General features: G+C 61.4%; 32 protein-coding genes and 2 pseudogenes. 1 reads left to right on the top strand and 33 read right to left on the bottom strand.

Annotated features, from left to right (window positions below):
- Positions 1-3739: 3739 nt before the first annotated feature.
- The 23 genes and pseudogenes from IF809_RS30070 to IF809_RS29960 form a co-directional block, all read right to left on the bottom strand.
- Positions 3740-3976 (bottom strand): DUF2274 domain-containing protein, encoded by a 237-nt coding sequence (locus tag IF809_RS30070; protein ID WP_011084436.1) that lies wholly within the window; start codon positions 3974-3976, stop codon positions 3740-3742.
- A 5-nt stretch (positions 3977-3981) separates the two neighbouring features.
- Positions 3982-5184, bottom strand: a complete 1203-nt coding sequence (locus IF809_RS30065; RefSeq protein WP_011084435.1) for a TraB/TrbI/VirB10 family type IV secretion system protein — start codon at positions 5182-5184, stop codon at positions 3982-3984.
- Complete coding sequence (gene trbG, locus IF809_RS30060; protein ID WP_038936969.1) at positions 5181-6215, bottom strand: P-type conjugative transfer protein TrbG; 1035 nt, start codon at positions 6213-6215, stop codon at positions 5181-5183. The genes IF809_RS30065 and trbG overlap by 4 nt, the downstream gene beginning before the upstream one ends.
- Complete coding sequence (gene trbF, locus IF809_RS30055; RefSeq protein WP_028144224.1) at positions 6212-6895, bottom strand: conjugal transfer protein TrbF; 684 nt, start codon at positions 6893-6895, stop codon at positions 6212-6214. The genes trbG and trbF overlap by 4 nt, the downstream gene beginning before the upstream one ends.
- Positions 6896-6988: 93 nt before the next feature.
- Positions 6989-8215 carry a P-type conjugative transfer protein TrbL gene (gene trbL, locus IF809_RS30050; protein WP_038936970.1) on the bottom strand — a complete coding sequence of 409 codons (1227 nt, stop codon included), beginning with the start codon at positions 8213-8215 and terminating at the stop codon, positions 6989-6991.
- Complete coding sequence (gene trbK-alt, locus IF809_RS30045; RefSeq protein WP_080586783.1) at positions 8212-8583, bottom strand: putative entry exclusion protein TrbK-alt; 372 nt, start codon at positions 8581-8583, stop codon at positions 8212-8214. Before trbK-alt ends, trbL begins: the two co-directional genes overlap by 4 nt.
- Positions 8583-9314: a P-type conjugative transfer protein TrbJ gene (trbJ, locus tag IF809_RS30040; RefSeq protein WP_028152635.1), complete on the bottom strand. Its 732-nt coding sequence runs from the start codon at positions 9312-9314 to the stop codon at positions 8583-8585. Before trbJ ends, trbK-alt begins: the two co-directional genes overlap by 1 nt.
- Positions 9311-11752, bottom strand: a complete 2442-nt coding sequence (trbE, locus tag IF809_RS30035; RefSeq protein WP_038936971.1) for a conjugal transfer protein TrbE — start codon at positions 11750-11752, stop codon at positions 9311-9313. Before trbE ends, trbJ begins: the two co-directional genes overlap by 4 nt.
- A 10-nt stretch (positions 11753-11762) precedes the next feature.
- Positions 11763-12026, bottom strand: a complete 264-nt coding sequence (locus IF809_RS30030) for a VirB3 family type IV secretion system protein (protein ID WP_028152637.1) — start codon at positions 12024-12026, stop codon at positions 11763-11765.
- Complete coding sequence (locus tag IF809_RS30025; protein WP_038936972.1) at positions 12026-12349, bottom strand: TrbC/VirB2 family type IV secretion system protein; 324 nt, start codon at positions 12347-12349, stop codon at positions 12026-12028. The genes IF809_RS30030 and IF809_RS30025 overlap by 1 nt, the downstream gene beginning before the upstream one ends.
- A 1-nt stretch (position 12350) precedes the next feature.
- On the bottom strand, positions 12351-13265 hold the full coding sequence (trbB, locus tag IF809_RS30020) for a P-type conjugative transfer ATPase TrbB (protein WP_028152639.1): 915 nt from the start codon (positions 13263-13265) through the stop codon (positions 12351-12353).
- Between the two features lie 225 nt (positions 13266-13490).
- The gene (locus IF809_RS30015; RefSeq protein WP_038936973.1) at positions 13491-14810 is read right to left on the bottom strand and encodes an MFS transporter; all 1320 of its coding nucleotides are present in this window, start codon (positions 14808-14810) and stop codon (positions 13491-13493) included.
- A 135-nt stretch (positions 14811-14945) separates the two neighbouring features.
- Positions 14946-15371 (bottom strand): CopG family transcriptional regulator, encoded by a 426-nt coding sequence (locus IF809_RS30010; protein ID WP_038936974.1) that lies wholly within the window; start codon positions 15369-15371, stop codon positions 14946-14948.
- Between the two features lie 6 nt (positions 15372-15377).
- The gene (locus IF809_RS30005) at positions 15378-17351 is read right to left on the bottom strand and encodes a conjugal transfer protein TraG (protein WP_038936975.1); all 1974 of its coding nucleotides are present in this window, start codon (positions 17349-17351) and stop codon (positions 15378-15380) included.
- A 36-nt stretch (positions 17352-17387) separates the two neighbouring features.
- Positions 17388-19151, bottom strand: a complete 1764-nt coding sequence (locus tag IF809_RS30000) for a relaxase/mobilization nuclease domain-containing protein (protein WP_038936976.1) — start codon at positions 19149-19151, stop codon at positions 17388-17390.
- 545 nt (positions 19152-19696) lie between these two features.
- The gene (locus IF809_RS29995; protein ID WP_202949172.1) at positions 19697-20761 is read right to left on the bottom strand and encodes an IS110 family RNA-guided transposase; all 1065 of its coding nucleotides are present in this window, start codon (positions 20759-20761) and stop codon (positions 19697-19699) included.
- 712 nt (positions 20762-21473) lie between these two features.
- Positions 21474-22304, bottom strand: a complete 831-nt coding sequence (locus tag IF809_RS29990) for a lytic transglycosylase domain-containing protein (RefSeq protein WP_038936978.1) — start codon at positions 22302-22304, stop codon at positions 21474-21476.
- A 2-nt stretch (positions 22305-22306) separates the two neighbouring features.
- Positions 22307-22819 (bottom strand): S26 family signal peptidase, encoded by a 513-nt coding sequence (locus IF809_RS29985; RefSeq protein ID WP_212481101.1) that lies wholly within the window; start codon positions 22817-22819, stop codon positions 22307-22309.
- On the bottom strand, positions 22816-23280 hold the full coding sequence (locus tag IF809_RS29980; RefSeq protein WP_028152645.1) for a DUF2840 domain-containing protein: 465 nt from the start codon (positions 23278-23280) through the stop codon (positions 22816-22818). Before IF809_RS29980 ends, IF809_RS29985 begins: the two co-directional genes overlap by 4 nt.
- A gap of 289 nt (positions 23281-23569) precedes the next feature.
- Positions 23570-24448 (bottom strand): replication initiator protein A, encoded by an 879-nt coding sequence (locus tag IF809_RS29975; protein ID WP_038936980.1) that lies wholly within the window; start codon positions 24446-24448, stop codon positions 23570-23572.
- Between the two features lie 22 nt (positions 24449-24470).
- Complete coding sequence (locus IF809_RS29970) at positions 24471-24752, bottom strand: helix-turn-helix transcriptional regulator (RefSeq protein WP_041957479.1); 282 nt, start codon at positions 24750-24752, stop codon at positions 24471-24473.
- Positions 24753-24872: 120 nt separating this feature from the next.
- Positions 24873-25040, bottom strand: a complete 168-nt coding sequence (locus IF809_RS29965; protein ID WP_244433102.1) for a DNA -binding domain-containing protein — start codon at positions 25038-25040, stop codon at positions 24873-24875.
- Positions 25041-25749: 709 nt separating this feature from the next.
- Positions 25750-26048: pseudogene (locus tag IF809_RS29960) on the bottom strand (DUF2285 domain-containing protein).
- A 232-nt stretch (positions 26049-26280) separates the two neighbouring features.
- Here IF809_RS29960 and IF809_RS29955 point away from each other — a divergent pair.
- Positions 26281-26490 (top strand): annotated as a pseudogene (locus IF809_RS29955) (helix-turn-helix domain-containing protein); the annotation flags it as partial.
- Between the two features lie 81 nt (positions 26491-26571).
- Here IF809_RS29955 and IF809_RS29950 read toward each other — a convergent pair.
- The 10 genes from IF809_RS29950 to IF809_RS29905 all read right to left on the bottom strand — a co-directional run.
- Entirely contained in the window at positions 26572-26889 is a 318-nt protein-coding gene (locus IF809_RS29950) for a DUF736 domain-containing protein (RefSeq protein WP_028152647.1), read from the bottom strand.
- Positions 26890-27434: 545 nt separating this feature from the next.
- The gene (locus IF809_RS29945; RefSeq protein ID WP_049803133.1) at positions 27435-27917 is read right to left on the bottom strand and encodes a hypothetical protein; all 483 of its coding nucleotides are present in this window, start codon (positions 27915-27917) and stop codon (positions 27435-27437) included.
- Between the two features lie 126 nt (positions 27918-28043).
- Positions 28044-28979 carry a DUF2493 domain-containing protein gene (locus tag IF809_RS29940; RefSeq protein WP_038936982.1) on the bottom strand — a complete coding sequence of 312 codons (936 nt, stop codon included), beginning with the start codon at positions 28977-28979 and terminating at the stop codon, positions 28044-28046.
- A gap of 330 nt (positions 28980-29309) precedes the next feature.
- The gene (locus tag IF809_RS29935; RefSeq protein ID WP_038936984.1) at positions 29310-30371 is read right to left on the bottom strand and encodes a DUF7146 domain-containing protein; all 1062 of its coding nucleotides are present in this window, start codon (positions 30369-30371) and stop codon (positions 29310-29312) included.
- Positions 30371-34687 carry a strawberry notch-like NTP hydrolase domain-containing protein gene (locus tag IF809_RS29930; protein ID WP_038936985.1) on the bottom strand — a complete coding sequence of 1439 codons (4317 nt, stop codon included), beginning with the start codon at positions 34685-34687 and terminating at the stop codon, positions 30371-30373. The genes IF809_RS29935 and IF809_RS29930 overlap by 1 nt, the downstream gene beginning before the upstream one ends.
- 147 nt (positions 34688-34834) lie before the next feature.
- The gene (locus IF809_RS29925) at positions 34835-36988 is read right to left on the bottom strand and encodes a ParB/RepB/Spo0J family partition protein (RefSeq protein WP_049801967.1); all 2154 of its coding nucleotides are present in this window, start codon (positions 36986-36988) and stop codon (positions 34835-34837) included.
- Between the two features lie 105 nt (positions 36989-37093).
- Positions 37094-38056: an ArdC family protein gene (locus tag IF809_RS29920; RefSeq protein ID WP_038936987.1), complete on the bottom strand. Its 963-nt coding sequence runs from the start codon at positions 38054-38056 to the stop codon at positions 37094-37096.
- A gap of 1070 nt (positions 38057-39126) precedes the next feature.
- The gene (locus tag IF809_RS29915) at positions 39127-39837 is read right to left on the bottom strand and encodes a PAS-domain containing protein (protein ID WP_038936989.1); all 711 of its coding nucleotides are present in this window, start codon (positions 39835-39837) and stop codon (positions 39127-39129) included.
- 68 nt (positions 39838-39905) lie between these two features.
- A complete protein-coding gene (locus IF809_RS29910; RefSeq protein ID WP_441258649.1) occupies positions 39906-40967 on the bottom strand; it encodes a HAMP domain-containing protein in 1062 nt (353 codons plus the stop codon).
- Positions 40968-41616: 649 nt separating this feature from the next.
- A partial coding sequence (locus IF809_RS29905; protein WP_462839361.1) for a hypothetical protein occupies positions 41617-42026 on the bottom strand: 410 nt, incomplete at its 5' end.

Raw genomic sequence — 42026 nt, 5'->3', positions numbered from 1 at the left:
CTATGCTCGTTCATGGCGTATCGCTCTCCTTGAGGTTCTGGCAGGCTCGACACCCGCCTCGATACGCCGCCTATCTCATTCCGTCATCACCCAGTTTCCCGCATAGCTCCCGCCGGAATGCTCACGTTCATAGCGTCGCTCCGGCTCAGCCGGGCCCAGGTTGCGCAATCGGTTTAATCCCAGCCGGCGCCGGATAGGGCTGAAGGTCGCCGGCGACACTACCGGCCTCGATTGAGATCTGTTTGACCTGTGGCGCTGTCGTCCCAACGTTCCGGCTTCTGCGCATGGGAAGGCAGGATTTGGCTTGGATAAAAGAGGTCTTGTGGAGCGATCACGGTCCATCCACTCCTTCCTCGCCGAACGCTTAAACTTGGCGACCGTCCTCGCCGAAAACGGCGAGTTGCAGCGCACTGCAGCCTTCGTCAGGCCAGCCTCGATCAAGATTGGCGCCATGGCCTTTCGGCGTCAATGGCGCATTCTTGGGGGCGTTCATCCGATCCTTAAGGGGTAGGCTAAAGCTTCGGCAGGTTGCTTCCTCGTTCAGGACCGGATGGACAACCTACTGAAAGCTCACACCTCATGGTCTCACAGACATCCTACCCGAACTGGTTGCCCCCCCATGCGGCCCCTCTAGAAGCGCGCGTATGCGCGCAGCGATCTGTCGCGCTTTTCGGCCGCAGGTTGGGTTCCACGCAATCGAGTATAGCCAGCATCGCCAGAACTTCGTCGACGTTAAATGTGGCCGCCCTGCGATCTGATAGTCCCAGAGACCGATGGGGGGCGCGGACCCGATTGGCTGCAAGCACCGCAAGCGCTTGCGGCCGCAAGGACGTAATATGCCGCTCGAATATATGCATTCGTTGGCCTGTAGCTGCCCTGTGGGCATGATGTCGCGAGCGCTGGTGGCCAACCCGGTCGCAAAGACTGGGGCTGGCCACCTTTGCTCCCAAGAGGCTCCAATTCTCAAGGGCTACAAAGTTGTATCTTCGAGAAGTACCAAGGGGCACCTACCAAAATCGGTGGCTCCCCTCCTCGTCGGCGACTCTCTAAGCTAGTTTTTGCCTTGAATTGGAGACACCAGCACGACCAGACACATGCACGTTGCATGAACAAGAAAACATGCCAATCGCACATGAGCGACGCAAGTATGTGGGCAGAGTCAATCTAGGCGGAGCACGATAGAAAGCCGCTGGAAAGTTATCCGAGACCCTCGTAGACCGCGATGAGGAGTACCTCGTTGAAAAATGGGCGACGCTGCCGGCGTCGCTCGTCGGCACGCCTGGCGGAGAGAATGGCACGAAGATAAGGGTGGAGGGGATTCAGCCACGCAGTCTTCTTCCCTTCCAAAGTATTGCTGATGATTGATCGGAAGCAGTGCGGGCGCGACCCGGTGCCGTTTGGTTGCGCTGGAGCAGGCGCTGTCCCTACCCGCCCGCCAGTTGAACTTAGCAGAACTTGGCTCGGCGCTTATCTCCCCGCGGACACACAGGGGCAGCGCTCTGTCCCTGCAGCTAACCTGCTCCAAACTCAGCTTCAAGCGGCGGCAAGAAGCTGATCGGGAGCTTATCGCCAGCGGACCGAGTGAAACCGCCAAAAAACGAGAACTAACTCGTGAGTTGGAAGCAGTGCGAACGCGGTTCGGCGCCTGACGGCCTGGGGCATCATGAGGCACTAACCCTGCCGCATCCGCACTGCAATGAGCTTAACGGAAGCGTAACTCAGCACATGGTGGTCCTTCAGCTCATGCGCTGTCCCTGCCACGCTCCCGTTAAACCCAACGATTCTTTATCGAGCCTGGCTTACCGAAAGCTGACAGACCTGCGCAGCAATTTACAACGAAAGGCGGCCTATGTGGCCGCTGGCAGTTGAGAGCAATTACGACGTTTACGCCTCAGACAATAGCCATCGGCGCGCTTGCGATCAGCGGCAACCGCTCCGCGCTAAACGCCCGTGGCGTTCAGTTGGTCAAGCTCCACGTTGGTTTGTCGTATTGAAGACGATTGTGCCCGTTTCTCAAAATGCGTTACCAAGCTCCATCAGGCCCATCAGCGAGGCGCAAAGCGAACGGAAAGCAGCGGATGCGGCTCGGCGCCCATATCCATCCGGGGAGGGTGGACAAATGCGCTATCTCTGCCGCATCCGCTTCGCCGGCGAGCCAGGAGCGACATGACTCGGCACCTCCCATGGAGGAAGGAAGGCGCTGTCCCTATCAAGCGCCGCTGGCACAGTAGTCAGCCTCGGGGAGCACAAGGCTAGCCACCCGGCTTTCCCGTGAGGCCCGTCGCCTCAGGGTACAGCGGGACTTTAGCGACAAGGCGGCCTCGGGAGACCTACCAGCATTGGTGGTCATACACACTTAATCGAGAAACTGTTGGTCAAACTTGAAGACCAAGCGAGTTCAGTGCCTAGTGCTCCAGAACGATCAGGCGGCGCCAGGGGCGCCGCTTTCTCCCCACATTTCTGTTTCAGCTGCCGCAAGGAAAAAAGACCGAGCGCACCCTACAGCGTTGGCCAGCCGCAGCATTTCGTCACAACGCGGATGGCGAGCAGGGATGTCCTGCCGTCATGAAGCCGCCCGAGTTAAGAACGGCAACAAGACTTTGGGCAGCTCGCCGATCAAGCGGAGGGCGTTAGCCGCAAGGCTGACTCTTGGATCATCGCTGAACGGTGCGATTGTTTCCAGCGTCGTGAAACGGGCGTGCTGGACGGCGCATTCCTCGTTCTGTTCGAGCATGATCCGCAGTTGAGGTGCACGATGGCGTCTTCATTGGGAAAGATGGCGTCCCCCCTCGGTCCGACGAAGTGCATCTCTACCCCTTCGCGGGTCTCGAACTTCTTGCAGCGGCGGGTCCTTCCGGGCCCCCCTACGCGGGTGACCCGCGACCACTCGACTTTGCTAGATATAAAATTTCAAAAGGCACTTTCTGTTCTCGGATCGGCGTGGAACCCAGGGGTGGGCCTGCTCAGGAAACAAATCCGGTCGGCTATTTTTGAGCCTGAAATTGATGTCTTCGTCCGTTCGTCATCGGGCGGCGCCAAGTGCGACCGAAACACGCTCGAAAGCATCTATACCAATTGAGACCGTATGGCTCCCAATCGGAGCCTCTCTATCCATGATCGTTATCGGCCTCAAGGGCCTTATCGGGGCGGCAAGACCACCGTGACCCGCATCGAAAGCCACGGGTTTGTACGCGGCCGGTTCGCTGGCGCGCTGAAGCGACATGCTGCGCGCCTACCCACATTACCGGCGCTGCGACGAAGCCACCATCGAACGCATGATCGACGGCGACCTGAAGGAACAGCCGTTGCCCTAGCTCAGCGGCAAGTCGCCCCGGCCGGCTGCCCGCTGACGGCCCAAGAGCTGCGAAGCTACGCAAATACGCCAACGCACGTCGTCGAGATAGCGCTGGCAAAAAAGCTGACTGAGGCGCCGTGGGCAACGCAGTCAACGAGGATGTCGGCGAGACGCTCCAATCGCTTATCGACTTCGTCGGCGCCGATGCGCCGTACCAGACCTTGTTGCGGGTGGCCAGTCTAAGATCCGAGCTGTTACAGCGGCGTTGGCGATTAAGCTACGCGTTTCGTCTTTCATCTGATCCAACGAATATGACCGTTTTTGTGCCATGAATGATAGAGCCGCGACGAAGAGGGCCCGACTACCGCCAGTCGCCTGAAGCTCATTTTTCAACACTGGCCATACGATGATGCGACCGGGACCATGACGTCATCTAGCGAAGCTCTATCCGTTCTCTACGAGCCGCCGAGTCTGCCGCCGCGACTTCAGGAAGCCGCGGTCGGTTGCCATGAACTTGAAGAGCATGGGCGAGATAAGCTTCGCTGGGTCAACCATCTGTCCACTTTGGGCGGATAGTAAATCCGCATAAGCAAGCAGATCGCGATGTACGCTTGCGGGTAGCTCCGCAGTGATCTTTACCGGTTTGTCATCTGGAACGGCAGCAATTTTCAACTTCGACACAACATCTACCTCGCGTAAGGCTGAAGGATCAGATCGCGATTCACGATCACGCGGATCGGGAAGCCAGGACGTACCGTCAGCGTGGGCTGGATATTGAGACCGCGCCGAACTACCTGCTGTCCAGTTTGGTTTAGAGAGTCCGAGGCGCCGTGACGCAACGCCTGGATAATTGCGCTGTCGTTGCTGTTAGTGTCCGAGCCGGCACCCAGTTCCGTTCCGACGGCGAGAAACGTCGATAGTGCCGCAGCCTTGAAGAGTTCGCCCCAGTGATTGTCCACCTGGTCTTCTAGGCCAGCATAGCCAGCGGTGTCAGCGCCAGGCTGCCGCTCGAGAACTATAGAACGTCCATTCGGCATGATTAGCCGGGTCCAGACGAGCAGAACGCGAGACTGGCCGAAAGTGACCTGGCTGTCGTAGATGCCGATTAGACGCGCTCCCTGAGGCACGAGCAGAAAGCGACCGGTCGGCGTGTCAAAAACATTCTCGGTTACCTGCGCGGTAATTTGGCCTGGCAGGTCCGATCGGATCCCGGTGATCAGCGCCCCTGGAATCACCGTCCCGGCCTGCACGATGTATGGTGAAGCGGGCCTGATGACACGGTCAGGGCTTACCATGCGACGGTCCACGGAGGCATTCACGAAGGCAAGCTTGCGGTCCTGGCCGTTTTGCGCAGATCTATCCTCGCCAGTGCTCGTTGCGCTTGGTGATGCGAGGCGGTCGCCTCCAACCGCCGCAGCGGTGGGCGGACGCGCTCCTTCATTGGTCGCAGCGAACAAATGGCTGATGCGGGCTGCCTCAGTCTCTTGATCCCGGCGCTGCTGGTCTGGATCAGTGCCGATCGTCGGCGACTGGCCTTGAGCAGCAAGTATTGGTCGACCGAGGTCGCCGGGAAGCGGCGGACCAAGCTGCGGGATTGGCTGGCGCGGAACGCCAGCATAGTCCTTCGGCAGCGTCGTAATACCGTCGGCAACATTGTGGTGGTCGGTACTGTAAAGCTCATCGGCCGCTTGATTGCGGGAGCGATTGTTCTGCAGCGACCACAGCACCGCTCCGCCGATGACAAGCAGGGCAACCGCGCTCCCGCCGGCCAAGACCTTCCGCGACAACCGCGTCACGCGCGTGTGCTCTGCTCTCAAGCGGAAGCTCTCGGATGGCTCCACTTGTGTCTCCGGCGGAATAGCTTGCTCGTTTACATTCCGAGAGTTCATGACGACGGCCTCCCGCCGGTTCTGACAATCCTGACCTTCTTCTGGTGCTCACCACCAAGCCGCAGTTCGGCGGCAGCAAACAGCCGATCGACGATCAATACATTGCCGTCAGCGCGATAGTTGACGAGTTCGGTCTTGCCGTCTGGACCGATGACAAAGAGCGGAGGCATCTCGCCCTGCACGATGCCTTGCGGGAATTCGACATAGACCTTGCGGCCATCGTCATATGCGGCGAGCGGTCGCCAGGGAGGACTGTCCCCTTCGATGGCATAGCGGGAGATGCGCTGCGCCGGGTTCGGAAGAGCGGGTTTCAGAGCGACCGGACGCCATCGTTCCCGTGCGGTTTCAGGATAGTACCAGGCAACAGACGGCATGTATGGCCGTTCGCGGGATCGGAGTTCGATCAGGTAGGTGCGCCGGTCAGTGTTGACCACTAGGTTGGTTTCGATCGAAGCTCGGGTCGGCTTGACCAAGACATGGACGCGCCGTGTATCGCCGCTGCCGCTCTCGGTATCGCCCACGACCCAGCGTACAGTATCTCCGGCCGCGATCGGCCCTGATCCCGTCAACTGTTCTCCCTCCTCGAGCGCGATATCTGTGATCTGCCCCGGCGCGGCGTAAATCTGATAGAGCGCCCCGGGACTGTAGGCGTAGATTTGCGCAGCATTGAAATACCCCCGCTTGCGCGGTTCGACCCTGGCCGCATTGTTTGCCATCTCAACCCGGCTCACCGGTTCGACCTCTTCCTTCCCGGCCGACTTGCCTCCGAGAGCCGGCTTCCAGAGCGGCGGAACGTGAAGCGGTCGCAATCTGTCGTCGAGAGCCACGGGCGTCGCCGGCAGCGGAGGAACTTCAGTGTCATAGCTGATCTCCGGCGGAATGTATGTCGCGCACCCACCGAGCACGGACGAGCAAAGCATAAGAGCGGACAGAAGTGCACGCTTCGCGCTCACGAACCCGGGCCAAGTCGAATTGAGCCTGTTTTGCTGAATGGAACATTTCGAATGAATGTCAGACGGCGTCTTGGTCACTGACCCAACTCCTTTGACCAGTTGATGGCGCGGACATAGACGCCAAGAGGATTCTTGCGTAGGCGCTCGGCTTCGCGCGGCGTCTCGATCACGATTGTAAGAATTGCAGTCCAGCGCTCGGTCGAGTTCAACGCGCCATTGTCGTAGATGCGCTGGGTCCATGCGACCCGAAAGCTTTCCGACGACGCACGAATGACGCTCGAGACCTCGACAGAGATTTGCGCCTTACCCAGCTTGGCAAAGGGGTCGTTGCTGCGCGCGTAGTCGTTGAGCGCAGCGGCGCCGCGATCAGTCGTAAAATCATAGGCCCGCAGCCAGTTTTGGCGCAGAACGATCCCGTCTGCCGGTAGGCCTCTGACATCCTCGATAAAGCGTGCCAGATGATAGGCGATCTGCGCATCAGTGGGCTGATATTCAATGTTGGCCGGCGCAATCCGCTGAGCCTGACCGAGATGATCGACTTCGACCACCCACGGCGTGATCGAGCCCTGACTCGATTGCCAGACAAGGCCACCTGCGAGACCGGCTGACAGCGTCAGGCAGCCAAAAGCCATCAGGCGCCAGCTCTTGGCTTGCACGCGCGCTGATCCAATGCGTTCGTCCCAAACCTGCGCGGCCTTTTGATAAGGCGTAATCGGCTCGGGCATGCGCCCGTAGTGAACTGATGGCCGTTTGAACATCGATGGTTGCCCCTGATATCAAGTGATCGGTTTCAAGTCGTGCGATGGAATGGTTTGAGGCGCTGTGTGTGCGGCGGAGATGCAGGGTGCGTCTCAACGTTCTCCCTCGGACAAATCGACGGAGGAACCGCTACCACCATGATCGCCCGAGCGGACGGCGTGGCCAGCGGCCGAGGCACCATGCCGGATGGTCTGAGCACGCTTCATGCGGCGAGCCCAATCAGGCTGCCCTTCAGCCGGCGCGCTCGTGCCCTGCTCGCCCGCTTGGCTACCTCCGAAGGCAGCCGCTGCTCGACGCAAAGGACTCGTCGCAGCCGAAGCGCCAGCCTCCGCGACGCCGGCAAGGCCGCCGCTTCGATAGGCGGCTGTTGCTCCGCTGATGACAGCGCCGCCACCGCGCGCGCCGCCTGCAATCGCACCACCAGCGAGACCGGCACCGCCAGCGGCAAGTCCCGCGCCAGCCGCAACAATGCCGCCAGCAGCAAGGCCTGTTCCAATCGTGGCTCCGGCGCCGAGTTGGGGGCCGCCCGACACCAGGCCGTTTGCGATACCCGGACCGAAGATACCGAGGCCCAGCAAGGAAAGCGCCGCGAGCACCAGCGTCATCGCGTTTTCGATGGTTGGCTGTACACCGCCGAAACCTGCGGTGAACTGCGAAAACAGGGTGGAGCCGATGCCGACGATGACGGCCAGGACCAGGATCTTAATGCCGGAAGATATGACGTTGCCCAGAACGCGCTCCGCCGCGAAGGTGGTCTTGCCAAACAAGCCAAAGGGAATGAGCACGAAGCCGGCCAGTGTCGTGAGCTTGAACTCGATCAGGGTGACGAAGAGCTGGATCGCCAAAATGAAGAAGGCGAGCAGCACCACGACCCACGCGAACAGGAGAACGACGATCTGGACGAAATTTTCGAAAAAGCTGATGTAGCCCATCAGGTTGGAGATCGAATCGAGGAGCGGTCGGCCGGCATCAAGTCCGACTTGAGCGATCTTTCCAGGTCTCAAGAAATCCGATGCGGAGAGGCTTGCGCCTGATGCTTTCAGGCCAAGACCGGCAAAGCTCTCGAAGACGATGCGCGCCAGACTGTTCCAGTTACCGATGAGGTAGGCGAAGACCCCTACGAAGAGCGTCTTCTTGACGAGACGCGCGGTGATGTCCTCATCAGTTCCCCAACTCCAGAACAACGCTGCGAGCGTAATGTCGATCGCAGCAAGGGTCGTTGCGAGATATCCGACATCGCTCCCCAGCAGCCCAAAGCCGCTGTCGATGTAACGCGTGAACGTTTCCAGGAACTGGTCAATGATCCCCGTACCAGTCATGGCTTGCTTGCCTCAGGTGTCACCAGGTTCGGATATCCCTGCGGGATCCGGCTTGGATCCTTTGGAGCGAGCGCCACGCCGGCAGCGGAATCGTCGTGGCCAGGTAATGTGGCACCGTCTTTCTTGCCAAAAAAGCGACGGCGGTTTTCGGCCCAAACTTGCTTGCAGTGATGATAACCCGCGGCTTCCTCCGCAGTGACGCTGCGGCAGCGCGCGAGGTCAGAGCTGGTTGCTTCTGTCGTCTGCTCGGCCTTCGGTGGTGGAGCAGGACCGTCTCCGCCACGAAGCTGAATCGTGCAGGCAGCGACGGCCACTAGGCCGATTGTCGTAAGCAGCGATAGCGCCTTGAATGCCTTTAGCTCGGTCATCAGTGGAACATCTGCACGTTGAAGGATTGATAGCCCTCTCCTGGCGTCAGGAATCGCCTGAGTTGCTCTCGTCCTTGATCCTGAGCCGAGCCGCGCTGAGCCGCTTCGAGGCTCTGCGCCCTGCCCTGCGCCGTCACGACAGCGGTGAGGTCGGCGAGTTGCTGCGCGTTCAGCGCGAGAATCTGATTGCCAGCTTGGGTTGCCTGCAGAGCACCGCTTGCGCCTTGGCTAGACGCTACGAGCGCGGACGTCTGGATGCGATTGGTGTCGAGATTGCCAACGATGCCCGCCTGAACTCGCAGCGCGTCTTGCGTTGCGGCATAGGAATTCTGCCAACGTGTTTGGGCGTTGAAGATCAGCAACTGGTTCGACTGGCTGACTGTAGCTGGCGCATAGCTCGTCGAAAACGCGCGATCGATCTGCTGGACGTCATAGGCGATGCGCTGGGCCTGGGCCAGTAATTGCTGAGTCCGCTGGATCGAGGATTGCAGTTGCTGCAGCGACGAGTACGGCAGGTTTGCTAGGTTCTTCGCCTGATTGATCAGCATCTGCGCCTCGTTCTGCAACGAGGTGACCTGATTATTGATCTGCTGGAGCTCCCGCGCAGCTGTTAGGACGTTCTGCACGTAGTTGTTGGGATCAAAGACGATCCACTGCGCTCGCGCGGACACCGTGACGCTGAGCATCAGCGCGACCGTGGCAGCGGCCGCCAATAGGCCAAGATGCCTCATAGGGATTTCTCCAGATTGACGAGATTGGGGATGATGTCTAGGGCCCAGGCGACACCGCGGTGCCGGAGCCAGGCCGGCACGAAGCCGTCAGGTCCATGTTCGGCGAGGAGTTGCGTGATCGCGGCTTGGTCTGCCTTGGAAGAGGCTGCGGTAAAGGCGAGCGCGACTTCACCGAGCCCAAGTTCGAACATCCGATTGCCCCGGCGCGACTGGCAGTAGTAGTCGCGCTTTGGCGTTGCTCGGCTCAGAAGTTCGATTTGGCGATCATTGAGTCCGAAGCGGCGGTAGATCGTGGTGATCTGGGGTTCGATCGCCCGCTCGTTCGGCAGCAGCAGGCGCGTTGGGCAGCTTTCGATGATCGCCGGCGCGATCGCGGAGCCATCGATGTCCGACAGTGACTGGGTGGCGAAGATGACGGACGCATTCTTCTTCCGGAGCGTCTTCAGCCATTCCCGGAGTTGACCGACAAAATCTTCATCGTTGAGGGCAAGCCAGCCCTCGTCGACAATGAGAAGTGTCGGCCGGCCGTCGAGACGGTCTCCGATCCGATGAAAGAGGTAAGCCAGAACCGCTGGGGCAGTGCTCGTTCCGATCAACCCTTCAGTCTCAAACGCCTGAACCGAAGCTTCGCCAAGGCGCTCGAATTCGGCATCAAGCAGGCGCCCGGAGGGACCGCCCAGGCAATAGGGCTGCAGGGCCCTTTTCAGGGAATTGGATTGCAGCAAGACCGAGAGGCCCGTGAGGGTGCGCTCCTCCCTCGGCGCCGAAGCGAGAGAGGTGAGCGCCGACCACAGATGATCCTTGACCTCCGGCGTGATCTCGACCTTTTCCCGCGCCAGGATCGCGCAGATCCATTCCGTGGCCCATCCGCGCTCGGCGGAATCGTCGATCCAGGCCAAAGGTTGCAGCGCGACGGGGTTTTCGTCCCCTTCAGACAGCGCACCGCCGAGATCATGCCAGTCGCCGCCCATGGCGAGCGCGGCCGCCCGGATCGAACCGCCGAAATCAAACGCAAAGACCTGCGAGTTCGGATAGCGCCGGAATTGCAGCGCCATCAGAGCGAGCAACACCGACTTTCCGGCACCGGTCGGTCCCACCACAAGGGTATGGCCGACATCTCCGACGTGGAGCGAAAACCGGAACGGCGTTGATCCCTCGGTCTTACCAAACAGGAGCGGCGGGCCCCTGAAATGCAGGTCCCTCGCCTCGCCCGCCCAGACGGCCGACATCGGAATCATATGGGCGAGGTTAAGTGTCGATACCGGTGGCTGCCTCACATTCGCATAGACATGCCCCGGCAGACTGCCGAGCCAGGCTTCGACCGCGTTCACCGTCTCGATCATGCAGGTGAAATCGCGGCCCTGAATGACCTTCTCGATCAGCCGCAGCTTCTCGTCGGCGACATTGGGATCGCGGTCCCACACAGTGATGGTCGCCGTGACAAAGGCTTGCCCAATCTGATTGGACCCCAGTTCCTGCAACGCCGCGTCGGCATCAAGCGCCTTGTTGTGGGCGTCGGTATCTAGCAGCGTCGACGCCTCGTTCGTCATGATCTCCTTGAGAATGGCGCCAATCGATTTTCGTTTGGCGAACCACTGCCGCCGAATTTTGGTCAGCAGCTTGGTGGCCTCGGTCCTGTCGAGCATGATCGCGCGGGTTGACCAGCGATACGAAAACGCCAGGCGATTCAGGTCATCCAGAATTCCCGGGGTCGTCGCGCCGGGAAAGCCGACGATTGTCAGGACCCGAAGATTGGCTGAGCCCAACATCGGCTCGAGTCCGCCGGTCAGCGGCTGGTCGGCCAGCAGAGCATCGATGTACATGGGAATCTCAGGTGCTCGAACTCGATGACGCTTGGTCGAGATCGTCGAGTGCAGATAAGTCAGCGTGTCCTGATCATCGAGCCAGGTGCATTCCGGCATGAACCCTTCAAGCAGGCCGAGCACGCGGTTGGTTTGGTCGATAAATCCGCGCAGCACCTCCCGAGCATCTGCTCCAACGGTGCGGTCGCGACCTTCATAGAGCAATCTCTCCGCCATAGCCGCTCCCTCCTCCGGAGGCAGATAGAGGAAGGTCAGGAAGTAGCTGGACTCGTAATGGGCACCCACCTCTTCGAACTGAGCCCTGCGTTCCGCGTCGACCAGCGCGGACGCGACGTCCGGAAAGGAGTTAGGCGGGTACGCCCCCGCAAAGTGACGTTGCGCCTCAACGAACACGGCCCAACCCGATCCCAGGCGACGCACGGCGTTGTTCAAACGGCCGGCGACGGCGACAAGTTCAGCCGGCACTGCGCTATCGAGATCGGGGCCGCGGAATTTCGCGGTTCGTTGGAACGAGCCGTCCTTGTTCAGGATGATTCCCTCGTCGACCAAGGCGGCCCAAGGCAGAAAGTCGGCGAGACGAGCATTAGAATGGCGATATTCGGCAAGGTTCATCATGGACATGAGCTCAGGCGTTGAGATGGCTGGGGATGCGCAGATGCCGGCGCACCACATCGACAAAGGCTGGATCGCGCTTGGCGGCCCAGACAGCGGCCATGTGGCCGATGAACCAGAGGACGAGACCGGCGATCCAGAGCCGAAGTCCGAGCCCAAGGGCTGCCGCAAGCGTGCCGTTCACGATCGCAACCGACCGCGGCGCGCTGCCCATCAGGATTGGCTCAGTAAGCGCGCGGTGAACGGGCACAAAAAAGCCTTTGACCGGTTCATCCATCAGATCACCACGCCGCCGCCGAAGGAGAAGAACGACAGGAAGAAGCTCGAGGCGGCAAACGCGATCGACAGACCAAACACGATCTGGATCAGCCTGCGGAAACCACCTGACGAGTCCCCGAACGCGAGCGTGAGCCCGGTCACGACGATGATGATGACGGCGATGATCTTGGCGACTGGACCTTCAACCGACTGCAAAATCTGATTGAGTGGCTGCTCCCACGGCATGTTCGAGCCAGCCGCCCACGCCGATGCCGACGCCAAAAGCACCGTGCCGAAAGCGGCCAACGATGCACCTCGAAGAAAGCGAAATTGCTGACGCATGTCAGTCTCCTGCTGTTGAAATGCTGTAGTCGCCCGTGGCACCGAGGCCTGAGACGGTGGCGAGTTCGGCGAGGCGGCGGTCGGCGCCGCGTCCCGCCAGCACGGCGACGAGGTCGATGGTCTCGGCGATCAAGGCGCGCGGAACCGAGATGACGGCTTCCTGGATGAGCTGCTCGAGCCGTCGCAGCGCGCCGAGCGCCGTCCCCGCATGAATGGTACCGATGCCGCCGGGATGGCCGGTGCCCCAGGCCTTGAGGAGGTCGAGTGCTTCGGCACCTCGGACTTCGCCGATCGGGATGCGATCAGGACGCAGTCGGAGGGACGAGCGAACAAGATCCGACAGTGTGGCCACACCGTCCTTGGTCCGAAGCGCAACGAGATTGGGCGCCCTGCACTGTAGCTCGCGCGTATCTTCGATCAGCACAACCCGATCGGAGCTCTTCGCGACCTCGGCCAGGAGCGCGTTCGTCAAGGTTGTCTTGCCGGTCGATGTTCCGCCGGCGACGAGGATGTTCTTCCGTGCGTCGACCGCGCCCCTCAGGATCTTGGCCTGCTCCGAGGTCATGATGCGCCTTACGACGTAGTCGTCGAGCGTAAACACGGCGACGGCGGGCTTGCGGATAGCAAAGGCCGGTGCTGCAACGACCGGAGGCAAGAGACCTTCGAAGCGCTCGCCGGTCCCAGGCAATTCGGCCGAGACCCGTGGCGAACCGGCATGCACCTCGGCACCGACGTGATGCGCGACTAGGCGAACAATGCGCTCGCCATCGGCAGCGGACAGAGTTTCGCCTGTGTCCATGAGGCCATTCGACAGCCGGTCGATCCATAGCCGGCCATCCGGGTTGAGCATCACCTCGATGATCGCTTCGTCTTCGAGATAGCCGGCAATCGCGGCCCCAAGCGCGCTGCGCAGCATTCGCGCACCGCGCGAGCTCGCGTCTGATTGAATAGAATGGATTGCCATCGTTCGCCCCACCGAATGAGGGCACCCAAGGGGCCCTCAGATGGGGATCATTAGAAAAGGCCCCACGGACTTGGCGCAACAAGCGGCTTCAGTGATCGTAGACTGGCGTAGAAAAAGAAAGACTGAAAACTGATGTTTGAGGTCTACTCATTCGTATCGTACTCGGCGAGCTACCGCTCACCACTCCGCATCGTCATCCGCGGGCACGAGTAAGACCGAATCCTCATACGACTCGACAGCGTAAGAAACATCAGCCGGCTTGAAGAATAGGAGTGAACTCATCCAGGAAACGATAGATCGGCGCCAAGGCAGCATGAACCAGATCAACGCCGCGATCTGCACTGCTACGTTGACGCCGAACGCTACTTGATAGGCATGGACGGCCCTATGGCCATCATTCGCGGGCCATTGCTCCAAGATAAGACCTGTCCCGCATTGTGCCAGGAACGCCCAACCAAAGTGCAAGACGTTCAAGGCGCCGTTGGCACGACCGGCAAGCGCCGGCGGAAAGTAATCTACTATTACCGCGAAGCTGACCACGGTTGCCGTTCCGGCAATTGCGACAACGGACCAGGGCAAGATGGACGGCAGAGGCACTCGCAGGATCAAAGCTAGCTCGGCTGCGAAAAAGAGCACCGCAACCGTCGCTAATACCGTCTCCGCCCCTATTCCCCTTCGTTTGACGTAGTGGACGGTCATCCCGAACAACAACGCGCCGAAGCTCAAGACGATCGACATGGTGAACAGCTGTCTTACGAGACTTGCGCGATCAAGCCCCTCCACGTCGGTCAGCCACGGTGATGCCCACAGTCCCTGCAGAGACCAAGCCGATCCAACACAAGTCGCCGACAATGGGGCCATTCGCCAGAAGCGCCGATCGCTGAAAACGGAGCCAAGGGTGGCGCGCGCCGTTGATGGAACAATGCCTCGTTCAGGCACCGCGACATAGATGAGAATGGCCGTCGCACCGGTAGCGACTGCCAGGATCCCAAAGAGCAGCCGCCAGCCCATCCAAGCGAGCAGGTATTCGACGGGAGCCGTAGCCGTTACCGCTCCTAGCGACCCCAGCATAATCATGTAGCCGTTAAGCAAAACGACGCGTTCGCTAGGGAACCAGAGGATGATGGACTTCAGTCCGGCCGTCAGCGCCGCCGCGACACCAAGCCCGATCATTGCACGCGCTATCAAGAGTGACGGGAAACCGCTCGATACCGCGAAGAGTCCGGCGCCCACTGCTGCGAGCAAGAGCAGAGCACTCTGGACGCGCCGCGGACCAAAGCGGTCCAACAATATGCCGACGGGAATCTGCGCCGCCGCAAAGACGAGGAAATAGACCGAGGTAAGCAACCCGAGGTCGGCAGCCCCAAGCCCAGCATCCGAGCTGAGATGACTGGCGATCAAAGCGTTGATCGTTCGAAACAGATACGAAAGATAGTATCCAACCGCAAACGGGAGAAATACGCGCGCTGTGAGGCGCCATGCCCCTGAAATCTGCATGCTGGCCCCTCTTGCTGTCAGCTCGTGCGAGCCGATAGCGCGACCAGCTTTTCGTCAGTTCAGCTAAATCGCTGCGGGCGTAGGTTAGCGAAGAAAAAGAAGGGACCGGCGAAACGGTCTTGCTACATGGTTCAATCAAGATTCTTCGGCCGCTTCCTGGCGGCGGATATCTTCTGGAATCTCGCGCAGAAAGCTTTGCCCTTTCTGCAAACGGCGCCCGAGCGCCTCGACAAATCCTTCAAAGCGCTCCCGACCCTTTGCCTGCGCGGCCGTCTGCGCGTCATTGGGCAATGGCGGCGTTACTGTCAGCCAGAAGCGGATGAACAGGGCCAAGGTCTCTGCCGTTAGACCGATATCACGCTCCATCCGCTGCATTTGTCGCGAGAGGCGATCGAGACGACGGGTAAACGCGGCCTCTCGCCTGTCCGCTCCGTCCGGTGACAAAAACGAAGCAACGGCTGCCTCCACGATCGCAGACCGGGAAAGGTTTTTGCGATCCGCGAGGTCCGAGATCTGTTTCAGAAGCTCGGGCGGGAAATAGACGTTCATCCGATCGCGCATGTTGCCTCAGAGCTCCATGCCGTCATTCGGATCCATGGCAACCTGGCGGGCGACGCCACGCATCTGCTGACGAAGCAGTCGAGATTGGCGGACCGCGTCCTCATCGTCGTCAAGAACCACGGCGAATTCCTCGGCTGGGGCCGGCTCGGTTGTTTCCTTGGCTATCGCGACGTGATCGGGGAGTTCGGGCTCGCGACGGAGACCACTGTTCGCGGCGTCTTCCTCTGCTTGCCCCCTGTCGGTTGGATGCGGCGCAGGCTTCAGCGTTTCAAGCGTTGACCATCCGTCCGTTCCTGATACCGTCGGATCGGGCGGCGGCAAGATCCGCTCGGTAAGCCGCCGATCCTCATAATAGCGAACCTTCTTCGCCCGGATCGGCGGTGTGCCCGCTACCATAACAATCTCGTCCATCGGCGATAGCTGCATGACCTCGCCCGGGGTTAGCAGCGGTCTCGCCGTCTCCTGGCGCGAGACCATCAGGTGTCCAAGCCAGGGGTTCAACCTGTGACCGGCATAGTTCTTCATCGCACGCATCTCCGTCGCCGTACCCAACGCGTCGGACACCCGCTTGGCGGTCCGCTCGTCATTTGTCGCGAAGCTGACGCGCACGTGACAATTGTCGAGAATCGCATTGTTGGGCCCGTAGGCCTTCTCGATCTGATTGAGCGATTGCGCGATCAAGAAGCTCTTGATGCCGTACCCCGCCATGAAGGCGAGCGCGGACTCGAAGAAATCAAGACGTCCCAGCGCCGGAAACTCGTCGAGCATCATCAGGACTCGATGCCGGCGGTCGCGGGCGTGCAGATCTTCGGTCAGCCGCCTGCCGATCTGGTTTAGCACCAGGCGGATTAAAGGCTTGGTCCGCGAGATATCGGAGGGTGGCACCACGAGGTAAAGCGTCGTAGGGCGGCTGTTTGCGATCAGATCGGTTATCCTCCAGTCGCAGCGGCAGGTCACCTGGGCTACGACGGGATCGCGGTAAAGACCCAGGAACGACATCGCGGTGGACAGAACGCCCGACCGCTCATTCTCGGATTTGTTGAGGAGTTCACGCGCCGTCGAGGCGACCACGGGATGGGAGCCCTTCGCGTCAAGATGCGCGGTCGTCATCATCGCCTTCAGCGTCGCCTCGATCGGCCGCTTCGGATCGGACAGGAAAGCTGCGACGCCAGCCAAGGTCTTGTCTGCCTCGGCATAGAGAACATGGAGTATGGCGCCGACCAGGAGCGAATGACTGGTCTTCTCCCAATGGTTCCGCTTGTCGAGCGAGCCCTCGGGGTCGACCAGGACATCGGCGACGTTCTGGACGTCACGAACCTCCCATTCCCCGCGCCGCACCTCGAGCAGTGGATTGTACGCAGTGGACTTTGGATTGGTTGGGTCGAACAAGAGAACTCGACCATGCCGCGAGCGAAAACCGGCCGTCAGTTGCCAATTCTCACCTTTAATGTCGTGCACGATGGCCGAGCCCGGCCAGGCCAGCAACGAAGGAACGACCAAGCCAACACCCTTACCGGACCGAGTGGGGGCAAAGCACAAGACGTGCTCCGGCCCGTCATGGCGCAGGTAGTCGTGGTCGAGCTTGCCAAGCACCACACCATCCGGACCGAGAAGTCCGGCCGCTCGAACCTCTTCCGCATCAGCCCAGCGCGCCGAGCCATAAGTCTCAACGTCCTTGGCCTCGCGCGCCCGCCACACCGACATGCCGATCGCCACCGCGATCGAAACGACGGTCCCTGATGCTGCGATGAAGGCCCCCTCGACAAAGACCTGCGGCGCATAGGCATCGTAGACGAACCACCACCAGAAGAAGATCGGCGGATAATAGATCTTGAAACCCCACAGTTCGAACCAGGGCCGCCCAAGCTGGGGCTGGTAGCCAAGTCGCCAGGCCGTCCACTCGGTTGCTCCCCAGATGGCCAGCAAGACGATCAGGCCGACAACGATCACCTGCCCCCAGAGTATTTTGGTTCCGGACATTCCGAGCGTCCTTCCGCAACTGAATTGGTGAGATAGCTAGAGGCCGAGGTCGCGCTTGCGACCAAAGCCCCATTCAATACCACCGCCGTCCTTCACGAACCCGGTGACGTGTTGGCCGAGCCTCTTTTCTAGTTCGCGCGACCAGGGCACGAGCTGGAAGCCGAGACCATTATCGATCATGGCGAAGCGTCCCGAGGTGAGCGTCAGCCGCTGGCGATACGTGCCCGCCACATGCTCCCCGGAGGCGGCGTTCATATGAGGCAGGCCGATGTCGGCCGAGACTTTTGCGGCAACCTCGTCCAGTTCGCGTCGACGCAACGTCTTCAGGAGGTCTCGCTGCACGGTGATGCGTTGGCCCTGCCGCCGCGCCAAGCCCTCCTGGATCAGATGCTCGGTCCGGGCCTCCATGGCGTCGCGGGTCTCGCGGCCAAATCCACCCATGGCAAGCGGCATGGGGTCGCGTTCGACCAGCCTGTGGTCGAGCCAAGTTGCCCCTCTTGCCTTGACCTGACCACCAAGATCGAGATCGGAACGGGCCGCGAGCACCACGGTGGGGCGCGGATCGCCGGGTGGACCGAAACTCCGGACTTCGACGATGCCGCCCATTGGCGGTGCATATTCGAACGCCTCGAGCCCTCGGAAGCGCACGTGGTGAGCGCGTCCGTCTGTTCCGTCAATCAGGGCATAGGCCTCCCCGGTCAGTTCGTCATGCAATCCGCGGTCGACCAGCCGTCCGATAATCTGGGCCGTCGGCCGTCCACTCTCAATGACGAAGTCGGCAACGCCGCGCGCTTCCCCACGCTCGGTGAAGGCGCGGTGCATGGTCTTGATGATGTCGCCGCGCATGCCGAGATCGCGCAAGCTGCGCTCGGCCTCGAGCCCGACTATCCATTCGCCTGGTGCAGCGGAGGTAGCAAGGCCCATCCTCTCTAGCTGTTGAAGACGACCGATCATCAGGCGCCGGATCTCGGAATCGGACTTGCTCGAGTTCTCGGGGCGAAGATCGATAGTGCCGGTCTCATCGGCTGCCAACCGGATCTCCCGATCTAGCCGCGTCCATCGTTCCGCCGTGACTTCTCTCTCCAGCGAATTGCGGATCTCGTGCTCCGGTTTTGGACCCAGTTCTATGGCGACCAGTTCCTCGGCGCGTGACCGCAGGCCCAGGCTGATGTAGTCGCGGGAGATCACGAGATCTGCCCCTTCCTCGTCTACTCCCCGAACGAGAAGATGGACGTGGGGATTGTCGGTATTCCAATGATCGACAGCAACCCAATCGAGCCGCGTGCCGAGATCAATCTCCATTTGCTTGGTGAGGTCGCAGGTGAAAGTCCTGAGGTCGGTCATCTCGCCGGCATCCTCAGGCGAGACGATGAACCTAAAATGATGCCGGTCGTCCTTGCATCGTTCAGCGAAAGCCGCGCTATCGGCACCGTCACTGCCGGCATCGAACATCACGGCACGCTCACCGCTTCGGGTCACGCCATCGCGCTTGAGATATGAAAGATGGGCCGTCAGAGGCGCCGAGCGGAATGCTCGTCCTTTGTGCCGGACAACACGTGCCTTCACCACGACGCGCCGCGTCGGGCTGAACAACCGACTGCGGCTGAACGCAAGCCTGCCGCGGCCAAACGTCGAGCGGCCATAAGCCGTGGAACTCCTGCCAGCCGCAGACTGACCAGAGGTGTGCCCGGCCTTCTTTGCCGCCCGCAGCACCTGGTTAATGAAGCTCTTCTGCTTCGGCGAGCGGGTATTGCGGATGCGCCCAGGCCGAATACGCAGGTCGCTATCGCCCACGCTCACGGGGCCTCCAAACGATTAAAAGCACGCACAGTGCCGAAAACGCCTTTGATTGCATTCGTAAAAACGCTAGGCGCGGCACGCGACCCGACAGACCGGCACGCTAGAACCCAAGCCATGCCAATGGCTTGCGGTTCGACCGGCGAGCCCCTTTTATCTCGCCTTCCTAATCGGGCGGGCAAAGTCAACTCATTCCCACGCTTTTCTTCGACTCTTCGAACTCCAACCATGACCGACTCCCTGCACCAACAACGCGCAACTTCATCACAGCCGCGTACGCCACGTGCCTTCACCAGGCGGGGTCCATGCGTTCCTTCGCGTTCAGCACTTGGGCCGTCGCATGCTCTTCATCAGGTTCGTAAACAGGGCTGTCCAAGCAGTCCGGCGCTCTCGTCCTGAAGGGCGGCAGCAGGCAAGAGATAGCGGACATTCCCCGTTTCGCGGCCCCGCCAGGGGACGCTCACCGCGACGCGCCGCTCTCTAATTTCGCTCCTCCTCAACGTGCTGGGCGAAAACCCAGTGCTAATCCGTCGTTATCTGCACCGCGGCTACTGTGCAGGTCTCAACCGCAGCCGCTGCGTGACCTGGCGCCGAATCCGACGTGCAAGTCGGTCTCGCTGATCCACATTCGGTGCAGAATGCTTGCGAGCTTCCGCGCGACCGCGGTGATTGCGCACAACATGCTCGATCGTTTGGCGATCCGCAGGCCCCACGCTCGCAATGCCGACCATTTCCTGACCCGCAGCAAGCAGGCTTGCGGCCGCCTCGCAAAGCACTTCGCGCACGGCGACGTCGACCTGTTTGCTGATGCGCCCTTCGTAATCGATCGATGTGCCGGACTGGTGCCGCCTCGGCGCCAAGCCGAAATGCGCGCCGACCGTTCGTGATCTGGCAAAGCGCCGGGGATCGTCGACGCCGACCTTGAACGACAGGGCCGCAACGGGACCGACGCTTGGAACCGTCATCAGGCGTCCGCAGATAGCGTCATGCTGGACCACCTGCAGCAGCGCACGATGGAGCCGATCGTATCCCTCTAGGATGGCTCGGCGCGCATCCAGCATGGCCTCGATGGTCATAATTAAGATCGGATCGCTGCGCTCGAGCAGCGCGCGGACGCGGGCCTCGTAGGCACCGCGGGCGACGGCTCCGACGAGCAAACCACAGGCCCGCAGTGCTCCACGAATGTGGTTTTCGATGTCGATCAGTTTGCGCTTGACCAGCTTCCGGCTGGCCAGCAGCGTGCGCATCTTCTGCATGTCGATGTTCTTGACATGAACGGTGCGATACCAGCCCAACCGCATCATCTGCACGAGGCCGCGCGCGTCATTCCGGTCGGTCTTGTTCCGCATTGTCGACAGCGAAACGCGCATGTGACGCGCTTCGACGACAATGATCGGAAGCCCCGCGGGCTGTAGTTCGCGACACAGCCAGATGCCAAGCGATGACGCCTCGACTCCCACTCTCCCCAGGCGATCCGCGTAGCCCTCTACTGCGGAGCGGATCGCCGCTGGCTCGGTTATAACCGTGACCTCGCGAACGGTGTGACCCTCGCCATCGACGAAGCAAAGACTGGTTTCCTCAAGAGCGACGTCCAATCCAACGTAGAATTTCATCGGAGCTCTCCTGTGTGGCAACGACCGCCTAAGTCGTTGCACCGGGCTCCGGATTCGACCACACGGGCGGCTATCCCCTTGCACCGGTTTCTCGAAGCCCGATTTGAAGAGCCGTCCTGCCGTCGTGGTTCCCCGGCCGCTGATTCCCGCGGCCCAACTTCCAAGCCAACTCGGTGCTCGTGGCGATTTGCGACAAAATGCAGCTCGGGTCATTGCGGTAGATCCTTCCATCCCGCCTGCCCGAATACGTCGGCTGGCGGCCGATACATAGCGAAATAGCCGCCGCGACTCGGCAGCCAACTTGAGAAGCCCCCCGCTGTTTGCCCGCGTTTGCGAAGCGATCGCTCCCCGAACGGTCGAGGCACCCGCAGGGTGGCTTGGTGAGGGGCGCAGCGACGAGTAGAGCGCGGGCCGCATCGCCCGTGTGCCATCAGCACGTTATTGTCCCACTCCCCCGCGCACTCTTGCCCGCGTGACCAAGGGTTCTTCAGTAGCAAACTCGAAAGTCTTAGCGTCATGATCGTGTTGCAGCGTCTCGAATGCAAACCGAATGTCCGTCACAGGGCGCCAGCGAACCTGGAAACTAACGGCTGATAGCACGAGCTGCCCGATGTGCAGCCGCCGAAGGCTTACGTCGTGTTTGCCAACTGCTCTCCCTCTTCCGCCATTTGCTCGGTGAAGCAGGCCAAGGCCTGCGAACCCGCACACTTGGTCATTGCGATAATTCTGAATGCGATCGAGGTATGAACACGCCAATATGGTGGGGGACCATGGGCGAAACATCGGACGTCGAGATTGCGGTCGTGACACCGCTCGACGGCATGAGCGCCAGCAACCGATCGCGCGTTTTCATGAGATCGGATCGCGTGATGAAAAGCGTCGCGGCTGCTGATGACTGTCCGCTGGACGCCCACCTCGGCGGCAGTTCAATGGCAAGCAGATTTGCAAGCTTTGCGACGTATGCTCGCGTCTCGTCTGGCAGAGAGCCGCCTGCGAGATGCTCTTCATAGCGAGATGGTCCCGCGTTGTACGCGGCAAACACGCCAGGCGAGCCATACCGATCGAGCAGTTGGCGCAGATAGGCCGTGCCAGCCAGAATGTTGTCGTGCGGGTCGTAGGGGTCGTTCCCCAGATTGTAGCGCTCGCGAAGTTCCGCCCAAGTCGCCGGCATGATTTGCATCAGGCCCATTGCGCCTTTTGACGATCTGGCGTGAACGTCACCAGCACTCTCGATGCTTTGGACTGATCGGATCCAGTTCGGGGCAATCGCAAAGCGTTGCGAGGCTTCATTGATGAAGCCGGCAAACGAACGAGGGGCCTGACTGATCGTCGGCTGGGCGGCTGATCCGCTCTGGGCCAAACCAGGACTGTCGAACGCGGTCAGCAGAAGCATCAGGGGCAAGGCAGCACAAACGCGCGTGCCCAACCGACCCAAGCACCCGGTCGGGCTCGCGCCAGCCTTGCAGACACCGATCGAGATGGAGGTATGATCCCGCAATCGATCGAATAACAGAATGGCGAGGAGAACACGTCGAATGCGCACGATTACTCCTCCCACGTCCACACCGGCATCGCACGGCCGATCACGCTAGATGCCGGAAGACATCCAAAATACCGGCCATCAAGAGAGTCGTCCGACTGCCAGTTCATCAGAAACAGCTCGCCGTCTCCGACGACGCGGCAGCCCTGCCATTTCGGCAGCGGCCTGCCTCGTCTGTCGTGATCCTTCGCCTCGCCCACCGCGACGTCGTCGACCGAAATCGTGAGACCGGTTCTGCAGACACTCTGCCCCGGAAGGGCAAGCACGCGCTTCAGCATGGGGACGCCAATGGGCAAATAGCCGTTAAAGTCGAGGAAGGTCGCGAGCGGCTCCGGCAGCTGCACGGCGACCAATTCAGTGACTTGGAGTTGGTCCGCCGGTAAAAGGCGGTAGAGACCAATCGGCACGCTCGCGGATGCGTTCCAGATGTAAAGCGGAAGCGGCCCCAGGACGATCGTCCCGATGAGCGCAGCAGCCACGCCAATCGTCACGGCCAGCATCATCAGGCGGCCCGTCATCGGATCACCTTTTGGCGACGAAGCCAGGCCTGATGGCGCGCTTCCGTATATTGACGCGGGTTTTCGTTGACGGACAGGCGGTTATGGACGTGATGCCAATGATCAGGCGCGACATCAGCTGGATCGATGCCGAGTGCCTCAACGGCGTCGGTTATTTGTAGTACTCGCTCGACCTTCGGCCAGCCGGACAGACGCAGCAAAATCTCCCCGCCGGGTGTCACATAGGGGACGGTCGAGCAGCGCTGTCCCGGAGCGACCGCGCGCAAGATGTCGATGCGCGAAATGATTGTCCCAAAGTCGTTGGAGGTCCATCGGACGAAGCCAAAGATGCTGCCGGGCGCAAATGAGAGGACGCGCCGATGGCGATCAAGCTTCCGTTCCTTGACGATACGACCGAACCGAATCCGGTTTTCGATGCGCTTCTCGAGCCACAGCACTTCCACTTCGGTGAGATCGTTCATGCCGCCGGTCCCCAAGACTGAAAAAGGGCGACGTAAGCTTTGGCGACGGCGAAACACCTGTGCGGCTTCTTCGCACAAGCAGGATTGGCGGCGCGCCGTTGCCAGTTGGCTGCGATGCGGCTTGGGGTTTGTTCCGTTAGAGGGAATCCGAAAGATTTCTGGTTAGTAAAGTTACAGCGGCTGGAAAGCTCGGAGAAACAAGCTCTTAAGGTCGATTCCAATCCCCGATAGCACGAGGATTGGGTCCCCGATAGCACGGGGGTTGCGGTCCCCGATAGCACGAGCTGATTCACAGGTTGTCCTCCGAATTTGTAATGAGACCGCGCTGGCGAAGGCGAGCCGTTAGGGGCATCAATAGGCGTGGTGCGAAGTTCAGTCGCTCGGTGCCATCAGGACCGCGCGTGAGCACGAGCTGGTAGCCGGGCAATGCCTGACGCTGAACGATCTGACGTACGTCGTAAGCAAAGTGCTTGAGCGGCGAGAGGATGCCGGACTTGGCATGGAGATGCACAAGGTCAAAACTCCGGCCGCCATCCTGGCGTCCACCATGCTTTTGCACGAGCCGGTAGAGCCATCGCACAAGTCCGCCCGTCAGATGGAAATAAGCGCGATCAATCGTCAGTACGAGCGCGTCATCGATTACGCCCGCGTAGAACCAGTCCGGCAGGATTAGCTCGAGCCCAAATGCGCGACCATTTGCATCGGCCGTTTCCTTCCACTCGTTGATCCAGGAGAAGCGATGCCCTCGTCGTTTCGCTGGCTGGCGGATCGACGTCAGCACCATCCTTGACTGAAGTCTGTCGAGGCCCGCCTTGAGCCGGTCATAGTCGCGTGCGCTGCTGCCGCGGCCGACGAACGTCAAGATCTCGTAAGGCGTTGCCATCAGACGGGACGTCTTGAGACCTGCGTCACGAGCTTCGACGATCTGAGAAGCAGCGCAGATCAGAACGTCTGCATCCCAGATGGTTGCCATGCCGTGTTCCGGCACGGCCTCGACACGAATTGCGATCGCCCGGGCACGGAAATCGATCGGCACAGTTCGCTTTGTTTTTGCAAGCGAGAAGAACGGATATGCCATCAGATCCTGCGCATCGCGCGGCGCGAGATCGCCGGGCAACGCCCGAAAGAGCTCAAGCTGGTCGCGCTCGAAATGGCGATTGCGCCGCATGATTATTGCTCTCGCGCGGCAATCAGCGACGTTCCTGGCCCGCATACGGGCGCAGCGCCGGGTGCTTCTTGGCAGGCAGAACGGTCCCCTTGCCGGGGTCCGACGTTGACGTCTTAGCACCGAGGTCGGCCCACGCTTTCAGATCATCTAATGCGTAGACGACACGTCCGCCAATCTTCCGATACGTTGGACCGGTGCCGTATGTGCGGTGTTTCTCAAGCGTGCGTCCCGAGAGGCCAAGATATCGCGCGGCTTCCGGTGTACGCAGGAATCGCGAGGGTAGACCGGCCATCAGATCGGGCATTTGGGATCTCCAGAATGACGGTGCACCGCGTATAGCGGCGCCTGCGTGTGTGCGGTCATCATGGAGGAGCAAGTTCTCGGAGGGGGATGCCGAATATTGGGGGTACGATTTGCGGCACCCCTAGGGGACTGCGCTACTCGTCCTCGCGACTGGCCGCAGGAGTTTGCGGTAACAACCGTGTATCCACGCGAGGCCGCCTTGCACCAAGGCGGACGTTCTATTAGGCACTTCATGCGTCTGCCAGGCGCGATCGTGAGTGCGCTTTTTGCCGAAGAGCGCTGCGGTAATAACGCGGTACAGCCGCCAGCGCTGTGCGCATCAAGGGCGCGCCTCGCGGCGCTCAGACGGTTGCGCCGGCGGTTGATTAATGTGTGGAAATGCAGGGCTAGGCGCGCGTCCATTCGTCGCGCGCCACGGCCGTCGGACTTGATGCGCACGTGCATCGAAATCGTTATCAAACAGCAATTTGAGTGCGTATGAGGCGCCGAGCACCGGCATCTTTGGACCAGGCACGGGAATCTACGGCCCTGCTGCGCAGCACGGCATACAAGCCGTCGACGGCCATGGCGGACCTGGCTGGTTGAGAGAATCCAGCAGCGGACGTCGAACTGCCATCGACCGTCGAGGCGACCGTGATACGAATGAACGCTGCTAGAACCTCGGGCGCCCCGAAAATCGTCTGCTCGTCGAAGGACCTCTACGGGTCACCGACGAAAGCAGATGCCCCACCTCTTTCCTTAATTCCTCAGCCACTTTGCCATCTTACTACTGGCGATCATCACCTCATATTCGCGTCAATAGTCCGCATTGCAGCGAGGACATTCCCGAGCGAGGCCCATGATTCCAACGTCTTGTAGGCTCTCGTAGGATTCCGGGACCGCCAGTCGAATTCAGGCGTTGCTCCTGCCCCATTGCACACAGCCAACAAAGGATTGCGCCGGTGAACGACGCGGTTGTAGGAAGCCCCTAGTTTCACACGCGTGGAGCACCGGAATGACTACTGGTTAGCAATGGAGAATGGCTCTGTCTGCAAGTCGGCAGCCGACGCCTTTCTTCTATTTCGAGCCGGTGCACGCAAGTGTCGCCCCTGCTCCGTCCTCCATTTGGCGCGCGAGATGACTCTGATATGCGCGCCGCGCACGATCTGGCTCTCGCTCTGTGTCCATATGCAAGACCGGTCGAGCAACTTCGCGCCAGTCCGCCCCTCACCCTCCGCTTGCAGAAGCCGAATATACGTGATGACATGCTGTTCGTCATAGGCCGCAAGCGCCGGCCATTCGGCGCACTGTCCGCCATTTCTGGATCGAGGGATGGCTACAGCATTACACCCGGTTTGAAATGCGAAGAATCTACGCGATGGTCTGGTCGCAACCTAGACCCGCGTTGTCCGGTAGAATTGCGGATTTCTTTTGAATCCGTTCGGTAAGGTACGCCACCAAGATCGGCCGCGCATGGCATCACCACCATTAGTACATTTGGATGCGATTGGATCCTAGAACGATCGTTCCGGCTCAGTTCCCCTATCGCCATGGATATCAAAGAGATTATGGCCCTCAGCCTGCGTCGGAAACGCCACGATCTACAAATGACGGAGGAGGAACTGGCCGAGCGCGCGGGTTTAAGCGCCCGTTACGTCGGCGTAATCGAACGCGGCGATGTATCAGCAAGCGTCATGGTGCTCGGGCAAATTGCTGAAGCATTGGGAGTCGAACCCGGGGACCTGCTCAAAAAGGCACGCCGCTTAGCAAATCGTAAGCCGCCTGAAGCCTGCCGCGAAGGGCCCCGCCCGGCGTACCGGACGGGGCTTGGTCAGGCGCTCTCACTCACTCTTGCGAGGCCGGGACCAGAGCAGCGTGTAGCCTTCGCCGCTTTCGTCATCGAACAGGTTCGCGTAGATCGGCGCGTTGAAGGAGGGATCGTCGAGCTTGAGCGAAAGGTAGTCGCGGCCTTCCTCGGAGCGCTTCGACCAGGCTGCCCCGATCTCGGCTCGGCCCACATAGACGCGGTGGCTCGGCGCATTGTCGTTTGAGCGGTTGGCGTCGGTGACGATGCGGACGCCCTTGGCCTGCAAGCTCAGGGTGATAATCTCGCCCTGGAAATCGTTGCCGACCTTCTTGAAAGAACCGATGTTAGCCATGTCACTTCTCCTGTTGGGTTTCGAGCCCGCGACCACCGCGGCCTCGATGGCGACCTGAAGGCCGGGGACGATCGGCGACGCACCTCGCTTTGAGGGCCGTAGCGCAGCGGAGGACGCCTTGGTTGAGACTTTCTTGTCTCGCGAGGAATGGGCGCAAGCCCAGGGGAAGAAAGTCTCAATCCACGGCGTTGCGGCTCAGACGATCGAGGCGAAGCCGGTCTCGGCCAGACCGAGCCATCAACGAGGCCACGTGAGTCCGCGTGCTGAACCGCAATGCAGAGATGACGTTGCGTATCCCGGTTCTCCTGAACAAGAGGTCGCAATGATTGGGCGTAGAAAGAGAAGAAATCGGCTGCAAAGGGCGGTGTCGTCTCTAAACAACTAATCAAGGAGCCGTCGGCCGCCCCAATGGGTGCCCGATGATGCGGATGGCCTTGTTGAATACGAACGGGAAGTGCGGCAACTATCTCTCGCACAAGCTCGGCGATCGCCCTGTCGACGGGCCGATCTATGCGAGCCCTACCGGTGACGAAGGGCATAACCGGCTATCGTTTGTGCCAGCCCGTTGCAGGAGCTGGTTGCGACGGCTTGGCAGCCTGCCCATTTGGCTCGAGCGGGCAGGTTTCCGCCAATACATTCAAGCGCACCCACGCCGTGCAGCATGCGCAAACTGCACCCATGCAGGCAAAGACCTGACGCCAGGCTGGCGATGCCATGCCGATATGAGACAATGCCAGCGCTACCTGATAGCCGGCGACCCCAGCTGGGATAGAGAATGCCGCCGCGACGAGGATGCGCGATATGACGGATCGGCTGGCGGCAAGGGTAAACTGGCCAACCACAAGCATGAGCGCTCCGCTTCCGATCCCCACAAGAAGCGCGCCAAGGAGGCCGGCACCGCCGTGGAATGCGATCATCCCAACATTCAACGCGACGAAAAACGGCAAAGCATGGACCGCCAGAGCGAAAATCGCCCAGCAGAGCATGCCGATGCCAAGCGTATCGAGAACAAGCCCAAGCGCGAGCATGGTGGTGGCTCCATCCATAGGTTCATGGGTTGCGCCTTCCACCACCACCACGGCGCACACGAGATGTTGGACGCAAACGAGGCGGAGTTGCGGCAGGCACAACTCCGTCTCATGCTTCAGGCGTCATTAGGACGGCGCTCGCGAGGCACCGAACTTCCAGACGGGAATGCCGAGGCGCTTTGCCTTGTCGGCGAGATTGTCCTGGATACCCGTGCCCGGAAAGTGCATCACCCCGATCGGGAGGAGCTCCAGCATGGCATCGTTACGCTTGAACGGTGCCGCCTTGGCGTGCTTGGTCCAGTCGGGCTTGAAGGCGATCTGAGGCACCTTGCGATTGGTCGCCCATTTCGAAGCGATCAGTTCGGCGCCTTTCGGCGAGCCGCCATGAACCAGGACCATGTCGGGATGCTTGGCGCAGACCTTGTCGAGGCGATCCCAGATCAGATGGTGATCATTGAAGTCAAGCCCGCCGGTGAGTGCGATTTTTGGTCCGGGTGGTAACAGGACCTCGGTTTCTGCGCGACGCTTGGCTGCAATGAAGTCGCGGGAGTCGATCATGGCTGCGGTGAGGGTGCGATGGTTCACCAGGGATCCCGATCTGGGTCGCCAGGATGAGCCCGTATGTATCTCGAAACGCTCGATCGCCTGATCGCGGAAGAGCTCAAGGCAATGGCGCCGTTCGATCAGGGTGATGCCTTCCGCCACGAGGCGCTCGAGTTCGACCGATCGGACCTCCGAGCCGTTCTGCTCGCGCGAGCTCTTCTGCTGCGCCTGTTCGTTGTCATCGAGTTGGCGCCCAATGCGGTCTACTGCACGATGGAACAGATTGACGGTCGACCAGAGGAGATCGCCAAGGTCCGGCTCGAGTCGCGTGTCGCTCAAGGTCGCAACGAGGGCATCGAAGATGTCGGCCACGGCGCCGGTGATGAGCTTGCCCTCGGGAAGCGGCCGCGGATCGGGCTCATCGTCGAAGGGGCGATAGCCGAAAAGCTGGAGTTCAGTGAGAAAGTGATTGATCGGAGATGCAGTGGATTGCGGTTCGCTGTCGTGATGGTCGGTCATGTCTGGGATCCTTTGCCGGAACGGCCGCGCCCATCGCGGCCTTCGTGGCGATCACTCAGACGGCAGGCGGAACGGGCCAGAACCCGAAAGGGCCGGAGCGACAGCGGAGGATGGCGAAGGCCGGCTATTTTGCTTCGCGATGCAAAGCGCGCAGCTCCACATGTATATTGTGTCTCTCATCGCCGGCGCGGCGGAAAATAGCCGGGCGCAGCCATTGCCGGCCCGGTTCGCTTGCCGTCCAATCGCCCTCTAGAAGGGCCGTGGTCGCGTCCTCTTTTCCGGACTGGATTCGCAGCAGCCGGCCTAGTGGGACTGATCGAAGTACCAGGGCTATCGTGCGGGCACGTTCGAGCAGTGCAGGAAGCGGACGACGTCCTCTGGGACGAGTTGAAGATGTAAGACCGCCTGCAGGGCCTCAAGGCCGAAAACGTGAAGATCTTCGTTGAAATCGCCCAGCCGCGGCGACAACGCAATCGCTTCAACGCCGGCGGCTTCCGCTCGCTGGGTGAGCGTAGCCTGCACGGCATCTCCGGCGGCATCGGCGTCACGTGCGATATAGAGCCGACGCAGACCAGACGGTAGCATCATGGCTGAGAGGTGATTGGCCGAGAGCGCCGCTGCCATAGGCATAGTCGGCAGCACACAGCGCAATGAAAGCATGGTCTCGATCCCCTCACCGGCGGCGAGCACGTCGTCCACCGCGCCGAAGCGAACGGCGTTGCCAAGGAGGTCGCCCATGGCCCGTCGTGGCGTGTCGATGGGAGCCTTGCCGAGACGAATGCGATCAAAGCCGTCTGGATCGAGCCAGGTTCGGTGCGCCCCGGTGATCCGCCCCTCAAGGTTCGTGACGCGGGCGATCATCGCCGGCCAGGTTTCGGTCGGCGAATGCTCATCCGGCCGACAGTAGCAACGAGGGTGGAAGCGCAGGCTGCCACCATGGTGGGCAACAGCAATTCCGCGACGCTGCAAATATTTTTCGACTACCGTCCCCTCGATCGGGCTGGATATCGCAAAGAGCCGGCGGGCGGCTTCCTGCGACCCAGCCGGCGCCATCGAACGACCGAGGTTCGAGACCGGCTGCGGATCAGGACGAGGAAGCTTCAGAAACCGCCTCGCTTCCTCGGCGACCTCGCTGAAGTCTCGCAACCCCCGGCATTCGCGGATGATGTCGAGAAGGTCACCATGCTCGCCGGTCGCAGCGTCGGTCCACTTGCCGGCGGGGCCCTTAGGTGATTCCTGGAGCCGCACGAACATCGAGCGGCCGGGCGTGTTGTGGACGTCGCCGACCACCCAGTACCGCCCCGCCCGCTTGCCATTGGATAGATAGTATCGGCACACTGCCTCGGCCTCGCGCGCGAGGCGGCGTGCCAGTTCGGAAGGCGCGGGGGACATCACGCGGCCTCCCGCTCACTGACGCGCGCGACCGGGTAGGTGTCGAGCACCTTTGTCAGGATCCCGACGCCGCTTGCGTCCGTGGGCACGAACATCCGCAGCTTCCAGGATATGATTTCACCAAAGAGGCCGTAAGCGCGGAGGCGATCGCGCATCGTGTCGTCGAATCCCCACAGCTCGATGCGATTCGCGCCCATGACACGGACGCGGCGAAGCTGGAGCCCCTCTGCGAGGTCGAGGACGGTACGTCCCTCCATCACCGCAGCAAAGGCAGCATCCGGCGTTACCGTGGGCGCGTCCTCCGAGACGACGTTTGCGACCCACGCGGCTGAAACCTTGCGGCCGATGATGCGTTCGCCCGCATCGGTCTGGAGCCGATAGACGCGGGTCGATTCGTTCGGCAATCGTTTCCAGATGGGTAACAGCAAGCCGGCCACGACGTGGATCGTACTTTCCGTGAACTCAGGTACCTCGGCAAGCTCCGCCAGCCAGGCCGCGGCAAAACGTTCGCGATCCGCTTCAACCCAATGGCTCTCCGCCATCATGTTCAAGGGGACCTGGTGCTGCTCCATAGGCCGGATCAGGCGGACGCGGCGCTCGATCTCGCCATCCTCGAGCATGATGCTCGGGGCCGGAACCTGCACGGCGGCCCGGCCCGAGCGCTCGTTGATCAGCAGGACAGCATGATTGGAAAGGCGGGCAAGGGCGTTGTCCAAACCAACAGGATGGTTACGCTGGCGCTGGACGATGGTGAGCAGCCGCGTCTCGGCGCCTGTGCGCGGATGGACATAGATCATCCTCCGGCCGCTGACGACAAAGCTTTCGGCACGGAGCGTTTCCAGCCCGAGGTCATAGGTGCCGGACGCAACAGCGCCCTCGATCCGGGCGGTCAAGAGCTGCTCGAAGGCAGTGAACAGGATATTCTGCAGGACGATGGTGAGCGCTAACAACCTGTTCAGAAAGGTCGTGATCGGCGGCAGGTCATCCCTGAGCCCATTGGCATCCGTCAGCTTCAGGCCGGTCGCAGCCTCGAACTTCTCAAGCGAACATCCGTCGACCTTGCCTCGCGCTAGCAACGTGTAGAGTTGACGCAATGCGTCACGCCCGTACTGGCTTTCGAGATTGTCCTCGGGCCGGAACAGCCCTTGCCCTCCGGTCTGGCGCTGGCCGCGCGTGATGGCTCCCAATGTGTCGAGCCGGCGGGCGATGGTGCTGAGGAAACGCTTTTCGGCCTTCACGTCGGTCGCGATGGGACGAAACAGCGGCGGTTGCGCCTGATTGGTCCGGTTTGTCCGGCCGAGCCCCTGTATCGCAGCATCCGCCTTCCAGCCGGGCTCGAGCAGATAGTGGACCCGCAAGCGGCGATTTCGCGCCGACAACTCGGCATGGTAACTCCTCCCGGTGCCTCCCGCGTCGGAGAACACGAGGATGCGCTTGACGTCGTCCATGAAGGCCGAGGTTTCAGCGAGATTGGCCGAACCGGCGCGGTTTTCGACCACCAACCGGTCGCCCTTACGAATGATACGGCGCGAGCGGCCGGTCACTTCGGCGACCATGTCGGTGCCGAAGCGCTGCACGATCTGATCCAGCGCGCCAGGTACCGGAGGCAGCGAGGCGAGTTTCTCGATGAGGCGGCCGCGTCGTGCGACGGCTTCCCGGCTCTCGACCGGCTGGCCATCGCGATAGACAGGCCGAGAGCAGAGGTTACCTTCCGAGTCTGTAAAGGGCTCGTAGAGCTGGACCGGGAAGGAATGGGCGAGATAGTCGAGCACATATTCGCGCGGGGTGATGTCGACCTGGACGTCGCCCCAATCCTCGGTCGGGATCTCGGCGAGCCGGCGCTCCATCAGCGCTTCGCCAGTTGAAACAATCTGGATGACGGCGGCATGGCCGGCGTCGAGATCGCGGTCGATCGATCGGATGAGCGACGGCGTCTTCATCGAGGTCAGCAGATGACCGAAGAAGCGCTGTTTGGCGCTCTCGAAGGCGGACCGGGCCGCGGACTTCGCCTGCCCGTTCAGCGTTCCGGTTTCGCCGGTGATGTTGGCGGCCCGCATCGCCGCGTCGAGGTTGTTATGGATGATGCTGAACGCATCTGCATAGGCGTCGTAGATGCGAACCTGCTCCGGCGTAATCTGGTGTTCAACGAGCTCGTACTCGACGCCCTCATAGGACAATGAGCGGGCGGCGTAGAGTCCGAGCGCCTTGAGGTCGCGCGCCAGCACCTCCATCGCCGCGACCCCACCCTGCTCGATTGCCTCGACGAATTCGGCACGTGTGGCGAATGGAAAGTCGGCACCGCCCCAAAGGCCGAGGCGTTGGGCATAAGCGAGGTTGTGGACGGTGGTGGCGCCCGTCGCCGACACATAGACCACGCGAGCATTGGGCAAAGCGTGCTGGAGCCTCAGGCCTGCGCGCCCCTGCTGAGAGGCCGCCTGGTCGCCGCGCTCGCCCTCGCCCCCGACCGCATTCTGCATGGCATGGCTCTCGTCGAATACGATCACTCCGTCGAAGTCGGAGCCCAACCATTCAACGATCTGCCTGACACGCGAAAGCTTCTCGCCACGCTCGTCGGTGCGTAGCGTGGCATAGGTGGCAAAAAGGATGCCTTCCGAAAGCCGAATCGGCGTGCCCTGGCGAAACCGAGACAGGGGCGTGACGAGCAGTCGCTCCATGCCGAGTGCGGACCAGTCGCGCTGGGCATCTTCGATCAGCTTGTCGGATTTGCTAATCCAGACGGCCCGGCGGCGGCCCTTGAGCCAATTGTCGAGCAGGATCCCAGCGACCTGCCGTCCCTTGCCCGCACCGGTGCCATCGCCCAAGAACCAGCCGCGGCGAAAGCGGACGGCAGTCTCTGCGTCGTCGTGCGCGGCGGCCACAACATCAAAGGTCGCATCGACCGTCCAGGAGCCCGCGAGAAACTCGGAATGCGCCTCGCCGGCATAGATGATGCTCTCGATCTGTGCGTCTGACAGAACCCCATCTGGCACCAGGGTCGAATGCAGGTGCGGACGGTAAGACGGCTTCGGCGGCGCAACGGACGCCATCGCCGCCGACTGCACGAGCTTGGTCGGATGTGCACACGATCCGGGAATACGGATCGACTGCAATCCGAACTCCTCATAGAGCGCATCGGTGAGGCGGGCGCTTTCCGGCGGCGACCATTCGACGATCTTGTACGCAAGCTGCACACCTTCTGGCGCGCTCCCCGAAGTGGATGAGGGGCTGGGTGCAATGGCGCCGGCCGATCGGGAGATTGCAGGGCGCCTAATGACGTCGGCTACGACCGGCGCAGTGACGGGCAACCTCGGGGGCGCATGCTGGGTGACCCACTCGAGCAAGGCGGGGACATCGCCGGCCATGCCTTGCGAGGTGGGAAATGCCTTCGGATCGGCAGCGGGTAACTTGTCGATGACGAGCAGCCTCGTGTCCGTCTGAGTGCCGTGCTTGGCGTAGACGGCGCCGTCGATCGCGGCAGAAAACACGACCCGTCCGCGCTCCTGGAGGCGAACAAAGGCCTCTAGCCACGCCGGGTTATCCGGCGCAAGGCCCGCGCCAGCGATGGCGACGAGGCGTCCGCCATCGCGAAGACGCGCGAGCGCCGAAGCGATGTGCCGGAAGGCGGCGTCCGCCATTCGTCGATCGACATTCGCCACCGCGGAGAACGGCGGGTTCATCAGAACGACGCTCGGCACAACGCTCGCGTCGAGGTGATCATCGATCTGAGCAGCATCGAACCGCGTGACGTTAACATCCGCGAATAGATGCTCGAGCAATCCCGCCCGGCTCTCGGCCAACTCGTTCAACACCAAGTCGCCGCCGGCGAGCTCGGCAAAGATGGCGAGCAAACCGGTCCCGGCAGAGGGCTCCAGAACGCGATCGGCGGATGTAATGGCGGCTGCGGTGCATGCAACCAGCCCAAGCGGGATCGGCGTCGAGAATTGCTGAAGCGCCTGACTGTCCTCGGAACGCCGCGTGTGGGTCGGCAGACGGTTCGCGACTTTCGCCAGCATCGGCAGCATGGCGGCCGTCGAGCCAGCCCTGGCCCGTATGGCCGGTCCGAACTTACGAAGGAACAGAACGGTTGCCGCCTCGCAGACGTCATAGGCGGTCTTCCAGTTCCAGGCGCCGGCCGCGTCGGAGGCGCCGAACGCAGCCTCCATGGCGCTACGCAGAACAGCGGCATCGATGCCCCTACCGCGTTCGAACTCGGTCAGGAGCTGTCGCGCTGCCCTGACGGCGGCGGAGGTGAAAGTTGCAGCGGCGCGCAACGAAAGCGGCGCGGCGGCAGCGCCGCCGACGAGAGATTCGGTCATGGCAGGAATTCTTTCGGAGAGCAGGAAGGGGTCGAACCGCCAGGCGCTCTCCTCTGACCTGGACGGCTCAAACCCTTCCCGGCCCGCTCTCCCTCTCAGACCTCGGGCATAAAAATAGGGACCGGCGCCGCACGCCGGTCCCCCGCGCTACTGCGGGACGGCCGTGCCATCCCGCTCCTTAATTTCATTCAGCCGCGTCGAGCTGTGCGGATCATCGTCGCTGGCGTTTTCCTGATCCTCATCGTCGGCGAGGAATTCGGGCAGCCGGCCCGCTTCGCCCTCCTGCCCCACTGGCGCTGCATCGGGATCGACGAGACGCAGCGGCTCCGGCAACCAGCCTGAGCCATCCAGAAGGCGCTCGGCCTCCTTGGCCATGTCGGCCTTCTTAAGATGGTCGATCAGTTGAGCCGACGACTCGCCCTTAGCCTCCCGTACGGCCTCCAGAATGCGCGGCTTGGTGACCCGGCCGAGATAGTTGTCGACGGAGGGCTTCCACCCTGCCTGCACCATGTCTAGCCCGACCGCCCGCGCCAGCACATCAGCGCGGTCGAGACGCGTGCGGACGCCGTGTGCTGAGACGCGAGCCTGATTGTAGCGATTGGCCGGCTCATAGACGGCATTGACCGCAAAAGATGCACAGTGGGCGAACAGCGATGCTTGTGCACCACCATCGAGAGCCGTTAGCGCATCCCAAAGATCGTTCTCCCTCTTCGGCAACCGCGCCTTCCAGGCCTCGTGCCGCGCCTCGACAGCCTTGGCGGAGGCGCTTTCCCTCAGCCCCGGAGCTTGGGCAGGAAAGTTCGGCGTGCGAAGGCCGATCTCTAGACAGCTTCCGGATGACGCGAACCGGTAAAAGGCCGTCAGCACGAAGTTGTGCAGCACCGCCTGGAACGCGATCGCAGGATTTTCTGCCAGCGCGTCGCGCAATGCCAACGTGCGATGCGCCGTCAGCTCGGTGATCAACCGATCCGGCAGAGGCCTGGCCGCGTCGTCATCTTGTTCTTCGGCATAAGGCGCACTACCCGCGACTGCGATGACCGTGCGCTGGACTGAAGTGCTGGGCTCCTTCCCTTCGTTCGACGACGGATCGGCGGCCTGCGCGATATCAGGATCGGTTGCCGGCACTTCGTCCTCAGGCCGGACGTAACCACGATACACGCAGAGCCGTCCTTCGGAATCGATGCTGATGAAGACACCAGCCCGGGCGATCTCCGCCGGATCGTAAAGCATCGGCCGGTTCTCGAACGCCGCCAGCGCCGACTCGATTTCGCCGAGGCGCTGATCGACTTCTTCGGGCAATTCGTCGGCATCCTGGTATTCGGTTTCAAGCTTGGCTTGCTCGGTGTTCAGGGCATCGATGGTGGCCCGCTCCCCAGGCGAGAGATCGACAGATTTTCCTTCGATTTTCCGGAGGCCTTGTGTGTGACCGTAGGAGAACTCTACGGCGACTGAGATCCACTTCCAGCCCTCGGCAGCAATCGTCTCAGCTTCGGCTTTGAGTTTTTCGATCACGAGGCGGTCGAGCAACACGATATCCTGAAGCCAACCGCCGTCGTCGTGCTCGAACAGATCCCGCAGAACGCCGCCACCCGCCTGCTGATAGGCGTCGAGGCCCACGAATTGCGCCCGGCGATCGGACCCGCGCACTGTGTTCTCGGTGAGCATGCGGCGGATCTGGTATGGCTCGTCATAACCGGAACGGCTGAGGTTCTCCCAGACTTGCTCCTGGCGGGCGTGATCCGCAGTAACTGAGAACGCCATGAGCTGCTCGAGCGTCATGCCGTCTTCGGCATAGACGTCATGCAACTTCGGCGAGACCGACGCCAGGCGCAGGCGCTGCTTGACGATCGCAGGGTTCACGAAATGGCGCGCGGCAATGTCTTCCTCACTCATGCCGAGATCGCGGAGCGTCTGGAAGGCCCGAAACTGATCAAGCGGATGCAGGCCGACCCGCTCATCGTTCTCCGCCATCGAATCGTCCTCGGCAAGGCCCCCTTCGCGAACGACGCACGGCACCGCCTGCGTCCTCGACATCCGCTTTTGTTTCACCAGGAGCTCGAGAGCGCGATAGCGCCTGCCTCCCGCTGGTACCTCGAACATGCCGGTCTCGTTGCCATCAGGATCAACGACGGCCCGGACACTTAGACTTTGCAGAAGCGTACGCTGCGCGATGCTCTCGGCTAGCTGCTCGATCGAAACGCCGGCCTTGACGCGGCGAACGTTCGATTGGCTGAGCACGAGCTTGTTGAAGGGGATGTCCCTTGAAGGCGACAGCGTGATCTTTTGTACGGCTTTCGTCATTTTGGCTCTCCACGACGGGCGGCCGTGAGACTCTCTCTCGGCTTCCAACCCGTCGCGAATAGCGCCCCCTCCTCTCACTCTTGCGCGGCGACAGGAGGCCAAGCATCAAGCCGTCTCGTGATCGGCAACAGCCGAATCCAGCGACGCGTGCTCAATGGGCTCGGGAATGAAGCCGAGCAAATAGTCCGCGGCCTTGCTCGCCTGTGAGGCGGCACGCACGATAGCCCGATTGTCTTCGCGCAGGACTTCGAGCCAGGAGCCAATATAGTCGGCATGGCGCACGGTCGGGACGATCCCGAGCGACGCGCAGCTGAACGCGGAGCTCAACTCGGCGACCAGTTCTTCGAAGGCATATTTCTTGGTGCCATAGGATCCGCTAAGATCGCGGTTGAGGCGCGAGCGATGTCCGGTCGCGTGGCCGAGTTCATGCAGCGCGGTGCGGTGCCAATTGATCGGCTCGAAATAGGCCTGCGGCGGCGGGACCTGCACGAAGTCTTCGGCCGGCGCGTAGAATGCGCGATCGCCACCAATCCGAAATGTGATCCCGGTGGCCTTGATCAAAGTTTCCACGGTAGGCTCGATCAGACCTGGCGGCGGTGGCGGAGCCGCGGTCGCGATCTCGCCGGGGAGTCCGTCGCATTGGTCCGTGTTGAAAACGGTAAATCGCTTGAGAAATGGAATGGCCTGCGCTTCGTCGCCGGTCTCGGCGGCGCGCTGTTTCTCATCGCGCGGCACGAAACGGTCGGCGTAGACCACCGCGGTGCCACGCTCCCCCTTGCGCACATAGCCTCCAAGCGACAGCGCCCGCCGGAACGTGAGCCAGCTTTGACCGCTGTAACCATGCTCGATCGTGCTTCCCCAGAGCAGAAGGACGTTGATCCCGCTGTAGGACCGATCGGTCGAAGCATTTTTCGGGATGGCCAACGGCGCTTTCGCCGCGGCCGTACCCCACGGCTGAACCCAGGGGACGCGTCCGGCCTCAAGCTCGACAATGATCTTGTCGGTAATTTCGTTATAGAGGTTCGCCCGGTCTTGGCCGGCGCGCGCGCGAACAGTAGGATTTGACATCGCGGTTCTCCGCGACGGGCGCCGCGAGCCACTCTCGCAGCTTCTAACCCGTCACGAAAAACCCAGCCTGCACTCTTACTCTCAGACTCTTCGCAATCTGCCAGGCTGCAGGCCTGATCAGGCGTGCGCCAGGGGCGCATCGCCTTCGAGAGATGGCACCCGCAGGAGCGTGAGCATAGCGACGCCGAAGGCGGCACGCGGGACCGAGTGCATCGACGAGACCGGTTCAATAGCGGCACCAGGGAACGGGGCAGTGATAGCGATCGCCGCAGGCGAGCCCTTTCCCGAGAGCCCCCGGCGAGGAGCTCCAAAGCCTAGCGCGAGATGCTCCGTCAGCTCAACCACACGATGCAGGGCTGCATCGTTTATCCGAAGAAACGCAGGCATGAGCCGGAGCCCCTGCAACTCTCGCATCACTGATGGACTTTAGTCGTTCATTTCGGAAGTCCACCGCAGCTTCCTGCAGTTAAGCAACTGGTTGCTGTGTGCATGGCACGCAATGCGCTCCGTTCGGGCTTGTCTCGCATTCTGCAGGAGCCGCCAACAGCCGGCGCAGCCACTTCTGGTCTGCCTCCCGCCGGGCGTTGAAGCGATCGACGCATTTCCTGGAGCAAAGGGCCGTTCGCCACCAGTAATGGCGGATCAGCCCGAACCTTCCACCACACACCGCACAGCACCCTCGGTTTTCGGAGCTATGAGAGCTATTCTGCATTTTCGCCTCCTTTGGCGGACGCTCGTGCGGCAACATCGTGCCCGCACGTAAAGAGCGGCACCGTTTCTGCTAAATGTGGCTGCATTTTCGGGCACCGGGCGCACGAGCTCGGCTCTTTGTGCGCCCTCGTGGCGAAGCGATACGCTCGATCGCGTTGCGTCGCCCGATTAATCGGCGACTGTAGCCAGGTTTTGATCTCGAATGATGCAATGAGCAGCGCTGGAGAGACAAAATCCTGCGCAGACGCATACAATGCCTCCGTTTTTCGCCGGATACCTCCTCGGGGTAGCAGCATCCCACTGTACCCGCGAGTCCAGTTCCGGCGCGGTCGACTCAGGAGGGGCGACGTGTGATGGCCCTATTGACGTTCGCGATCCGCTCCCATCCCGACCATAGTCACGAAGGTGTGCGGCTGCTCTCCGGCACCGCCAATCTGCAGCCGTCGCGCACAGATCCCACGCCGTCCGCGAACGGGGCTGTCGATAGTATCGACAATGGGTTCGAACTGCTGCTTCTGGGCAAGCAACTGCCGGTCGCGCCGTTCGATCAAGTCGGCCGCCTCCGGGGAGAACAATTCGCGTGCGGTCCTGCCGACGATTTCGGCCCGCGACATGCCGATCATCTTCTCCGCAGCCTTGTTGACGAAGAGGTAACGCAAGGTGCGCGCGTCCTTGGCGATGATGCCTTCGTGAACGTTCTCGACAATGGTGGCCAGCAGACGCTCAGTCCTCTCCAACATCCGCTGGCCATGTCGCAGGTCGGTGACGTCCTCATGCACGGACACCCACCCGCCGCCATCCATCGGACGCTCGTAGATATTGATGGTGCGGCCGTCATTTAGCGCGATCTCGTAGGCGGTCGGCTCGCGCCGGGCGATTCGATCGAGAATCGCCGCGAGATGTTTCGCGATGTCGTCGCTGAAGAGCTCGCTCTTGATACGATGCTGCAGGATTTTCTCCAGCGTAGAGCCAGCCCTGATCGTCTCTGGCAGATTGTAGATCCGCCGATAGTTATTGTTCATCGCGACGACATTGGCCCTGCCGTCAAGCATGATGAGGCCTTGCGGCATGCTGTTGATCGCCGCCGATAACTGCCACTTCTTGGCCTGGTACTTGTCGTTGAACTGGTCGCGCCGGGTTATAGCGGCGTCGCGTTGCTGCGCCGTGTTGAACTCGAGCTGCTCCAGCTCGAGAGTCTTTTTTGCATGGCATCACGGAAGTGCTGCATGTTGCGGGCCAGATGCCCGATCTCGTCGTGCCGCATCAGATGCGGCACCTCGCTCTTGATGTCTCCTGCGGCGATCCGGTCGGTTGCTTGCGCGATATCGGAGAGCCGCCCGACCACGGAGTCGCGCATGACGAGGACGTTGATCGCGGCAAGGACCAGCGCTGCGAGTCCAAGCATGAACAGGTACCAGGCCGCATAGCGGTTCTCGTCAGCAAGCTGGTCGGCTTCGCGGGCTCGCTTATCGTAGGATCGCTGCAGTGCCTCGAGGTCAGCATTGAGCTTGCTGCGCACGGTGCGATTGGCCTCGTTATCGCCCCATTCACGAGCCGCGGCCGGACTGATCTCGAGCTCCCGCCGCACCAGTTCTTGCCGAAAGTCGATGAACTGCATCACTTGCTGTTTGAACGCCTCGAATTGCTCGAGATCGTCGGGATGCACAGTCTGCTCCCAGCGCTTCATCACGGCCGTGACCTCGCTGCTGCGCTTAACTAGCTCGCCTGCGAATTGCTTCACTTTCGCCGGTTCGGTGGACATGTAGATCCCGCGCGACTCCATCACGATCGCGCAGATCAGGGCGTTGACGCGCCCGATATTGACGGCAGCCGACGCCGAATCGATCTGCATGTGCCGATAGTTCGTCTGCAGGCGCACGCATTGGACCGACATCACCAACAGAAACATTGTGACGATCGTCAAAAATCCGGCGATGGAATAGACTTTGTCGGCCACGCTCAGGCCACCGGAGCCGCGCACAAAGCGGACAAACCTTTGCAGCGTCGTGGTCGCGGTCTGCGCCCCAAAGCCCACCGTCACTGCGTTCATGATGCACCTATCCGGTCTAGAATGGCAGAAAATTGGTCCCGCAGGGCTAGCGGAGACTTCACGGCCTCGCCTCGGTTTATCTTTCGAAGGTCCCACGCGCCAGAGCATCTCTTCGCGAAACGCTCTGAGGAGGCTGCGCTGCGGCTGCACCGGTTGATATGTCGCCCCCGCGATCAAAGTCTAAGGGCAGCCGGCGTAGGCAGGGATGATGGCCTGAACGCACAAGGCACTCCAACGGCGCGCGATAACGGCCGCTGGTCCGCTTGCAAGTGGCCGGCCTGCTGAGGCGCGCAAGTGGGCGACGTCACCTGAAAGAGCAGCCGCGATGGCGCGGGACGGCTACGACTGAGAGATAAGGTGGTGAACTATCAGACAATCGCGCTGCACGCACACAGATGACAGAATGCAAAATCTGCGACGCGCTCGGCCTTCTATTTCATTCTTCGGGACTTGGCCTTGAGGTGCCTTGGGGCCCCAAACCTACCAGGCGTGCGCCAAGGGCGCATCGCCTCAAGGCAAAATGGCACCCGGAGAGCGTGAGCATAGCGACCCGAAGGGGCACGCGGGTCCGAGTGCAGCGACGAGACCGGTTCAATAGCGGCACCCAGGAACGGGGCAGTGATAGCGATCGCCGAGAGGCGAGCCCCTTTCCCGAGTGCCCCCGGCGGGGAGCTCCGCATCTCCTAGCGCGAGGGATCGACGCCGCACGGCGGCCGAGACGCAAGGCAGCTCGGTCCACGAGAGCCCGGTGCGGCGGAAGCCGCACGCGCGAATCGGAAAAATCCGCCAGTCCGCGGATCTAGATGTCCTCGCGCGCTTGCGTCTGCGCGTCATAGATCCTGATCTGAAGCATGGGAAAGCGCTTCTTGAGTTCTTCTCCGCCTGCCCTGGCGCCGTCTCTGGTTGCAAATTCGGCCTTGAGTCGGCCATCCACTTCAAGTGCGTAACCAGAGGCCGGCAGTTTACGGGTTGCTGCAAACATTTCATTCCCATTGTGCAGTGAGGTGGTCGGGAATGATGGGTAACGTGAGTCGCCCAAACGACGCCAGACCCACCTGCCCCGGTGCGCTGATCGGTCGTCGCATCTTGTGGATTGACGTCTCGCAGTGGAGCCCTTCGAGGACGGGCATTTGTATAGCGCGACGATCTGGGTCGGAAGAGCGCGGCGATCAGGATGGCGAGTCAGTGTCGCGGCGCGATGATGATCGC

The sequence above is a fragment of the Bradyrhizobium sp. UFLA06-24 genome (genome assembly GCF_054967145.1).
The sequence above is the reverse complement of the archived record's forward strand: the minus strand, read 5'-3'. Positions and strand labels throughout refer to the sequence as shown.

Coding starts and splice junctions, on each gene's coding strand:
- IF809_RS30065 (WP_011084435.1), bottom strand. CDS start 5,184: ATGAACTCTCGGAATGTAAACGAGCAAGCTATTCCGCCGGAGACACAA.
- trbF (WP_028144224.1), bottom strand. CDS start 6,895: ATGTTCAAACGGCCATCAGTTCACTACGGGCGCATGCCCGAGCCGATT.
- trbL (WP_038936970.1), bottom strand. CDS start 8,215: ATGACTGGTACGGGGATCATTGACCAGTTCCTGGAAACGTTCACGCGT.
- trbK-alt (WP_080586783.1), bottom strand. CDS start 8,583: ATGACCGAGCTAAAGGCATTCAAGGCGCTATCGCTGCTTACGACAATC.
- trbJ (WP_028152635.1), bottom strand. CDS start 9,314: ATGAGGCATCTTGGCCTATTGGCGGCCGCTGCCACGGTCGCGCTGATG.
- trbE (WP_038936971.1), bottom strand. CDS start 11,752: ATGATGAACCTTGCCGAATATCGCCATTCTAATGCTCGTCTCGCCGAC.
- IF809_RS30030 (WP_028152637.1), bottom strand. CDS start 12,026: ATGGATGAACCGGTCAAAGGCTTTTTTGTGCCCGTTCACCGCGCGCTT.
- IF809_RS30025 (WP_038936972.1), bottom strand. CDS start 12,349: ATGCGTCAGCAATTTCGCTTTCTTCGAGGTGCATCGTTGGCCGCTTTC.
- trbB (WP_028152639.1), bottom strand. CDS start 13,265: ATGCTGCGCAGCGCGCTTGGGGCCGCGATTGCCGGCTATCTCGAAGAC.
- IF809_RS30015 (WP_038936973.1), bottom strand. CDS start 14,810: ATGCAGATTTCAGGGGCATGGCGCCTCACAGCGCGCGTATTTCTCCCG.
- IF809_RS30010 (WP_038936974.1), bottom strand. CDS start 15,371: ATGCGCGATCGGATGAACGTCTATTTCCCGCCCGAGCTTCTGAAACAG.
- IF809_RS30005 (WP_038936975.1), bottom strand. CDS start 17,351: ATGTCCGGAACCAAAATACTCTGGGGGCAGGTGATCGTTGTCGGCCTG.
- IF809_RS29995 (WP_202949172.1), bottom strand. CDS start 20,761: ATGAAATTCTACGTTGGATTGGACGTCGCTCTTGAGGAAACCAGTCTT.
- IF809_RS29985 (WP_212481101.1), bottom strand. CDS start 22,819: ATGACGGGCCGCCTGATGATGCTGGCCGTGACGATTGGCGTGGCTGCT.
- IF809_RS29980 (WP_028152645.1), bottom strand. CDS start 23,280: ATGAACGATCTCACCGAAGTGGAAGTGCTGTGGCTCGAGAAGCGCATC.
- IF809_RS29975 (WP_038936980.1), bottom strand. CDS start 24,448: ATGCGGCGCAATCGCCATTTCGAGCGCGACCAGCTTGAGCTCTTTCGG.
- IF809_RS29970 (WP_041957479.1), bottom strand. CDS start 24,752: ATGCCCGATCTGATGGCCGGTCTACCCTCGCGATTCCTGCGTACACCG.
- IF809_RS29950 (WP_028152647.1), bottom strand. CDS start 26,889: ATGGCTAACATCGGTTCTTTCAAGAAGGTCGGCAACGATTTCCAGGGC.
- IF809_RS29945 (WP_049803133.1), bottom strand. CDS start 27,917: ATGCTCGCGCTTGGGCTTGTTCTCGATACGCTTGGCATCGGCATGCTC.
- IF809_RS29940 (WP_038936982.1), bottom strand. CDS start 28,979: ATGACCGACCATCACGACAGCGAACCGCAATCCACTGCATCTCCGATC.
- IF809_RS29935 (WP_038936984.1), bottom strand. CDS start 30,371: ATGTCCCCCGCGCCTTCCGAACTGGCACGCCGCCTCGCGCGCGAGGCC.
- IF809_RS29930 (WP_038936985.1), bottom strand. CDS start 34,687: ATGACCGAATCTCTCGTCGGCGGCGCTGCCGCCGCGCCGCTTTCGTTG.
- IF809_RS29925 (WP_049801967.1), bottom strand. CDS start 36,988: ATGACGAAAGCCGTACAAAAGATCACGCTGTCGCCTTCAAGGGACATC.
- IF809_RS29920 (WP_038936987.1), bottom strand. CDS start 38,056: ATGTCAAATCCTACTGTTCGCGCGCGCGCCGGCCAAGACCGGGCGAAC.
- IF809_RS29915 (WP_038936989.1), bottom strand. CDS start 39,837: ATGCCGCAAGGCCTCATCATGCTTGACGGCAGGGCCAATGTCGTCGCG.